We start from the raw sequence: 43,941 nt of genomic DNA on the forward strand, positions 1-43,941 counted from the left end.
CGAGCTCTACCGAGCCCTCCAAGCCGACCTCAACCCATCACTCGACACACTTGACGCTGCATAGGAGCATCCACGTCCAAGACTGGGTCAAGACTCACCGCACCGACATCGACCAACTCACCCTGGCCTGCGGACCCCACCACCGCCTCCTCGAGAAGGGCTGGACCACCCAAAAACGCGCCAACGGCGACACCGAATGGATCCCCCCACCACACCTCGACCGCGGCCAACCGCGGACCAACACCTTCCATCACCCCGAGGATCTACTGAGCGAGGGAGACGGCACGACGTAAAGCTCGAGCGGTCAGACCCGAGCGAAGGCAGCGCCGGGTAAGACTATTGCTGCGGAGGAGGCGGAGGAAGGGGCGCCGGCGCCGTCCGGCGAGGACGCGGCCGAATTTGGCCGCAGTTCAGGCCGATTATGCAGTCCGAGCCGCTTGCTTGGGGTTGGACGGCGTCGTTGCAGCAAACGCCGTCGGGCGATGCGGGCGTCGGGGCCGCGATCGGCGCAGGGGCGACCTCGATCGGCGCGGGGGCGGCGTTGGTACGCGGAATACCCACACCACCGATGCCCCCGAGTCCCAGTGCAAGCACGGCACCAACGCACATTGCGGCCCTGCCCGTTCGATTCGCCATGGCACCCGATCCTAATTTTTCGCTGGTGAATATATAGAGCCGCAGCGCGGCTTTGTGGCGCGGTGGCGCACCCCGAGTAGCTCTTTCCTCCGAGACCATTCGACCACCTCCACAATTGGTGCGAACTCGAATCAGCGAACGCCTTCGGCCTGCCACCAGTCGTACAGAGCGGCTTGGGTGCTCTCCGGGGCGATGCCCTGCTCGGCGACCACCAGCGTCCGCGCGGGGATGTCCGTCCAGACCAGATAGACGCCGTCGTCTCGGCCGGTGCCGAGGAACACCACCGACCCGTTATGGCCGCCGCGATTCCACTCGGTGGGCCCCTTGGTGCCATCAGGGAACGGTTGCGCCAGAGTCTGCGGGGCCTCCGTGAGGCTGCGCTGGAAGTCGGCGTTCAGATCGTCGGTGTTGGCGTACAGCAGGTAATCCGCGTTCCAGGGGCCGCCGGGATCGTGACTGTAGTTGTCACAGTTGACCGCGGCTACCGCCACGGCGGAGTGCGCGCCGGCGGGGTGGCAGTCGGCGGGGGTGTAGCCGCCCGAGAGGTGGCTCATCAGCGTCTGCACGTCGGCCGGATTATTGGCGGGGTCGGCCGCGGCCGTCGTGGCTAACCCAGTGGCGGTCAGACCGGTCATGGCGGTAACCACGCCCGCGCGGGCCAGTCGGGAACGCAGGCGGGCCATGGGTGCCTCCTTTGCTGGGCAAAGAGCTACGGCGGTGAGTTTAACTCCTAGTCGCGCACGGCGCCTCTTATAGAGGCGCTCTGAGCTGCAGCGCATCGCCAGGCGACATCAGCGGCGAGATCAACCGGCTTGCTTGGCCGGCGGCCGATAGAAGATCGCCAATTGGCCGATCGCCCCAAGCAGGCCAAGCCCCGCCGAGATCGCCAGACCCTGCCAGCCGTCGAACCAGTTCTTCCCGAAGACCAGGTAGTCCAGGCTGTACTTGCCCGCGCCCAGGGTGGCCACGCCCACGGCGCTGACCGCCAGCACCAGGTTGTACTCCCAGCCCTCCTTGACGATGAAGAAGCCGTTGGCGCGGTGCACGGTCCAGGCCGCGACCAGCATCAGCGAGACGAAGCCCGCCGCGGGGATCGGGGTCAGAAAGCCGGCGGCCAGTCCCAGGCCGGCGGCCATTTCGGTGGTCGCCGCCACGGTGGCGTGGAACTTACCGGGCTTCATGCCGATGCTTTCGAACCAGCGCGCGGTGCCAGGGATGCGTCCCCCGCCGAAGAACTTGTTGTAGCCGTGCGCAGCCAAAGTCACGCCCAACACCAGCCGCAGGATCAGTACTCCGACGTCATGGAACGTGTCATATGAAGTCATAGTTGTAAACCTAGATCATGGGATGGGTGGCAGGACAAGAGCCGCCGAGCAGCTACGTCGCTTAATCCGCTGGTCCGTGTGGGAACATTGCGGGCGTTCCGACGTCGGCCCGATCAGTAGTTATGCCACAAAGGGGGTGCACCACGGCTCGTACCGCACGAGGCGGCACCCACGCGTCAAGCAGACGAGTCCCGCCCATCGAGCACTCCGTGGTGTTGCTGGACGGAAGGTCGAGCCACCCGCGGGAGTTGCTGGGCAACAAGGGCCACGGCATCGACGCGATGCGCCGGCAGAACCTGCCGGTACCGCCGGCGTTCTGCATCACCACCGCGGTGGGACTGCGCTATCTCGCCGACCCGGTGGCCACCATGGACGTCATCTGGGACGACGTTCTGGACCGGATGCGCTGGCTGGAAGCGCAAACCTCGCGCACGTTCGGGCGTGGCCCGCAGCCCCTGTTGGTCAGCGTGCGCTCCGGAGCCACCCAGTCGATGCCGGGCATGATGGACACCATCCTTGACCTCGGCATCAACGATGCCGTCGAGCAGGCGCTGGCGGCAGCCGGCGACCAGGCCTTCGCCCGCGATAGCCGACGGCGGTTCACGGAAATGTATCGGCGCATCGTCGGCGTCGGTGAACACGAATCGGTGCCCTCCGATCCGTACGCACAGTTACGCGCGGGCATCGAGGCGGTGTTCGCCTCCTGGAATTCGCCGCGCGCGATCGCCTACCGCGCCCACTACGGAATCGACGATCAGCACGGCACCGCGGTCGTCGTGCAGGCCATGGCTTTCGGCAATCTCGGCCCCAATTCCGGTGCTGGAGCGTTCTTTTCGCGTAACCCCATAACGGGTGACAACGAGCCGTTCGGCGAATGGCTGCCCGGCGGCCAGGGCGACGACGTGGTCTCGGGATCGGTCGACGTCGAACCGATCGTCGCGCTGCGCGACGAACAGCCGGCCGTTTACGACGAGTTGCTTGCTGCCGCCGGCAGCCTGGAGCGGCTGGAGGCCGACATCCAGGAGATCGAGTTCACCGTCGAGGACGGCAAGCTGTGGCTGCTGCAGACCCGCTCGGCGGAGCGTTCGGCACAGGCGGCGGTGCGCTCGGCGCTGCAACTGCGGCACGAGGGACTCATCGACGATGCGGAGATGCTGCGGCGGGTGACCCCCGCGCATGTCCGGACCCTGCTCCAACCGGCGCTGCAGCCCGAGACACGTTTGGCGGCACCGCTTTTGGCCAAGGGAGTGCCGGCCTGCCCGGGCGTGGCCTCGGGAACGGCGTACACCGATGTCGATGAGGCGCTGCGCGCCGCCGATCGCGGCGAGCCGGTGATCCTGGTGCGTGACCACACCCGGCCCGAAGATGTGTCGGGCATGCTGGCCGCGCAGGCCATCGTCACCGAGGTCGGCGGGGCCTCCAGCCATGCGGCCGTGGTCAGCCGCGAACTGGGCCGGGTCGCGGTGGTGGGCTGCGGCCAGGGGGTAGCGGCAGCGCTGGCCGGCAAGCAGATCACCGTCGACGGCGCGGAAGGCGAAGTGCGCGAAGGCAAGCTGAGCCTGTCGGCGTGGTCGGAGGACGATACGCCGGAACTGCGGGAACTGGCCGACATCGTGCGGCCGCTCAGCCCGCTGCGCGCCCACCCGGCGGGCGACCACGTGCGGCTCGACGACAGCTCCGAGGCCGCCGTGCGCGCCGCCCTGGACGCCGGGCACGCCGACGTGGTTTCGGCGACCCCGTTGATCGTGATGCTGACCGCGCTGCGCCTGGCATCGAAACCAGCACAATGACGGAATTGGAGGTGCTGCAAGCGGTTCGGCTCAAGGGCCGGGTGAGTCCGGCCGGCCTGACCGCGACCCTGGGCACCGACCTGGCCGCCATCACTCCCACCGTCGAGCGGCTGGCCGCGGCCGGACTGCTGACCGAAGGCGTGACGTTACGGATCACCTCCGCCGGCAGCGACAGGCTCGCGGCGTTGCTCGCCGAGGAGCGCGCGGGCATCGATTCGACCGCCATGGCCGCCGCCTATGCCGACTTTCGCGCGGTCAACGCCGACTTCAAACGCCTGGTGACGGATTGGCAGCTCAAGGGCGGCCCCGGCGGCGCTCCCAACGCCCATGACGATGCCGACTACGACGCCGCGGTGTTGGCCCGCCTCGACGACGTGCACGCCCGCACCATGCCGATCGTCGAGGCGGCCGCGGCGCAGCTGCCGAGGCTGCACGCTTACGGCACGAAACTGGTTGCGGCGCTGGACAAAGTGCGGGCCGGGGAGACGACGTGGCTGACCCGTCCGCTGATCGACTCCTACCACACCGTGTGGTTCGAGCTGCACGAAGAGCTGATCGGCGCCGTCGGTTTGACCCGCGAAGAAGCCGCCAGATCCGGTGATGCGCAATAGCTAGAGCGCCGCGTCCAGCAGCGCCAGGTAGGCATCGATATCGGGCACGGCCGATGCCGCCGCGTGCACGCTGATCGCGATGGTGTCGCCGATGCCGTGCACACCGTGCGTCAGCCCCATCATCGGCGAGAGCGCCGGATATCCCGACGTCAGCACTACCGGGGCCGCGCCGAAGCTCAGATCGGCCGCCCCCCGGTTGACGCTGGACACCACGGTGTTACCCGACACCTGGGTCGCGCGCTCGTGTACATCGAATTGCCCGATGCCCCACCGCAATAGGCCGGCGGGCACCGCGGCGAACGCGAGGTCGGCGGCCCTGGTGGCCGGGTGCTCGAACCGGCGCCGGCCGTTGGCCAGGTCGGCCGCGATCCGTTCGGCGCGCGCGTTCGGTCCGAGGCTGGGGTACAGCCCCACCACGACGTTGCCGAAGTGGTTGTACGCCCGCGGCGCGCCGGGCTTGGCCATCGGCACCTCGGCGCCCAGTGAATCGCATTGTCCGCCAAGCAGGTTGGCGAGGGCCTGGGATATCGCGCTCAGCACGCCCACGGTGACCGTCGGGCCCGGCAGCTGGGAGCGATGACGCACCAACGTCCGCGCCGCGCGGGCGCCGCCGGGACATGCGTTCGTCTGCAGCACCGGACGCGACCCGGCCCCGGCGGCCAGCCGGCCCGCGCGGATGTCGCTTTCCAGCGCGCGGTGGGTCCGCGCCGCGTGGACCGCCCGCCAGGGCAGGAACCCGGGGCGTGGGACGGGCACCGGCGGCACCGGCTCGGACCTGCCGAACAGCCAGGCCGCCATGGCCGCGGAGCGGGCGCCGTCGGCCAGCGCGTGCGCGACCTGCAGCACCGCGACCGTCCCCGGTCCGGCGACGCCCGGAATGCCGCGCACCGGGGTGAAAACGTGCAGCCGCCAGGCCATCCGGCGAATGTCCAGCTGGTCGGCCGCGAGGCCGGCGACCGCGGCCAGCACGCCGTCCCAGCTGTCATGGGCCAACTCGTGGCGGACGACCTGCTCGGGCGTGACGGCCGCCGGCACCCACCGCGGGTAGCGCAACCGGCCGCGGTCTTTCAGCCGTATCGTCAGCGCCGGCTCGGCGTGGGCCCGCCCGCGGAGTCGCTCGACGGCGTTCGGGTAGTCGGCGGCCTCGCCGTCGAAGGCGTAGAGCAGGAACTCGTCGTTGGGGATCTTGGCCGACATCCAGTAGAACTGCGCGTCGACGGCGGCCATCCGGTGCCCCGGTACGGCGATGGCCACGGTGTCAGCCCGGCGAACCGATGAACCCGAGCACCAGGTCGGCGACCTTGTCGGGCTGTTCAAGCTGCAGGAAGTGCCCGGCATGTTCGACGATGCCGACCTCGCTGCCCGGGGGCAACACCTTTTCGGCCCAGCGCGTGAAAGCCGGTGTCATGCAACCGTCGTCGCGGCCGTGCAGGTACAGGCAGGGCAGCAGGGGTTCTTCGGTCCACAGCTGATTCAGCTCGGCATACCGCGCCGACGGCCGGGTGTTGCGGATGGTGGCGCGGTACGGTCCCAGCGCCGCCCGCCAGCTCTCCGGCGCCCCGATCGCGGCGTCGACGTGCCGCAGATCCTCGTCGGCGCGATAACCGGGCGACCACCGCCGCCACAGCAGCGGCAACACCCAGGACGCGGAACGCTCAGGCAGCCAAGGCAATTGGAAGTACACGATGTACCAGCTGCGGAACACCTGGCGCGCCAGATGCGCGGCCAGCCGGCCCCGCTCGGCCGCGCCACCCCCGCGCCGCCGGAACGCCGCCGACGGTGGCACCGACATGATCACCGCCTTGGTGAACGGGCTGTCGGGCATGGCGGCCAGCCCGGTCCCGGCGATCGCGCCCCAATCGTGGCCGATGATCACGTCGTTGTCGGTGCCGCCCGCGGCCTCACGGACCCGCAGGGCGTCGTCCATCAACGCACCGACCTGATAGCTGCCGTCGACCGGGATCGACGACGGCGCGTATCCGCGCATGAAAGGCGCGACCACCCGCCAGCCCGCCGACGCGAGCCGCGGCGCGACTTTGCGCCAGCCATAGGGCGTGTCGGGGAAGCCATGCAGGCACAACGCGATAGGACCGTCGTTCGGCCCCCAGGTGAGGCACTTGAGATCGCCCGCAGGCCCGGTCACGTCGATCCAGCCTGGTTCAGCCATGTTCACTCCCTGCTCGACGTCTCCGCAGGGATCAACCTAACCTGTGCGGCCGCGCGACGCACCGACCCTGGTCGATATGGCGTCAAAACACCGCTGTATCAGCGGTTTTCACTGTTGCAGTGCGGCGGCCCGCTCCAGCTCGGCGACGACGATCTTGCGCATGCCATACATCGCGTTGGTGGCCGCCGCCGCCCGGTCGCGATCCGGATCGCTGATCAGTTCGTAGAGCCGGTCCGGGACGATTTGCCAGCTCAGCCCGAAGCGGTCCTTGAGCCAGCCGCATTGCGATTCCTCGCCCCCGTCGGTCAACCGGTCCCAGTAGTAGTCGACCTCGTCCTGGTCCTTGCAGTGGATCGTGAAGGACACCGCTTCGCTGAACTGGAAGTGCGGACCGCCGTTGATCCCGATGAACCGGGTGCCGTCCAGCACGAAGCTGCCGGACAGGACGGTCCCGGGTTCGCCAGGTCCGGCGTCGGTGGTCTGGTTGAAACCCTCGATGTGGGAGTTGGGGAACACCGAGGTGTAGAACTTGGCGGCTTCCTCCAGGTTGTCGTCGAACCACAACGACGGGGTGATCGATGGCATGTCCTTCGGCCTCCTTGACGGCTCGTGCGTTTCTGCATTGCTAGACCCGGGCGCCGACGAAAACTCACCGCGTCGTCCACCCGCGCAACAGTGCTTAACCGGCCTATGTAACGTCAGATCGCATGAGTACCGTCAGCAGCAGTCCCGAGACGGTTGAGTTTGCCGGTGTCGGCGGGATCACCCTGGTCGCCGACGAATGGAATCGCGGCTCCGGCGGTGCCGGGCGGCCGAGCATCCTGATGTTGCACGGGGGCGGCCAGAACCGGTTTTCCTGGAAGAACACCGGTCAAACGCTGGCCGATGAGGGGCTGCACGTGGTAGCGCTCGACTCGCGGGGACACGGGGACAGCGCGCGCTCGCCCGACGCCGACTACGAGATCGAGACGCTGACGGGCGACGTCATGCGGGTCCTCGAGGCGATCGGTCGCCCGGTGACCATCATCGGGGCCAGCATGGGCGGCCTGACCGGCATCCTGGCCGCGTACCGGGCCGGTCCGGCGAGGGTCACCCGATTGGTGCTCGTCGACGTGGTGCCCCGGTTCGAAAAGGGCGGCAGCGCCCGCATCCGCGACTTCATGTTCAGCGGCCTCGACGGCTTCGACTCGCTGGAGCAGGCGGCCATCGCCGTCGCCGCCTACCTGCCCTACCGGAGCAAGCCACGCAGCCCCGAGGGCCTGAAGAAGAACCTGCGCCTGCGCGACGGCCGCTGGTATTGGCACTGGGACCCGGCGTTCATGACCAAGCCCGGCGACGATCCCGAACTGCGCACCGAGAGCTTCGAGCAGGCCGCCAAGAGTCTGACCATTCCCGTGTTGCTGATCCGCGGAAAGCTGTCCGACGTGGTGAGCCCGGAGGGCGTGCGGCACTTCCTGGCTACCGTCCCGCGCGCGGAATTCGTCGAGCTGTCCAACGCCGGCCACACCGCGGCCGGCGACGACAACGACGCGTTCAGCGACGCGGTGGTGGCCTTCGTCAACCGCCGCTAGTTCAATGGCGGCGACCCGCTTCGCCCGGCCACGCCGCCCTCACGATCGCCGCTAGTTCGATGGCGGCGACCCGCTTCGCCCGGCCACGCCGCCCTCGCGATCGCCGCTAGTTCGCCGGCTTCTCGGCGTGCCCGCCGAATTGCTTGCGCATCGCCGAGAGTGCCTTATTGGCGAAGTCGTCGAGCGAGCGCGAGGCGAAGCGGGACTGCAGCGCGGTGGTCAGCACCGGTGACGGCACTCCCTCGTCGATCGCCGCGATGGCGGTCCAGCGGCCCTCCCCGGAGTCGGAGACCCGGCCGGAGAACTCCTTCAGGTCCGGCGATTCGTGCAACGCGATGGCCGTCAGATCCAGCAACCAGGAGCCGATGACGCTGCCGCGCCGCCACACCTCGGCGACCTCGGGAATGTCGAAGTCGTACTGGTAGAACTCGGGGTGTTCCAGCGGCGCGGTTTCGGCGTCGCCCTCCTGCACGTGCTTGCCGATGTCGGCGTTGCGCAGGATGTTCAGCCCCTCGGCGAGCGAGGCCATCATGCCGTACTCGATGCCGTTGTGCACCATCTTCACGAAGTGCCCGGCGCCGGACGGGCCGCAATGCAGATAGCCCTGCTCCGACCGCTCGACCTCGCCTTCGCGGCCCGGCGTGCGCGCCGCGGCGTCGACGCCCGGTGCGACGCTGGCGAAGATCGGCTCGGCGTGCAGGAAAGCCTCGTCGTCGCCGCCGATCATCAGGCAGTAGCCGCGCTCCCGGCCCCACACGCCGCCGCTGGTGCCACAGTCGAGTAGGTGAATTCCCTTCTCCGACAGCGTCTTTGCGTGACGGATGTCGTCTCGGTAGTAGGAGTTGCCGCCGTCGATGACGATGTCTCCGGAGTCCAGCGTCTCGGCCAGCTCGTCGATCACCCCGGTCGTGATGGTTCCGGCCGGGACCATAACCCAGATCAGTCGCGGTGCCTTCAGCTTCTCGGCGAGTTCTTTCAGCGAGGACACCCCGGTGGTTTTGTCCTCACCCTCCATCGCCTTGACCGCGTCGGGATTGTGGTCGTAGACCACACATTCGTGTCCGTCCTTGACCACGCGGCGGACGATGTTCGCGCCCATCCGGCCGAGGCCGATCATTCCAAGCTGCATCGTGTCCCTCGTCTCCTTACTGTTCCTTGGGCGTGCTGCGCGGCAGCCACGGCTCTTGCCAGCTGTGGTGACCACGCAGCAGCGCCTTCGCGGCCTCGGGCCCCCAGGAGCCCTGGTCGTAGTGATGGATTCGGCCCGGCTTGTCCAGCACCGGCTGCACGATTCGCCACGTCTCTTCGATGGCGTCTTCGCGGGCGAACAACTGGTGATCGCCGTTGAACGCGGCGTAAAGCAGGCGTTCATAGGGCCGTACCGGTTCGCCGAGATCCTCGGCGAACGACGAATCCAGGTGAACGTCGTGCCAGGAATCGCCGGCCTGCGCGGACAACTGCAGCCGCATCCCGGGATCGGGGTCGATGCGCAGCACGATCTGATTGCACTCGGGCGGGCGGCGATTGGGCAGAAACGAAAAGCCCGGAACGTGGTGCAGAAACATCCGGACCTCGGTGACCTTGTCCGGCAACGCTTTTCCGGCGCGTAGGAAAATCGGCACGCCGGCCCACCGCCAGTTGTCGATCTCGGTCCGCAGCGCAATGTAGGTCTCGGTGGTGGAATCCTTTGCGACACCGGCGACATCGGTGTAGCCGCGGTACTGTCCGCGCACGCAGCGCTCCGGATCCAGGGCGGGCATCGCCCGAAAGACCTCGGCCTTCTTGTCGTTCAGGTCGTCGGCGCCGGCGCCGACCGGGGGCTCCATGGCGACCAGGGCAAGCACCTGCAGCAGGTGGTTTTGCACCACGTCGCGAAGCGTGCCCACCGCGTCGTAGAACTTGCCGCGGTCCTCGATCCCGAAATCCTCGGCCATGGTGATGTGGATTTCGGAGATGCTGTCGCGGTCCCACAGCTTGGCCAGGCCGTTGTTCGCGAACCGCAGGTATTGCAGTTCCTCGACGGGTTGTTTGCCCAAAAAGTGGTCCACGCGCAGGATTTGGTCTTCGTCGAGAACCGCGCGCAGTCGGGCGTTGAGGTCGCGCGCCGAGTCCAAGTCGTGGCCGAACGGTTTTTCCACCGCCACCCGGGCCCGCTCCAGCAGGTCGGCTTTCGCCAGGTTCTCCACGATGGGCGCGAACAGGGCGGGCGGCATCTCGAGGTAGTAGAGCGGATGGGAATCCGATGGGATCTTCTTGGCGAGCTGCGTGTAGAGGCCGGCGTCGGTGACGTCGCCATGCAGGTAGGACAGCCGGTCCGCCAGCCGATCGAAGACCGCGTCGTCGAACTGCTCCCCCGATGCCTTGATGGCGTCGCGCGCCCGGTCCTGCAGCTGTTCGAGGGTGATGTCGTCACTGGCCACGCCCACGATCGGGTGGTTCAGCATGTCGCGGCGCTCGAGCCGGTACAGCGCCCGGAACGTCATTTTCCGCGCCAGGTCCCCGGTGATTCCGAAGATCACCAGCAGGTCAGATGGGTTACTGTCGTCGTCGGCCAAAACCGCTCCTCCCGAAAGTCACCTGATCGGCTCCCTTGAGATCACTACCCGCGGCCGGCGGACTCAACACTAGACACTGCCGATAGGGCCGACAACCTGGGCGGACCGCGGCCTTGAAAGGATGACCGGCATGGCTGACCCGCTGCACGTCACGGTCTACGTTCTGGCCGGGATCGCCGCGATCGAAGGTATCGCGCTGATTGTGTTGTGGCGGTTGCTGGTGCGCAGCCAACAGCAACTCGACGAGCTGCGCCAGCGGACCGACACCCGCAACCAGTTGCTGTCGGGCGGGCGCGAGGCCGTCAAGAGGGTGTGGAACACCGCCAACCTGATGCGCAAGGAAGGCTTCGGCGCCGTGGTGCGCAGCAGCATCGAAGACCTCGCGGACTGGGCCGAAGTCGAGCGACCCGACCTTGCTCGCGTCACCCCCGACGGCCGGGTGGTGATCTTGTTCTCCGACATCGAGGAGTCCACCGCACTCAACGAGCGGATCGGCGATCGGGCCTTCGTCAAGCTGATCAGCTCGCACGACAAGCTGGTCTCGGATCTGGTGCGGCGACGGTCCGGTCATGTAGTGAAGAGCCAGGGCGACGGATTCATGATCGCCTTCTCCCGCGCCGAGGAGGCGGTCCGGTGCGGTATCGACCTGCAGCATGCGTTGCGCAGGCAGGCAAACCGCAAGCGGCGCGAGGAGATTCGCGTTCGGATCGGGATCCACATGGGCCGCTCGGTGCGCCGTGGCGACGACCTGTTCGGCCGCAATGTCGCGATGGCGGCCCGGGTCGCCGCCCAAGCGGTGGGTGGGCAGATTCTGGTGAGTCAGCCGGTGCGAGACGCGCTTTCCGATTCCGACGGCATCCGGTTCGACGACGGCCGCAATGTGGAGCTGAAGGGCTTTTCGGGCACCTACCGCTTGTTCGCCGTCGAGTCGCCGGCCGATTCCGAGCCGGACTGAACGCCGTCGCCGTTGTATTCGGCCAATCGCTGATGCAGGCGATCGCGGACCTCGTCCGCGGTGTATGCCCGCCGCTTGCGCTGGTCGCGGACGACCAGCACGCCCCCGGCGACGACACCGGCGGCACCCGCCAACCCCAGCCACTTCCACACATTGCGCATGACATCAGGCTATGCGCCGCCGGATCGTTGTGGCCCGGTTGTGGTTGACTTGTGTGCCCGCAACGCACGGCGACGGATCACGCGCGCCGTGCCGGCGGGCTGATAGTGGCGACGACAACGGCGAAACCTGCAGCGGCGGACGGGCTTACCAAGATGCTCACCTTGAACCAAGCGCTCGAAGAGACCCGCACCGGCGACCTTTGGCTGTTTCGCGGCGGCTCGGGACCGGACCGCGCGATCCAGACGCTGACGAACAGCCCGGTGAACCACGTCGGCATGACGGTGGCCATTGACGACCTGCCGCCGCTGATCTGGCACGCCGAACTGGGTGACAAGCTCGTCGACCTGTGGACGGGGACGAATCATCGTGGCGTGCAACTCAACGACCTTGCCCAATCGGTCACGCAGTGGTCGCAGCGTTACCACCAACGGTGCTGGCTACGCCAGCTGACGCCGCCGGCCACCCGGGAGCAAGAGAACAAGCTGCTGCGCGTGATCGCGCGGATGGACGGCACCGCGTTTCCCACCACCATGCGGTTGACCGGGCGATGGCTGCGCGGCCGGCTCCCGAACGCCTACGACTGGGGGCGGGGAATCCCGTTCGTGGACAGGAAGGTTCGCGAATCGACACAGCGGCGCAAGGAACGCCAGCGGCTCGGCCTGGAAGTGGCCTACTGCGCGGAAACGGTGGCAATCACCTACGAGGAGATGGGGTTGCTCACCACCGAGAAGTATTCGAACTACTTCGACCCCGGGTCGTTCTGGAGCGGTGACCGGCTTCCGCTCGCACCGGGCTATGCCCTGGGCGATGAAATCGAGATATCAATCGGCTAGTCGAGGGTCAGTCGACCGCCACCTCGCCCATCTCAGACCAACCCGTGGCATCGATGGTCTGATTGATGATCTTCGGGGTGGACTTCAGCGCGGGCGGGAGTTCCTGCATGAAGCGCTTGAAGTGATCGCTGTTGACATGGACACCGCCGGCCTCATCGTCGCGGAACGCCTCCACCAAGACGTACTCCGCCGGGTTGTCCAGGCTGCGCGACCACTCGAACCACAGATTGCCTTCCTCGGCCCGAGTCGCCGCGGTGAACGAGGCGACGAGATCCGGCCAGCGGTCGGTCCAGTCGGGTTTGGTTTCGAACTTGACGACGATGAAGATCATTGCGGCCCCGCCTAGGTTCGCTGCTTCCGGTTACGCCCGCCCGGTCTCCGCGGGCAGCGCCAGCCTATCCGGCCGCGATTGGTAGCGGACCGCCGCGACGGAGGACTGCTGGCCGTAATTTGCTTAAGTAATGGTCAGAGCAAAGTGGGCTCATGCGTCTCTCAAGACGCATGAGCCCACTTGCACCGCACGGTTCCAGTGGCGGAGCTCACAAACCGGACGATGCCGGGAGTATTTCACTACCGATACTGCCACCCGATTCGGCTCGCGCTACCGAGGACACAATCCATTATGGCGAACTACGTCGGATGTATTTTGTTATCAATTCGCAATTCCTGCGTGGCCGGATAAATGTAATTCACATTCCGGGCGGAGCCGGCGGCGCCGGAGCGTCGATCAGGACGGCCGGTGGCGGCGGAGCGTCCGGCGGTGGCGGCGGCGCATCCGGTGGCGGCGCAAGAGCGTCGGGCGCGGGCGGCGGTGCGTCCGGCGGAGGCGGCGGCGCGTCGGGCGGGGGCGGCGGAGCGAACAGCGGCGGCGGCGGCGCGTCCTCCGCGGGCATCGGAAGGAACATATGGTGCGTGAATCCGGCCTGGTAGGCGCCCGCACCGCCCATGTGCACCCCGCCGCGCTCACCGCTGGAGACCGCCGTTCCGTCCGGCAGCGTCACCGCCGTGTGGCCACCGTTCCAGCCGATGACCAACGCGTTGGGGGCGGTTCCATATTGGAAGCCGCGCGCCAACAATGCACCCTCTTCGTTTCCGGTGTTGAATCGATCCCCGAAAACGGGCCTGTCAGTTGCGGCATTAGCAATCCAGGACGCGAGTCCCGAACAATCGGTCCCGGCGGGCGAATCTCCACCCGCAATATAGGGCGTGCCGGAGACCTGACTGATTAACGACATCAATGATGCAATAACGACCATGGGCAGGGAGGCTAGCAATAACAATTGTCGTGAACCAAAATTTGTGGCGCAGGTCATTCGCTATTCAGACCATGACGTGCGCCGCACCTAGAGCAAACTTATTAGGCACCGGTATATTTTCGGCGGCTAAGCGCCTGCGGTTGCCGAGCGCCCGCCTCAGCCCCCGGGCGCTTGCCGCGGAGGCCTAAGCCTTGTCCCGGCTTCGTTCGCTTTGCGCCGTCTCCCGATCGACGTCGGCTTGCTCTCGCTTGGCGCGGGCTCGCACGCGCTTGCCTCGTTCGTCCACGCGCCGCAGCCGCTCGCGTTCGCGCTCCGCGGCCGAGCCCTCGCGTTCGTCCGCTCGCTGCTCGCGTTCGTCGGCCGCCCGCTCGCGGTCGTCGGCGATCTGCTCACGCTGGTCGGCGACCCGGTCTCGTCTACCGGCCTGAAATTCCCGCCTTTTCAACTCCGCCTCGCGTCGGGCAACGGAATCTTCGCGCTCGTCGAGCGCGTGCGCCCGCCGTTCCGACTCCGCGGGCGGCTCGAGACGATCCTCGGCGGCCACAGCTCACCCTAACGCTGCGGCGGCCCATTGCTTCGACCGCCAGGCGCCGTAGCGGCCAGTTCCTCACACAGGGAGATGTCGGATCAGATGGGCGTCCAGATTCCGTTGTTCCAGATTCCCCAGTTGCCGGCACCGGTCGGGTTCCACATCATCTGAGCCCCGGGCGCCCAAGCCGGTTGCGGTGGCTGCGGCGGGGCCCACGCCGGTGGCGGTCCCCAGGGCCCCCAGCCCGCGGGCGCGGACGGGCCCCCGGGCCTTTGCCAGTCGTGGCATTGATGCCAGTCCCAGTCCAAGACATTTCCCCAGGCGGGGTTCCACGGATCGCCGGGACACCAGTGGCCGGTGGGCGCCGGGGCCGCCGCGGCGACGGGACCACCGGCGAGACCCAGAACGCCCAGCGCCAAGGCGCCGCCCACCACCACGCTCGCTGTCCGCTTCACCGTCTGCATCCCCTCACACTTTCTCGATACCGGCATCCGGGCAAGTAGCAATTACGGGCGACTACTGGCGGCCGTCGAGGAGATGTGCGTAGGGGTCACTCTCGGAGCCGACGGTCTCAGGCATCGGATAATAGGTCTTGATCAGAAGATTTCCGTCGTCGTCCCAGGCGAAAGTCTCAATGCTGTAAGCCATTTGAACGTTGGGCTCAGTACCGAAGCGATTCTCACAGACCCAGGCCATCTCGTTGCCGTTCACCTGAACGGTGATCATCTTGATCTTGAGGATGGACTGGAACATGTCGAACGCGTCAGAGGTGGCGGCGTCGAAGCCGTGCTTTTCGGCCGTACCGACCGGATCGAACATGCGCACCTCGCCCGGACAGATCGTGCGCCAAGACGCTACCCATGCGTCCTTCTTCCCGGCATTCCATAATTCGGCATGCTTGGCCGCATGCGCCAAGCGAGCCTGGCGACTCGGGACACTGGCCATGACGGATTCCCTTCGTTACACCCCACGTAGGAAGCATTGATAGGTCAATGAAACCACTGAGCGTGCTCAATTTGAAGGGTCGCTCTGCGGGCCGGTCATACTCCGAACTTGGCACGCGCCTCCTGCGTCACCGGGGTGAACAGGTTGACCAGGTTTCCATCCGGATCCCGAAACAACAGTGCGCGGTTGCCCCAGGGCATCGTGGTCGGCTCCGTCACCACCTCGCCGACGTGCTCGCGGAGGCGCGCGTATTCGGAGTCCACGTCCTCGACGATGAATTCCAGGATGGCGCTCCGGTTGGCCCCGGGTTCGGCGGAACCGTCGCCGAACAGCGGGACGGTCTTGTCACTGCCGATGGCCAGCGTGCCGATCGGCGTCGGGATCTCGGCGAAAAGCTCGTTGCCCCAGACGGCCGAGACCCCCGTGACCAGCTGGTAGAAATCGACGAGCCGCCTGACGTCGGCCGTGATGATGCGGGTCGATATGAATTTCATGCGGTGCCTCCAGGTGAGCGCGGTGGGCGTCTGAGCACGGAATGCTAAGCGCCGCCCCCGACACCTCCGACCGCCATCACCGTGGCGGGCATCCTGACGAGTTCAGGTGCCAGTCGATCCTTCGGCACCGGTTTCGCTAATGCGATCTCGGGTGGCTGCCGTCAAATATGTCCAGCGCCGCAGGATGGCGTCAGCTTGAGCGGCGCGGTGGCTCTCGGCTGCTTGTCTATGCGCTGCGACGTCACCTAGTCCCGCGCTTATAGCGCGATCGTGAACTCGGGCCGCCCGATTGTGGGCATCGGCGGCAAACAGCTGGGCCCGGACCGTATTGCGCTGTCGCGCCCGAAGGCGGTCTTCCAGGCCCTCGGCGAACGGGTGGGTATCGCCGCTGGAGGGCGGCGGAGGTTCGACTGGCCGGCCTGGTGGTGTCTTATCCGCCTGGCCACCCAGCGCGGGCGCTGACGCATCGGGGCGGCGGCCTGCAGGCGTTCGCCTCGGTTCGTTCCCCAGTTGCGCTAGCAGCAGTCTTGCTCGAAGGCATGACCCGATCGCGGCAAAAGACACTTCCTGGGCGGTCGCTCTGTGTAGTCCGGAAACGATGCACTCGAACTCAAGGACGTTGAGCAATCGATCGCGTTGAGCCGTCGCCAGGTGCCAGGTATCGGCGTGGTCAGCCACAGCCCCGCCTTTCGAGTTTTTACTTCCCCGTTGGGCCATGTGGATGGCTGGCACGCCGCGTAGCTCAAGACAGTTACTCGTCTGGCGCCAGAGTGCCGTAGGAGAACCGCTCGGCCCGGATGGCGTTCAACGAGTTCCGACGAACCCGTTCGAGCCCGTCGCTGTGCTCAACGTACGTCATCGGACGACGACGCCCAAGACTTGCAACCAGTCCGACGTTCGTTTTCTGGACGCGAGCTTCGTTTGGCGGCCTCGCGCGTCCGGCATATGCCGCCCGTTTCTCGTCCGTCCAGACCGTGACCCGACGCGCCGAATCACCGGCCCGGAAGGGTTCTCCTGGCCTGCCAGGCGACGCCCGGCACCGTCTTCGCCAGATCCGGTCGGTTCCTGGCGAACGCGCGGAGGGCGCGGTAGAACGACCAAAGTTGGCGGGGAGTAGGCACTTTCGGCACAGCGGCCAGTTCCCAATGGATCCCGTTGATCGGGTCGTCGAAGAAGACCGCGTAGTAGCCGGGCCAGTACTGCGGGTATTCCTTGGGTTCGTCGGTGACCGGGATGTCGCGCGCGACCAAGAATTCGCGGTGGAAGCGGTCGACCTCTGCCCCGTTGCGGGCCCACAGCGCAATGTGATTGATGCCGACCGCCTGGTCGGCGTGCGTCAGCTTCGCCCCGGTCCGCGCGGGCTGGATGCCGATGTAGCTGTGCGGGTTGACGTTTCGCGTCATGTAATACATCGACTCGTATTCCATGTTGAGCGACGAGAAGCTGCTGTAGCCGAGCCAGCCGAACAAGGCGTCATAGAACGCGATGGAGTCGTCGTAGTCCAATACCGCGAACTCGACGTGACACACACCCCGCCACCGCATCGTGCTCCAACCTTAGTCATCCATGAACAGACTGTCCGCGTATCGCGCTGATGCGACTGACGGGATAACGCGAATGCTTGCGATAACCGCTCGAGTCACCAGAAGCGGCCCGTTCAGAAGGGAGACACCGAGGCACCCGATCAGTTTGGGATAGCGACGCTCATACCCCCGTCGATCATCCAGACGGCGCCCACGGCGTAACTCGCCAAGCCGGAGGCTAAAAAGGCTGCGACATGGGCTATTTCGGCGGGATCCGCGGCGCGTTGGACGGGCGCGCCTTTCCCATGCTCGACCAGGTTTTCTGGATCGCCCAGGATGTTGGTGACGACATCACCGACGCCGAGGGCGTTGATCCGGATGCCGTCATCGATAGCCTCCAGGGCGGACGTGCGGGTCAGCTGCGCGAGCGCTCCTTTGGACGCGGCGTAGGCCGAAATCGTCTTGAAGCTTTGAAAGCAGGCGTACGAACCGATGTTCACGATGGCGCCACTCCGGCGGGGAATCATTGCGCGCATCGCCTCTCGGGTGTGAAGAAACGCCCCGGTGACGTTGGTATCGAGGATGTGATTCCAGTCTTCCAGGGTCGTGTCGATGACCGGCTTGTTAATGATGGTGCCGGCGTTGTTGAGCAGGATGTCGAGTTGGCCGAAGCGGCGACTGGCCAACTCGACCGCGTCGTTCGCCGTTTGTTCCTGAGCGACGTCGCCGACGAGTGGCGCCACCGTGTCGATGTCGGAGTACAGATGCTCGATCGCGGGGTCGATGTCTTCGGCGACGACATTGACGCCGTATTCGATCAACTGTCGGGTAATGGCCCGACCGATGCCGCTGGCCGCGCCGGTCACGATCGCTACCTTGCCGCGCAGGTCTTCGCTGAGGTGGTCGACGCTCATGCACCCTCCCGTGGTTATAAGAATCGTCGCTCAAACAACGCTACGTAGCGTAGCGATTGGTGTCAAACGGAGATATGGTCATACCCAGCGATGCCCTGGATGAAGACGCCCTAAATGAAACGCCTTGGATGAAGACGCCCTAAATGAAGACGCCTTGGATGAAGAGGAGCCCGTGATGTCGGCAACGGAATCGGATGGGCAGCGAAGCGGAGGGCCGACGAGGAGCGAGAAGACGACGGCGATGATTCTGCGGGCCGCGTTGGAGCTCGGCACCGAAATGGGATTCGATGCGCTCACCGTGGAACGGCTGGCTCAAAGAACGGGGGTCGCCAAAACGACGATCTACCGGAGGTGGCCGAACATCTCCACGGTGGTGATGGATGCGTTCCTCGCCGAAGTGGATCGGGCCGCTCCGATCGTCGAACGTGGCACCGCCCGCGAAAGCTTGGCGGCATCACTGAGATCCCTGGTCCGCCTGTACCGGACTCCGCACGGCCATATATTGCGCATCTTGATCGGACGGGCCCAGATCGATGACGAATTGCGCAACGCGATGACCACACGCTGGGTCGAGCCTCGGCGAGCACGCGCCCGATCCGTCGTCCGGCGCGGGATCGACTCCTCGGAGCTTCGAGAGGGGCTCGATCCCGACGTCGTCCTCGATCTGCTTTATGGGCCCGTTTATCACCGCCTGCTTGTTCCCTACGAGCACAGCGACCTGTCGGAGGCCTACATCGACGCGCTACTAGACGCCGTCTTCACCGGGTTGACTACCTAGACCGGTTCGCTTCCCGTCGCGAAACTCACTGCGCAGGCGAGGGAATGGCCTGCTCGATCAGTGCGGCCGCGATGCCGACAGCGGTCGGCAAGGCATCCGTGCCCAAGGCTCTGGTCCGAACCGAGGCGCCGTCGAGCAACAGCGCGAGCTGCTCACCGAGCAGGTCCGGATCGGCGGCACCGGCCTCCCGGGCGGTTTCGCTCAGGCGGGTGGCCACAGAGGTCTTGTACTCGCGGGCCCGTACGCGCGCGGGATGCTCCGGATCGGAGATCTCTACGGCGGCGGCGATGAACGGGCAGAGGGGCATCAGGTCATGGGTGAACGCAGGCGGCTTCTCGAACACCGCGAGCAGGCGCTCGCGGGGCGTCAGCTCGGCGCGTTCGAGGACCTCGGGCATTGTGTCGACATCGTGACGCCGCAGATACTCGGCGATCAACCCATCCTTGCTGCCGAAGTGCTGGTAAGCGGTGCGCTTGGAGACCTGTGCCGCCGTGCAGAGCAGATCCATTCCGGTGTTGTTGATGCCCTGCTCACGAAACAGCTGTTGCGCCGCGCCGAGGATGCGTTCGCGCGCTCCTCGGCCCCGTCGCCGGCCCCGCGGACCTTTTTCCAGCTCGGTCACGTCGTCCAGGGTAACGGAAAGTGTACTTAATTGGCGTGCGGTTGGACGTTGCGCTAAATTAAGCACACAGAACGGTATACCTAAAGTCCGGCGAGGAGGGCATGTGGGAAAACTTGACGGCAAGGTCGCGGTGATCACGGGCGCATCGAGCGGTCTGGCGCTCGCCAGCGCGAAGCTGTTCGTCGACGAGGGTGCGCACGTCTTTGTCACGGGCCGGCGGCGGCAGGCTCTGGACGAGGCCGTCGCGTTGATCGGACACAGCGTCACTGCCGTGCAGGGCGACGCGGCCAACCTCGATGACTTGGACCGATTGTTCGACGCGGTGAAGCGGGAGAAGGGCAGCATCGACGTGCTCTTCGCCAGCGCCGGAACGGGAGGGGAAGCACGCAAGCTCGGTGAGATCACCGAGGAGGACTTTGACACCGTCTTCGGTCTGAACACCCGTGCCACCCTGTTCACGGTGCAAAAGGCGTTGCCGCTGTTCAACGATGGCGGCTCCATCTTCATGACAGGGTCGATCGCCTCGGCCAAGGGCTGGCCCGATTACAGCGTGTACTCGGCGAGCAAGGCTGCCTTGCGTTCGTTCGCCCGCACCTGGCTCAACGAACTGAAGGAACGGCAGATCCGAGTGAACGTCCTGAGCCCGGGCCAGATCGCCACACCGATTCAGGAGAAGATGTTCGACGCCGAGACGAAGCGGCAGTTCGAATCCCTGATTCCGCGAGGAAAGATGGGACGTCCCGAAGAGATTGCGACGGTGGCGCTGTTCCTGGCCTCCGACGACTCGAGCTACGTGAATGGTGTGGAGCTGGCCGTCGACGGCGGCACCTCAGCGATCTGACGTCCTGCCTCAAGGCCGACCGCTTCGGTAGTTGGAAAGACGTTCAAGCGGAACTCCACCAGGTGGCCGACCTAGTCAGCCGTGAAATCGACCGCCTTGCCGCGTAGCGCGCCGACGGCCTTCAGGCACAGGGCAGCCGCGGGATCCGCGACGCCGACCGCGATCGGGAGTGCGATAACCGGATCGAGCCTCAAGAACCGCCCGGTCAGCGCGATCACCGGACCGGCGATGGCGGGCCGCGGCCGACGCGCCCAGCACCCACGCACCCAGCAACAGAACCGCCATTGTGACCGGAAACTTCACCATGTCGCGGTCGAGAGTCAGGTCGAGAGTCACGAGAAGGCGGCCCTCAGTTCACGTCACCGAGGAGCTCGACGAGCAGCTTCTCTACGGTTGCGGCTTGATCCGCCATCACGATGTGGTTCGCATCGTCGACGACCTCGATCCGTGCATCCGGTAGCGTCTCACGCAACATGCGTGCGGCCTTCGGACCGTTCAGCGCCGACTCGTCTCTGCCGATGACAGCCAGCACAGGAACCGCCGTGAGTCGATCTAGTTCGCAATCACTGCGAAATGGCCAAGGTCGAGGCTGAGCGTTCCTGAAAGACATCTTGAAATGCATTGCACCATAGACAAATTGACTCATGGACGGCATCCACGGCTGTTGGCGCAACAGTTTGCGGTTCTGAGGCATCACCATTGTGTCGAGCACGCGCCAGACGTGTTCCTCCCTGAGCGGCAGAAGCAGCGGCGCGAGTCCCCGGGACCATGAAGCGGGCTCATTCCGCCCGCGATGCCAACTGGACACAACAGCGCCAAGCGCTCCACCTTGTCGGGGAAGACAGTCGCGTAGTGGGTGGATATCCACGTGCCACGCGAAGCGGCCACAAACGCCGAGCGCTGAATGTCTAGAGCGCGCATCGTTTCATCAAGCCAAGTCACGATGTCAGCGATGGTCTTGGTCGGCTTCGCAGCGACGCTCTTGCCGGCTTCGTCGATAGCATCGATCATGGTGACGCTGTGGTTAGCGGTGAGAGTTCGAAGGAGCGGCACCCAGGACGTGGAGCTGATCGACGACCCATGGAGCGCCACAAGCGACGGCTTCGACCGGTCTCCTGCATGAAGCACATGGGTGCTGCCAAAGGATGTCTCAACGTCAGATTCGGTGATTGGGACAGAGCTGGCCGACAGCGCCGCGTCGTACAGCCGGAGATAGGCGGCACGCGCGTCGTCAGAACGGAATTTCGAGAGTCTGACCAATTCGCACCTGCCTGCTCCGCGCTACTGCTTAGCGTTACACGTTGAACCGGAACTCGACCACACCGCCGTGCATCAGGACTCACCGCGCGCGGTAAGCGCCGGCGGCGTCCAACTGCCATCGAGGATCTCAGCGCGAGGCCGGTAGAGGCGGATGAGATAGTTCCAACCTTCCGGCGTCACAATCGCGTTAGGGGGCGGATCGTCGCCAGCCGACGCAACGAAACGAACAGTCACCGACCCGTCGGCGTTGGGCACGCCGGTAACGCTGTTGACCGTATAGAGGTTCGCCTCGTTCAGTTCGAAGAACCCACGCTTGTTGTAGACCGACACCGACCAGAAGGCGTCGACGGGCACGTCGTCGAACACCAAGTCATAGTCGCCGGGCGCGACGTTAGGAGCTACGCCGATGTAAGCCGCTTCAGACGTGGGCAACCCTCCCCATCCGGCGGCTGATCCGATGAGGTGACGAACCGGATCCACCGCCGTCCGGGCACCGAACATGCGGTCGAAGTTGTCGAGCCCGCGAGCCAGGGCAAGCAGGGCGTCGCGGGTCGCATCGAGGCTTTCCGGGTTGTATTCGGGCATCGCGAACGGTTGTGACGCACCCGTCTGCAGCACAAGACGATCCTGCAAGGCACCGACGGCGGCCACGTCCGCAAAGTCGTTGGGATCGACCAGGATCCGCACACCGACGAGCACATAGCGCGACCCATACTTGTCGCTGGTTAGAAGATGCTCGCCCGGTTCGTGGATGACATCATTCACGAAGTGGTCTTCGCTGACGACCATCGCCGATAAGTAACGACCGTTGGCGTCGGGCAGGGTGAGTCGGGCCGGTTCGGCAAGATCAACGATCGCGAAGCTGTAAAGGGTATCCCGATTCAGCCTGATCACTGTCTGCTCGTCGATGCGCGCAGGTGTGCGGTTGTGCCGAAATGTACCAACGCTTCCGGCGTCAGCCTGAATATCGCGAAACATCCGGTGGGTTTCTGCCCGAACAAAGTTGTCGACGTTTACGTGGATTGACACCGTCCCGGTCCTCTCACTTCTTCACCCCAGACGTTGCTTGGAACCGGAACTCGACCACGTCGCCGTCGGCCATCACGTAGTCCTTGCCCTCCATGCGGACCTTGCCCGCCGCTTTGGCCGCCGCCATCGAGCCAGCGGCGATGAGGTCGTCGTAGGAGACGATCTCGGCTTTGATGAAGCCCTTTTCGAAATCGGTGTGGATCACCCCGGCGGCCTTCGGTGCGGTGTCGCCCTGATGAATCACCCACGCGCGCGCCTCTTTTGGGCCCGCCGTCAGGTAGGTCTGCAGCTTGAGGGTGTGAAAACCGGCCCGCGCCAAGGCATCCAGTCCCCGCTCGGTTTGCCCGATCGACTCCAGCAGCTCGGCGGCCGACTCGTCGTCGAGCTCTTGGAGTTCGGCCTCGATCTTCGCGTCGAGGAACACCGCGTCCGCGGGGGCGACCATCGCGGACAGCTCGGCCTTGCGGGCATCGTCGGTCAGCACTGACTCGTCGGCGTTGAACACGTACAGAAACGGCTTGGTGGTCATCAGGTTCAGCTCGCGCAGCGGTGCGGCGTCGACGCCGGCCGCAATCAGCGTCTTGCCCGAGTCCAGCACCGCCTCCGCGGCGACGGCGGCCTCGTGCACCGGCTTGCGCTCCTTGTTGTTGCGGGCTTCCTTCTCCAGCCGCGGCACGGCCTTCTCCAGGGTTTGCATGTCGGCGAGGATCAGCTCGGTCTCGATCACCTCGATGTCGGCGCGCGGGTCGACCTTGCCGTCCACGTGCACCACGTCGTCATCGGCGAACACCCGCACCACCTGGCAGATCGCGTCACACTCGCGGATGTTGGCCAGGAACTTGTTGCCCAGGCCGGCGCCCTCGGAGGCGCCCTTCACGATTCCGGCGATGTCGACGAACGTGACCGGCGCCGGAACGATCTTCTCGGAGCCGAACATCTCGGCCAGCTTGTCCAGCCGGGGATCGGGCAGCGGGACGACGCCCTCGTTGGGCTCGATCGTCGCGAACGGGTAGTTGGCCGCCACCACGTTGTTCCGGGTCAGCGCGTTGAACAAGGTCGACTTGCCGACGTTGGGCAACCCCACTATTCCCAGGCTCAGGCTCACGGGGAACCAAGTCTAGGGGTCCTGGCGACCACGGGCGCCGGGGACCGTTGATCACCGCCGATACTGCACGCTGGCATGGCGCGCGCAGGATCGCAACGAGGTATTTACGGGCCTTTCGGCCCATTCCCGGTACGGTCTACATGTGTCAGCACAGCGGGCGAGTTCGACGGTGGCGGATGGTCACCGTTCGATCCTTCCAAACATCCCAGGTGTCCCCTGGTACGCAGCCCTGCTTATCGCCGTCACCGCGACCGCCATCGGTTACGGAATCGACGCTGGTCACAAGGAGCTGACCCACGTCTTCGCGGGCTTCTATATAGCCGGCTGCGTGGCGGCGGTGCTGGCGGTACGCCAGGACGGCATCTTCACCACGATCATCCAGCCGCCCCTGATCCTGTTCGGCGCGGTGCCGGGCGCCTACTGGCTGTTCCACGATGCCAAGGTCGGCCGCCTCAAAGACCTGCTGATCAACTGTGGCTATCCGCTGATCGAGCGCTTCCCGCTGATGCTGGGCACCGCCGGCGGCGTGCTGGCGATCGGACTGGCCCGCTGGTATTTCGGAAACGCCTACAAGACAAGGACATCGGCGGGCGCCTCTGAAGACGCTCCGGACGCCGCCAGTGTGGCCGTCAAGTCGTTCTTCAATGGCATCGTCGCCAAGGCGCAGTCGGTGCTGCAGTCGGATACCGACGACGACGACACCGACGAAACCACCGATGCCCGCCGCGCCCGCAGGTCGAGCTCGTCGTCGAGGACGCGCCGCACGACGCGCAGCACCCGCTCCACGACCCGCTCGGCCCGTAGCCGTTCCCGGCATTCCCGCGAGCCGTTGGGCGACGGGTCCGAACCGGCCGAGCGGCCCGAACGTCCCCGGCGCAGCACCCGCCGCACCGCCGCGTCGGCCCGCGATTATGACGCCGCCGAGCCGCCCCGACGGTCCCGCCGGCCCAGGCCGGACGCCGACGCCGATCCGCGTGGCCAGTCGGCCCGGGAACCGCGTCGCGAACCGCGCCCCCGCCGCAGCCCCTACGACCGGCCCACCCCGCGGAGCAGCCGTTTCGACGGCTTTGAGTCCTACGGGGACAGGTATGAGCCGCCGAGCGGCCCGACTTCCGGGGGCCGGTACGAAAGCCGCGAACCGTACGCGCCGCCGTATGAACCGAGGCGCCGGCGTCCGCCGTCAACCGGCTCGAACGGAACCCATCACCCCATCTCCCAGGTCCGCTACCGGGGCGGCGGGTCGCAGGAACCGCCCCGCGAGCCGCACACCGAGCGGCGCAGCCGCACGCGGACGCCCGGCCGGTCGCCGGCGGAATCCTGGGAATACGACGTCTAGCGCAGGTCGCAAGCTCAGCGAACTGACCGGATCTCCCGCGGCAACGCGAACACCAGGGTCTCCTGCGCGGTCGTGACCGGCTGCACCACGTCGAAGCCGCACTCGGCCAGCCGCGTTAGCACGCCCTCGACCAGGACCTCGGGAACCGACGCCCCGGAGGTGACGCCCACCGTGGTGACGCCGTCGAGCCAGGACGGGTCGATGTCGTCGGCCCAGTCCACCAGGTGCGCGGCCGCGGCCCCGCCACCCAAGGCGACCTCGACCAGCCGCACCGAGTTCGAGGAGTTGCGGGACCCGACGACGATCACCAGCTCACACTCGGGTGCCATCGCCTTGACCGCCACCTGGCGGTTCTGGGTCGCGTAGCAGATGTCGTCGCTCGGGGGATCCTGCAGCTTGGGGAACCGTTGCCGCAGCCGCTCGACGATTTCCATGGTCTCGTCAACCGACAGCGTGGTCTGCGAGAGCCACACCACCTTGTTCTCGTCACGCACGGTCACGTTGTCGACGGCGGCGACCCCGTCGACCAGCTGCACGTGGTCGGGCGCCTCCCCCGCGGTCCCGATGACCTCCTCGTGGCCCTCGTGGCCGATGAGCAGGATGTCGTACTCGTTGCGCGCGAACCGCCTGGCCTCGTTGTGCACCTTGGTCACCAGCGGGCAGGTGGCGTCGATGGTGTGCAGGTTCCGGTCGGCGGCCGCGGCGTGCACCGTGGGCGCGACGCCGTGCGCGGAGAACACCACGATGGCCCCCTCGGGAACCTCGTCGGTCTCCTCGACGAACACCGCGCCGGCCTTTTCCAGGGTGGTGACCACGTGGCGGTTGTGCACGATCTCATGACGCACGTAGACCGGCGGCCCGTGCTTTTCCAGTGCGCGTTCCACGGTCTCCACGGCCCGGTCGACGCCCGCGCAGTAACCACGCGGTTCGGCCAGGAGCACACGCTTGCGGACTGGGTCGCCGGCTACCGAACGCGCTGGTCCTCCCACAAGGCCGGGAATCCCCATGTCGATAGTCGGCGGCATGACGTCCAGGGTACTTACCGCGGACACGGGCTTGCCAGCTCGCGCCGCTGGGCTTGGAGTTAGCCGCCGCTTAGGGCAATCTTGGACCCATGGGCACTGCACCGTATGGAGTTCGGCTGCTGGTCGGCGCGGCAACAGTCGCGGTCGAAGAGACCATCAGGCTGCCGAAAACCATCCTGATGTACCCGATGACACTGGCCAGCCAGGCAGCGCACATCGTGATGCGCTTCCAACAGAACCTTGCCGAGCTGGCTATCAAGGGCGACAGCACCCTCGAATCGATCTTCCCGCCCAAGGACGAGAAGCCGGAATGGGCGACCTTCGACGAGGACATCGATGACGCGGCCGACGGGGCGTACGGCGCATTGCAGGACGGCGGCGAAGGCGAGCGCAGGGCCGAGGGCCGGTTCGCCCTGTACTCGGTGGCCGACGCGCACGAGGACGCCAGCGCCCTGACCCGCCCGGCCCGGCAATCTAAGAAGCCGGCGGCCGGCGCCTCGGTTCCGCAACCGGAAGTGGTCACCGAGCTGGACTACACGTCGCTGACGCTGGCGCAGCTGCGGGCGCGCCTGCAGTCGCTGAGCATCGACGAGCTCGAAGCCCTGCTGGCCTACGAGCAGGCCACCAAGGGCCGGGCACCGTTCCAGACGCTGCTCGCCAACAGGATCACCCGCGCGAACGCGAAGTGACCCCGGCCGTTACCTCCGAACCGAACTCCGCCGAGAATCCGTTTCCGGTGCGCGCGGTGGCCATCCGGGTCGCGGGCTGGATCGACAAGCTGGGCACCGTCTGGGTCGAGGGTCAGCTGGCCCAGATTTCGATGCGCCAGGATTCCAAAACCGTGTTCATGGTGCTGCGTGACCCGGCCGCCGACATGTCGCTGACCGTGACCTGCCCGCGCGATCTGGTGCTGAACGCGCCGGTGAAGCTGGCCGAGGGCACGCAGGTGGTGGTGCGCGGCAAGCCATCGTTTTACACGGGCCGGGGCACATTCTCGTTGCGGCTGTCCGAGATTCGCGCCGTCGGGGTGGGTGAGCTGCTGGCCCGCATCGATCGGCTGCGCCGGCTGCTGGATGCCGAAGGCCTCTTCGATCCCCGGCTCAAGCGTCCGATCCCCTTCCTGCCCAACATGATTGGACTGATCACCGGGCGGGCCAGCGCCGCCGAACGCGACGTCACCACCGTGGCAGCCGCACGCTGGCCCGGGGTGCGCTTCGCGGTCCGTAACACCGCCGTGCAGGGACCCAACGCGGTCGCCCAGATCGTCGAGGCGCTGGGCGAACTCGACCGCGACGCCGATGTCGACGTCATCGTGCTCGCCCGCGGCGGCGGCAGCGTCGAGGACCTGTTGCCGTTCTCCGACGAGACGCTGTGCCGCGCCATCGCGGCCTGCCGCACCCCGGTGATCAGTGCGGTCGGCCACGAACCCGACAACCCGCTGTGCGATCTGGTCGCGGATCTGCGCGCGGCCACCCCCACCGACGCCGCGAAGAAGGTGGTCCCCGACACCGCCGCCGAGCTGCGGCTGCTCGACGACCTGCGCCGGCGCAGCGCGCAGGCATTGCGCAACTGGGTGACCCGCGAGCAACGGGCCCTGGCCCAGATCCGCAGCCGCCCGGTGCTGGCCGAGCCGCTGGCGGCGCTGACGGCGCGCGCCGAGGAGGTGCACCGCGCCCGGTCGGCGATGCGCCGCGACATCACCCGCCTGGCCGCCACCGAGACCGAGCGGGTCGGCCACCTGCGCGCGCGGCTGGCCACGTTGGGGCCGGCGGCCACACTGGCCCGCGGTTACGCCGTGGTGCAGGCCATCGGGCCGACGAACCAGGTGCTCCGGTCGGTCGACGACGCGCCGGCGGGCACCCGACTGCGGGTGCGGGTGGCCGACGGCGCCGTGGCCGCAGTGAGCGAAGGACCCTCCGATGGCGCGTAGAAACGACGGCGGGGACGACGCCGCCGTCCCTCAGGAGAGCGAGTCCATTACACCTATTAGTCACCTGGCGTATGAAGCCTGCCGGGACGAACTGATCGAAGTCGTGCGGGTGCTCGAGCAAGGCGGCCTGAACCTAGATGAATCGCTGAAGCTCTGGGAAAGGGGCGAGCAGCTGGCTAAACGGTGCGAGGAGCACTTAGCTGGCGCCCGCAAGAGGATCGAGGATGCGCTCGCGGCGGGCGAGCCTGAGGATGCCTGAATCCGGCGACATCGGGGGGCGCGGATGAAAACCTTTTTCCGAACTGGAACACGTTTCAGTTATGCTTTGGGCCATGGGTGATCCATCGCTGACGGCCGAACTCGGCCGTGTCCTGGTCACCGGGGGCTCCGGATTCGTCGGTGCCAACCTGGTGTCCACCTTGCTCGACCGCGGGCATTTCGTGCGTTCCTTCGACCGTGCGCCCTCGCCGCTGCCGGCGCATCCGCAGCTGGAGGTACTGCAGGGTGACATCACCGACACGGCCGTGTGCGCCCAGGCGGTCGACGGCATCGACACCGTCTTCCACACTGCGGCGATCATCGACCTGATGGGCGGTGCATCGGTGACCGACGAGTACCGGCAGCGCAGCTTCGGGGTCAACGTCGGCGGCACCGAGAACCTGGTCCGCGCCGGGCAGGCCGCCGGGGTGCAGCGCTTCATCTACACCTCGTCCAACAGCGTCGTCATGGGCGGTCAGAACATCGCAGGCGGCGACGAGACGCTGCCCTACACCCACCGGTTCAATGACCTTTACACCGAGACCAAGGTGATCGCCGAGCGATTCGTGTTGGGGCAGAACGGTGTTGACGGACTGTTGACCTGTGCGATTCGCCCCAGCGGCATCTGGGGCCGGGGCGACCAGACGATGTTCCGCAAGCTGTTCGAAAGCGTGATCGCCGGCCACGTCAAGGTGCTGATCGGCCGCAAATCGGCCCGGTTGGACAACTCCTACGTGCACAACCTGATTCACGGTTTCATCCTGGCCGCCGAACACCTGACGCCCGGCGGCACCGCGCCCGGCCAGGCGTACTTCGTCAACGACGCCGAGCCCATCAACATGTTCGAGTTCGCCAGGCCGGTGGTCGAGGCGTGCGGAGAGAAGTGGCCGCGGGTCCGGGTGAACGGGCCCATCGTGCGCGCGGCGATGACGGGGTGGCAGCGGCTGCATTTCCGATTCGGGATACCGGCGCCGCTGCTCGAGCCGCTCGCCGTCGAGCGGCTGTATCTGGACAACTTCTTTTCGATCGCCAAGGCGTCGCGCGACCTCGGTTACCAGCCCCTGTTCAACACCGAGCAGGCGCTGTCGGAATGCCTTTCGTACTACGTCGAGATGTTCGACCAGATGAAACGGCAAGCGTTGGCGGGCAAGGCATCCGCCTAGCGGAAGCTCACCATGTCGCTGCCCCAGGCCGCGCGGATGCCGGCGTCGATGTCGTACGCTACGGTGTCGCTGCGGCCGATGACCAAGCAGGAACGGTCGGTCTCCTCATACGGTGTCCATTCCGGCGCGCCGGCGGGACCGGCGGGGGCGGCGTGTGCGGCGAAGTTGATCCATCGGGTGCGCACCCTCTTGGACACCGCCTTGGCGGCCTTGGTGCCGCCCAGCTTCAGCGTGGGATCCTTGGGCGCGCCGAGATTGCCCCAGACGAAAGGCAATTCGGTGGCATGAGCGGCCCCGACCATCAGCAGCTTCAACAACGGGGTGGCGTAGTCGAACCGGTAGAGATACACCGGCGCAACGCGGGCGTGCCCCTCGGCGAGCCACACCGACGGCATCCGGAAGCCGACGTCGGTCGCGATGTTCAAACTCCTTGCCCTGCGCCGCAATCGCGAATACGCCGAGCCGATCTCCTCCTCGGTGGGCAACTGCAGATCGGGTTGTTCGGCGGCGATCTGGTTGAACATCGATGTGATCGCGTTCGGCGTGATCGGCATCAGCGGCGAGCGCATCAACCGGAACAGCGCCGCCTCGTGCTTGTTGGTGCCGATGATCAACGGGACCGGATGTGAGCGGCCCTCTTGGGCAAGCTTGACCGGATAGTCGCTCAGCACATCGCCGTCCACGATCGGGACGAAGGCCAGCGTTCCCGGGTTGCGCACCGGCACTTCGTCGAACACCTGTTGCGTCGCGGCCAGGATCGCCGCCATCGGGATGTCGATCAGCCGCCGGGAGTCCGCGGGGTCGACTCCCAGCCGGTCGAGGAACGCCCGGGCCACCCGGCCGGCACGTTCGCGGTCGTATACCGAAGTGGCCGGCGAGCTTTGCGCGATCGCGGCGGCGAACAGACCCTCGGCCGCCGGGCTGGCCAGCAGCGTGGTGACCATCCCCGCCCCGGCGGACTCGCCGAACAGCGTGACCCGCCGCGGATCACCGCCGAAGGCGGCGATGTTGTCGCGCACCCACTCCAGCGCCGCCAGCGCGTCGCGCAGCCCGACGTTCGAATCGAAATGCCGTCCACCGGAATCGAACGACGACAGGTCGAGAAAACCGAGCACCCCGAGCCGATAGTTGACGGTCACCACGACGACGTCGCCGTGGCTGACCAGCCTGCGGCCGTCATAGAGGGTCTGGCTGCTCGACCCCAGGACGTAGGCGCCGCCGTGCAGCCAGACCATCACCGGCTTGGCGTCACCGGGGTGGATGTCAGAAGACGCCCAGACGTTGAGCCGCAAGCAGTCGTCGCCCTGCGGCGCGCCAAGATCCAACGGCATGTTGGGAAACACCGGTTGCGGGCAGGCCGGCCCGAACGCGGTGGCGTCGACGACCTCGGTACTGCGCGGGGGCGGCTGCGGCGCCCGGAAACGCAGCTCGCCCACCGGCGCCGCCGCGTACCGAACGCCCTTCCACGCCTTGACGCCGTTTTCTTCGATGCCCCGGACCGGGCCGTAGCCGGTTTCGACCACCAGGTCGTCGTTAGCCATGCGCGTGCAAAATCTCCTGAATGAACCTAGAAAAGGCGTTGCGTGAGGAACTCGACAACTCGCTTACGGGCCTCGTAGGCGGGGTGGCCGTCGAGCTCGCGGACCTCGTCGGTGAGCACCGAGTGCGCCATCTTGCCGAAGCCGTGCTGATTCGTGGGGCTTGAATCGATGTCGATCACCTCGAAGGCATCGCCGAGGCGCTTCTTGAGCGTCGCGAACCGCTCGGCGGGCGCCATCTTGTCCTCGCTGAACCGCAATCCCATGGCGCACAGGCCGTCGTTGGCGCACCGGTCGGCCACGGTGGCCAGCTCGGATTCGCTCAAGCCCGGGTCGCGGCGCCGCGCCGCTCCGAGCGGGACCGGGACCGACGGCTGTGACAGCACCGGCGCCAGCACGCTGTCGTCGACCGCGGCGGCCAGCGCGAAGCCACCGGTGAAGCACTGGCCGATCACCCCGACGCCCTTGCCTGGCGTCGATGCGTTGAGGTCACGGGCCAACGCACGCAGGAACGACGCCACCGGCCGCTGCTTGTTCAGCGCGAGCGCCGCGAATTCTCTTGCCACACAAGCACGTCCGATGACGCCAAGGAGGTACCCTGCCGTCTCGGCCTTGCCCGGCTGGCCGAACAACGACGGCATCGCGACGGTGAACCCGTTGTCCACCAGGTGATTACCCAGGGCGAGCACGCCGGGATGGATCCCGGGGATTTCCGGAATCAACACCACCCCGGGGCCGCTGCCCTTGCGATAGACGTCATGGGTGTATCCGCCGGCGCTAAACGGTGCCGCCGACCACCCGGACAGATCAGCCTCCGGTGCAGTCACGTTGATGCGTCCCTCTGCTTGCGCTGGTGGATTAGCGGCTTGGCAAAGGCGGTTGCGATTGCGTCGCCGACGCCAGCGTACGGAACTGATCGGTGTTTCCGGCGCCGGTTATCGCAATTTGGGTGGCGCCGCCCGGGCCGCTGAGCCGGGTCGTCCATATCGGCTCGGCGTCTGCGCCGTTCTGACCGGCGCCCTGGTAGACCACCCAACCGGTGCCGCCGACGTCCACGGTCCCCGTCGGGTAGGCCGACTGGTGAATCGAATTGACCAGCTTGTCCTCGTCGGCATTGCTCTGGGTCAGGCTCAGGTATAGCCCGGTCGGGGTGATGTACCCGACCTCCGAAACAGGCGCGTTCAGCCGTTGACCGCTCGCGGGGTCGGTCCGGCCGCCCGGGATGCCGCCGCGGTGGCCGGAGTTGGCCTGCCAGCCGGTGGGCAGCTGCGGCTGGCGGATGGGAAAGCCGAGCGCGGAGGCGTCCGCGCGCAGGGCCGCACCGGCGTCGTACGACGGGACGGGGCCCTGGTGGTGGCCGAACTGGACCGAGCACATACCGAGCATGCCGGCCAGCACGATGCACCCGATGACCAGCGGTATCAGGGACCAGAACATGTCCCGGCCGTCCTGCAACAGCCGGGGTTTGGCCGGCCTGGGCGCGGGGCCCGCTGGCGGAGACGGCGCGCCGGAGGCGCTCCCATCACGCTGGGAATTCAGCGGCGGCTCCTCCGTCATCCCCCAAGTATCCCAGTTCCAGCGGACCGATCCGCTTCTGGGACAATCGGCAACCATGACAGTTGAGGGCGACCACTCGACCGCCGCCGCCGGCGGGGCCCCCGCGCCGGGCAGACCGCGCGGTGAGGCCCCAGACCGCAACCTGGCTCTGGAACTGGTACGCGTCACCGAGGCCGGGGCCATGGCCGCAGGTCGCTGGGTCGGCCGCGGCGACAAAGAGGGCGGTGACGGGGCGGCCGTCGACGCGATGCGTGAGCTGGTCAACACCGTGTCGATGCGCGGCGTCGTCGTCATCGGCGAGGGCGAAAAGGACCACGCGCCGATGCTCTACAACGGCGAGGAGGTCGGCAATGGCGACGGCGCGGAGTGCGACTTCGCCGTCGACCCGATCGACGGCACCACCCTGATGAGTAAGGGCATGCCCAACGCCATCTCCGTGTTGGCGGTGGCCGACCGCGGCGCGATGTTCGACCCGTCGGCGGTGTTCTACATGAACAAGATCGCCGTCGGGCCCGAGGCCGCGCACGTGCTCGACATCACCGCGCCGATCGCCGAGAACATCAAGGCCGTCGCCAAGGTCAAGGCGTTGTCGGTGCGCGACATGACCGTGTGCATCCTGGACCGGCCGCGGCACGCCCAGCTGATCCACGAGGTCCGGGCGACCGGAGCCCGCATCCGGCTGATCACCGACGGTGACGTGGCCGGCGCGATCTCGGCCTGCCGGCCCCATTCGGGCACCGACATGCTGGCCGGGATCGGCGGCACGCCGGAAGGCATCATCGCCGCCGCCGCCATCCGGTGCATGGGCGGCGCGATCCAGGCGCAGCTGGCTCCCACCGACGACGAGGAACGCCAGAAGGCCATCGACGCCGGCTACGACCTCGACCAGGTGCTGACGACCGAGGACCTGGTGTCCGGTGAGAACGTGTTCTTCTGCGCCACCGGGGTCACCAGCGGTGACCTGCTCAAGGGCGTCCAGTACTACCCCGGCGGGTGCACCACCCAGTCGATCGTCATGCGGTCGAAGTCGGGCACCGTCCGGATGATCGAGGCCTACCACCGGCTTTCGAAGCTCAACGAGTACTCCGCCATCGACTTCACCGGCGATAGCTCCGCCGCCTATCCCCTGCCCTGACCGCCGATCGAACAACGAGGAAGACCCATCTATGGCCTTGAACGACTCTGATGACACCGAGTACCGCATCGAGCACGACACCATGGGCGAGGTCCGCGTACCCGCAAAAGCGTTGTGGCGTGCGCAAACTCAGCGCGCCGTCGAGAACTTTCCGATCTCGGGCCGCGGCCTGGAGCGCACCCAGATCCGCGCGCTGGGCTTGCTGAAGGGCGCGTGCGCGCAGGTCAACAAGGACCTGGGGCTGCTGGCGCCGGAGAAGGCCGACGCGATCATCGCCGCGGCCGGCGAAATCGCCGACGGGCAGCACGACGACCAGTTCCCCATCGACGTGTTCCAGACCGGTTCGGGCACCAGCTCCAACATGAACACCAACGAGGTGATCGCCAGCATCGCGGCCGCCAACGGTGTGACGGTGCACCCCAACGACGACGTCAACATGTCGCAGTCGTCGAACGACACATTCCCCACCGCCACCCACATCGCGGCCACCGAAGCCGCTGTGCGCCATCTGCTTCCGGCGCTCGAGGTGCTGCATGACGCGCTGGCCGGCAAGGCCCGCGAGTGGCACACCGTGGTCAAGTCGGGCCGCACCCACCTGATGGACGCCGTCCCGGTGACGCTCGGCCAGGAATTCAGCGGCTACGCCCGCCAGATCGAGGCGGGCATCGAGCGGGTGCGCGCGACGCTGCCCCGGCTCGGTGAGCTGGCCATCGGCGGCACCGCGGTCGGTACCGGCCTGAACGCCCCCGACGGCTTCGGCGCCAAGGTGGTCGAGACGCTGGTCGCCTCCACCGGCCTGAGCGAATTGCGCACGGCCGCCAACTCGTTCGAGGCCCAGGCGGCGCGCGACGGGCTGGTCGAGGCGTCCGGCGCGCTGCGCACCATCGCGGTGTCACTGACCAAGATCGCCAACGACGTCCGCTGGATGGGGTCGGGCCCGCTGACCGGCCTGGCCGAGATTGCGCTGCCCGACCTGCAGCCGGGCAGTTCGATCATGCCGGGCAAGGTCAATCCCGTTCTGCCGGAAGCGGTTACCCAGGTTGCCGCGCAGGTGATCGGGAACGACGCCGCGGTGGCCGTCGGCGGCTTGTCCGGTGCCTTCGAGCTCAACGTCTACATCCCGATGATGGCCCGCAACATCCTGGAGTCCTTCAAGCTGCTGACCAACGTGTCGAAGCTGTTCGCCGAGCGTTGCATCGTCGGCCTGGCGGCCAACGTGGAGCACCTGCGCGAGCTGGCCGAGTCGTCGCCGTCGATCGTGACGCCGCTGAACTCGGCGATCGGATACGAGGAGGCCGCCGCGGTGGCCAAGCAGGCACTCAAGGAGCGCAAGACGATTCGCCAGACGGTGATCGATCGGGGCCTGATCGGCGAGAAGCTGTCCGAAGAAGAACTCGATCGGCGGCTCGACGTGCTGGCGATGGCCAAGGTCAAGCCCGAAGACTGAGCCACCCCGTCATCCGATGACGGCGGTGGTCGACGAGAGTAAGGGTGGTTTTCCATGACGGCTCCTCCCGGTGGTCCCTACGGCCAGGGGCCCTACGGAAGCAATCCATATGGGCAGGACCCGAATTGGGGCGCGCAGCCGCCGGCGGGCGGTCCCGGGCCCTACCCGCAAGGTGGTCCCGGCCCTTACCCGCAGGGCGGCCCCGGGCCCTATCCGCAGGGCGGTCCCTACGCCTACCCGCCGGGCGGCCCGTACCCGTATGCGCCGCCGGGTGGCCCCGCCTACCCGAACCAGCCATATCCCCAACCCGGACAGCAGTTTCCGCCGGGAGGCCCGGGCGGCCCGTATCCCCCGGGGCCACCGCCGGGTGGGTCCGGGTCCAAGCTGCCGTGGTTGATCGTCGCCGGTCTGGTCGTACTCGCGGTGATCGCGCTGGTGGCGACGCTGTTGGTGATGCGGGGCGGTCACGACAACAAGCCGGCCGCCGCGCCCTCGACCACGAGCACGTCGGCCTCCCCGCCCAAGAACTCCGCGCAGAACGCGACGGATTGCACCCCGAACGTGTCGGGCGGCGAGATGCCCCGCACCGACTCGATCGCCGCCGGCAAGCTGTCCTTCCCGGCCAGCGCGGCGCCGGGCGGGTGGACGGTGTTCTCCGACGACCAGGGCCCGAACCTGATCGGCGGGCTGGGTGTCGCCCAGGACGTGCCCGGGGCCAATCAGTGGATGATGACGGCCGAGGTCGGCGTCACCAATTTCGTTGCCAGCATGGACCTTACGGCTCAGGCCACGAAGTTGATGCAATGCATCGTCGCCGGCCCCGGCTACGCCAACGCCCAGCCCACGCTCGGGCCGACGAAGTCGTCGTCGATCACCGTGGACGGCACCAAGGCGGTCCGCGTCGACGCCGACGTTACGATCGCCGACCCCAGCCGTAACGTGAAGGGCGACTCCGTCACCATCATCGCCGTCGACACCAAGCCGGTGACCGTCTTCATCGGCAGCACCCCCATCGGTGACGCGGCTTCGGCGGGCCTCATCGGGAAGATCATTGCCGCGCTAAAGGTCTCGAAGTCCTGACGCGGGTCGGCTAGCCGGCGGAGCCCGTCGGCGCCGAGACGTGGGTGGCCTCGGACCGCCCGCGCAGGACCGTCGAATAGCACTCGGCCCACTGCGCGCGCTCGGCCTCCCCCGCGGCAGCGACGGCACCCGCCGAACACAGGATGCGCCGGTCGGAGGTTTTGGCGAGGTCCGCCAATCGCGCGGCCTCGTTGACGGCGTCACCGATCACGGTGTACTCGTACCGGTTCTCGGCGCCGATGTTGCCGGCGAACACCCGCCCCGCGGAGACGCCGATGCCGAAATCGACCGGCAGCCGCCGCAGTTGAGACCCCAGCGCACGCGCGGTCGCCAACGCCGACGATGCCGGTTCGTTCGTCGGCAACGGCACGCCGAAGACGGCCAGCACGGCGTCGCCGGCGAACTTGTTGACCAGGCCGTGGTGTTCGTCGACGGCGTGCACCACGATCCGGAAGAAGTCGTTGAGCACCTCGGCGACCTCCTGTGGGGGGCGGCTTTCGGCGAGCTGGGTGGAACCCACCAGGTCAATGAAGAGCACCGCGGCTTCGACCACGTCGCCCGACAGGGAAGCCCCCTCGTTGAGGGCGCGCTGCGCGACGTCGGCCCCGACATGGCGTCCGAACAGGTCACGCAGCCGGTCCCGCTCGGCGAGACCGGCCACCATCCGGTTGAATCCGGTTTGCAGACGGCCGATTTGGGAACGTTCGTAGGCGCCGACGTAGGTTTCCATGCGGCCGTGCTCGACCTCGGCCATCGCATCGACCACCTCGCCGACCGGATCCGAGATGGACCGCGAGGTCAAGATCATCGTCGGCAGCCCCAGCACCAGCGCCGCCAACGACACCACCAGAATCGGCACGTCCAACGACGCGGACTTCTCGATCAGCCATCCGTACGACCGCAAGACGACCAGCGTCGCGATCACGGCGATGGGGAACGCGCTGCACAGGAACCACAGCAGAACCAGCCGGGCGTACACGCTCGGCACCGCCAGCCGCGGCTCGGCGCCAAGCGTGGCGGCGCGCATGATGGGCCGCAGGGTGCGCTGCGCGAGCAGCATCCCGGTGCCGGCGGCCGCCGACCCGCCGAGCAGCACGCCGAGGCCGATGGGCAGCAGAAGCCGCGGCCCGCCACCGAGATTCAGCAGGATGAAGATGCCGCCGGTCAACGCCCAGGACGTCACCAGGATCGCCGACTGACGGCCGGCCAGCTTCATCACGGCTTCGCGTTGTTGCGGAGTGGGTTCGGCGCCCGCAACAAACCAGCGCACGGTGGGAGCCAGGCTCACGGCGCCGGCCACCGCGACACTGACGATGCCCAGCACGATGAGCAGGATCACCGGCGCAGTGTTCTGCCGCGCGAAGTCCGCGTTGGCGCCCACGGAAGTGTGGCCCCGCAACGGAATCAGGATGGCGGCCGCTTCGACGACGGCCAACGCGTAGGACAGGCTGAGATCGAACCCGTACTGAAACAGCCATCGCCTAAAGGACTTTCGCCCTCCGGCGGCCGGCCGCTGCGCCGTACCGCGCCATCGTCGCGGAAGCCGATCCCGAAGCCAGCCCACGGTGATCACCCTACAAACGTAGTCGCGGGCGACCCGAAATGTGTGCTAGGCACCGTTGTTCGGCCCGCCGGAGTTCTGCCCAGGGATGTCGGTGATCGGGAAGTTGGGCATCGGTTTGGGCGAGGGCGTGTTGGGCAGCGTGGGGATGTCGGCGGGCGGGATGTCGTGCAGACCGTTGACCGGTGGACCGTTTTCACGGCTGCCGTAACTGCTGCCGGGCGCTCGCGGTCCCAGCAGGTCGCTGACCGTCACCATTCGGTACCCGTTGGCCCTGAGCACCGGGATGAACTGATACACCAGATCGACGGTGCTGGAATAGGTGCTGTGCAGCAACACCACCGAGCCCGGCTTGATGTAGGTCATCAGCATGTAGCGGGTCGCGGCCGTGTTCGAGTCGTTCGCCCAGTCGAAAGGGATGACATCCCAAAGGATTTCGGCCAGCCCGTATTGGCCGGCGGTCTGACGCACCACGGGGTCGGACAGCCCGCCCGCGGGGCGATACAGGTTTGGGGTGCGCCCGGTCGCGGCGGTGATCGCGTCGTTGGCCTTGGTGAACTGGGCGGCGATGTCCTCGCGCGGGATCGTGGTCATGTTGGGGTGTTCCCAGGTGTGGCTGCCGATCTCCATCCCGGCGTCGGCGATGCGCTTGGCGCCGGCCGGGTTGGCGGCCACCTTGTTGCCGATCAGAAAGAACGTCGCCTTGGCGTCGTTATCCTTGAGGATCTGCAGCAGCCGCTCGTCGAACGGCCCCGGCCCGTCGTCGAAGGTCAGGGCGACGCATTTGACGACCGAGCAGCTGAGGTCGTCGGCGCGGGTCACGTGACCCGTGAGCCCCCCGATCACCAGCACCGCGACCGCGGCCGCCACGCCGACCACCGTGCGCCAGTAGCGCCAGGTGAGGGTGTCGGGTCGTTTCGCCACCGTGGAAGTTTATCGAAGGCGGGCCTGCCCCGGATCGAGCGCGCTGGTCAGGCGCTCACTGCGGGCCCGCGATCTCCTCGAGCATCTCGGTGACCAGGGCGGCGATCGGCGATCGCTCACTGCGCAACAACGTGATGTGGGCGAACAGCGGATGGCCCTTGAGCTTCTCGATCACCGCGGCGACCCCGTCATGGCGGCCCACCCGCAGGTTGTCGCGCTGGGCGATGTCGTGGGTGAGCACCACCCGCGATCCGGTGCCCAGCCGCGACAGCACCGTCAGCAGGACGTTGCGCTCCAGCGATTGGGCCTCGTCGACGATGACGAAGGAGTCGTGCAGCGAGCGGCCGCGGATGTGGGTCAGCGGCAGCACCTCGAGCATGCCGCGCGACAGCACCTCCTCGAGCACGGCCGGGCTGGCCAGCCCCTCGAGGGTGTCGAAGACGGCCTGCGCCCACGGTCCCATCTTTTCGCTCTCGCTGCCCGGCAGATAGCCCAGCTCCTGACCCCCGACGGCATACAGCGGCCGGAACACCACCACCTTGCGCTGGGTCCGGCGCTCGAGCACCGCCTCCAGACCGGCGCAGAGCGCGAGCGCCGACTTGCCGGTGCCGGCCTTGCCGCCCAGCGACACGATGCCCACCGATTCGTCGAGCAGCAGGTCGAGCGCCACGCGCTGTTCGGCCGAGCGCCCGCGCAGCCCGAACACCTCCCGGTCGCCGCGAACCAGCTGGACGCGTTTGTCGGCGTTGACCCGGCCCAGTGCATGCGAGCTGCCGCCGAGCAGCCGAACGCCGGTGTGGCAGGGCAAGTCTCGCGCTTCGGTCAGATCGATCTCGCCGTCGGTGAACAGCGCGTCGATGTCCTCGGTGGCCGTCTCGATCTCGCGCATGCCCGACCAGCCGGAGGCCACCACGTCTTGGGCGTGGTACTCGTCGGCGGCCAGGCCCACCGCGGCGGCCTTGACCCGAAGCGGAATGTCCTTGCTGACCAACGTGACTCGCTTGCCCTCGGCGGCCAGGTTCGCGGCGCAGCTGAGGATCCGGGAATCGTTGCTGTCATTGCGGAAGCCGCTGGGCAGCACCGTCGGGTCGGTGTGGTTGAGCTCGACGTGCAGCGTACCGCCTTGTGTCCCAATGGGAATGGGCTGATCTAGGCGACCGTGTTCCAGCCGGAGGTCGTCGAACAGCCGCAACGCCTGGCGCGCGAACCAGCCCAGCTCGTGATGGTGGCGTTTGGCCTCCAGCTCGCTGATCACCACCAGCGGAACAACCACCTCGTGTTCGGCGAACCGGCTGCACGCCCAGGGGTCGGACAGCAGCACGGAAGTGTCGATCACGTAGGTCCGGATTTCGGTCACGTAGCGCTCCTCGAGCGGGATGAGCCCGCGCGGACCCGCACAGGCATGTCGACGGGAACCGCAGCACCAGGACCGGGGCCGGTCCTTCCGTTGTGGTGACGGGAGGTGCCGCCCTGGCAGCAGAGCTTGACGCTGACCATCGAGAACGACGCTACTCCCGTGGTCGTCCGCCCGCTGTGCAGGCGCGCCGACGTTGCGGAGCGCGACCACTCCCAGTGGGTGGTCGATGTGGTGAGGTGGGTGCGGGCCGGCCTAGCCGACGACGAATTGCCGCAGCTGGGGCTCGTCCGCGACTCCCCATGCGGCGATGCGGTCGGAGATCGCCTGGCGCAGCTGCTCCGGACCGAAAATGCCTGCCTCGTCGACGTTTCGCACCTTGTCCGCATATGCGTCGATGTCGGCGCCGGGCACCTGAAGGTCGGCCGCGCGGGCGGCGATCGCCGCGATGGTCTCGTCGCGGGTGTACTCGAGGCAGTGCGCGACGAGGTTGGAGAAGAACAGTTCGTGCCGGCGCTCGTCGCGGGCGATCCGGTCGACCAGGCCGGCCAGGATGGGCTCCTCGAGTTGCGCGGCCAGGTTCTCGCAGAACACGGCGTGGGTGCGTTCGACGAACGCCATGTGCACCAGGATCTCCACCTGCGAGTAGGTGTCGGCGCGGTAGCCCTTCATGACGTACTGGACGCGGGCCTCTTCGTTGGCGGTCGGGTCGACCTCGCGGGTCACCACCAGGTACTCGCGCAACGCGATGGCGTGCAGGTGCTCCTCGGCGGTCCACCGGCCCAGCCAGCGGCCCCAGTAGTCCTCGAGGATGAAGTGCTCGACCAGCTCGCGGTGGTGCGCGGCCAGGTTGTCCTTGAGCAGCAACATGATCTCGCAGGCGTCGGTCAACGGCCGCGGCAACGTCATCGACGACGGGTCCCAGTCGCGCCCACCGAGGAAGGCGAAGTTCTCGCCCCGTTCGAACGGCACGTAGTCGTGCGCGAACCAGAGTTCTTCGGTGGACAGGTGGCGGTCGATGTTCGCTTCGACGACCGGCTCGAGTTCCAGGGTCAGCGCGTTAGCGACAGGTCTTTCGGCCATGAGATAACTGTAACCCGCGTACACAGGTTCATGAAATCGGCCGGGTCGTGTCGCGCCAACTGGTGACTTAGGTCCTCAGGCCCGTCCCGCCGGGCACTCTAGAGCCCCTCCTACGGCGAAGCCTAGAGCGCGAGGCCCGGGTAGAGCGGGTTGGCGTCCAACAGTTCGGCCGCGGCCGCGCTGACCCGTTCGGCGGTGCCATCGGCCAGCGAGTACTTGGCCTTGGAGGTACCTTCCGGCTTCGTGTTGGCCAGAACATCGACGATCAGTTCGGCCACCCGGTCGAAGTCGGCCGGACCGAAGCCACGGGTGGTCAGCGCCGGGCTGCCGAGCCGGATGCCACTGGTGTACCAGGCGCCGTTGGGGTCGGTGGGGATGGCGTTGCGGTTGGTGACGACGCCGGCGTCCAACAAGGCCGACTCGGCTTGACGTCCCGTAAGGCCGAACGATGTGACGTCGAGCAGCACGAGGTGGTTGTCGGTGCCCCCGGTGACCAAGTGGGCATCGCGCTTGAGGAAGCCGTCGGCCAGAGCCTGAGCGTTGTCTGCGATCCGCTGGGCATAGGCCTGGAACGCCGGCTGCCGCGCCTCGGCGAGCGCGACGGCCTTGGCCGCCATCACGTGCGACAGTGGCCCGCCGAGCACCATCGGGCAGCCCTTGTCGACAGCGTCGGCGTACTCGGGTTGGCACAGGATGAGGCCGCCGCGGGGACCGCGCAGCGACTTGTGCGTCGTCGTGGTCGTGACATGGGCGTGCGGCACCGGATCCTCGTCGCCGGTGAACACCTTGCCCGCCACCAGGCCGGCGAAATGCGCCATGTCCACCATCAGGGTGGCGCCGACCTCGTCGGCGATCTCACGCATCGTCGCGAAATTGATGCGGCGCGGGTAAGCGGAGTAGCCGGCCACGATGATCAGCGGCTTGAACTCGCGCGCGGCGGCCGCAACGGCGCCGTAGTCGACGAACCCGGTGTCGGGGTCGGTGCCGTAGCTGCGCTGGTGGAACATCTTGCCGGAGATGTTGGGCCGGAAGCCGTGGGTGAGGTGGCCGCCGGCATCCAGCGACATGCCCAACAGGCGCTGGTTGCCCAACTTGTTGCGCAGCTTCTCCCATTCCGCCTCGGACAAGTCGTTGACGTGCTTGACGCCGGCATCGGCCAGGCCCGGCGCCTCGATCCGGGTGGCCAAGATCGCCCAGTACGCAACGAGGTTGGCGTCGATGCCCGAGTGCGGCTGCACGTAGGCGTGCGGCGACCCGAACAGCTCACGAGCGTGCTCGGCGGCGACGCTTTCCACGGTGTCGACGTTCTGACAGCCCGCGTAGAAGCGGTGTCCGATGGTGCCCTCGGCGTACTTGTCCGACAGCCAGGTGCCCATGGTCAGCAACACCGCGGGCGATGCGTAGTTCTCGCTAGCGATCAGCTTGAGCGAAGCACGTTGGTCGTCGAGCTCTTTGCGCGTCGCCGCGGCGATGCGCGGTTCGACGGACTCGACCACCTGCAATGCGGCGCGGTAGGCAGCGCTCGCGGTGTCGGCGTATTCGGCGCCCGGCGACGTGGTCGAGGTGGCGGTGCGGGTCAAGTCGGCTGACATGAGAACGAGACTAGTCGGCCGATTAACCCCACAGCGAGGGCGCTCGGCGCTATCCGGCGTCGAGTTTTCGCCAGCCCAGCCGTCGGGCTTTTCGGCGCTGCTGTAACACTTGCACTATGCCGCGGCTTAGCGAGCCGAGCCCTTATGTGGAGTTCGACCGAAAGCAATGGCGTGCGCTTCGTATGTCGACGCCGCTGGCCCTCACCGAGGAGGAGTTGGTCGGCCTGCGCGGTCTGGGTGAGCAGATCGACTTGCTCGAAGTCGAAGAGGTCTACCTGCCGCTGGCCCGGCTCATTCACCTGCAGGTCGCGGCGCGGCAGCGATTGTTCGCCGCCACCGCCGAATTCCTCGGCGAACCGCAGCAAAACCCCGACCGGCCGGTGCCGTTCATCATCGGGGTGGCCGGCAGCGTGGCGGTCGGCAAGTCCACGACCGCCCGTGTGCTGCAGGCGCTGTTGGCGCGCTGGGACCACCACCCGCGGGTGGACCTGGTCACCACCGACGGCTTCCTGTACCCGAATGCCGAGCTGGAGCGGCGAAACCTGATGCACCGCAAGGGATTTCCGGAAAGCTACAACCGGCGGGCGCTGATGCGGTTCGTGACCTCGGTCAAATCCGGTTCGGATTACGCCTGCGCGCCGGTGTATTCGCACCTGAAATACGACATCATCCCGGGGGCCAAGCACGTGGTCCGCCACCCGGACATCCTGATCCTCGAGGGTCTCAACGTGCTGCAGACCGGTCCGACGCTGATGGTGTCGGACCTGTTCGACTTCGGCGTGTACGTCGACGCCCGGATCGAAGACATCGAGCAGTGGTACGTCTCGCGGTTCCTGGCCATGCGCAGCACCGCGTTCGCCGATCCCGAATCGCACTTCCACCACTACTCGGCGCTCAACGACACCAAGGCGGTGGCCGCGGCCCGCGAGATCTGGCGATCCATCAACCGCCCCAACCTCGTCGAGAACATCCTGCCGACCCGGCCGCGCCGTCAGAGCTTGCGCAGCCGCAGCCGGTTGATGGAGTGGTCGGCGTCCTTGCGCAGCACCAGGGTGCG

The 43,941-nt window shown here is 67.0% G+C and carries 47 protein-coding genes and 1 pseudogene; 17 read left to right on the plus strand and 31 right to left on the minus strand.

Annotated features, from left to right (window positions below; all coding sequences use genetic code 11):
- Positions 1 to 293: pseudogene (locus A5624_RS18445) on the plus strand (hypothetical protein); the annotation flags it as partial.
- 474 nt (positions 294 to 767) lie between these two features.
- On the opposite strand, the gene A5624_RS18450 reads toward A5624_RS18445, so the two are convergent.
- Both A5624_RS18450 and A5624_RS18455 read right to left on the minus strand, forming a co-directional pair.
- On the minus strand, positions 768 to 1,319 hold the full coding sequence (locus A5624_RS18450) for a hypothetical protein (RefSeq protein WP_066869037.1): 552 nt from the start codon (positions 1,317 to 1,319) through the stop codon (positions 768 to 770).
- A 120-nt stretch (positions 1,320 to 1,439) separates the two neighbouring features.
- Positions 1,440 to 1,961, minus strand: coding sequence for a DoxX family protein (locus tag A5624_RS18455; protein WP_066869040.1), 522 nt, complete (start codon positions 1,959 to 1,961; stop codon positions 1,440 to 1,442).
- A gap of 209 nt (positions 1,962 to 2,170) precedes the next feature.
- Here A5624_RS18455 and A5624_RS18460 point away from each other — a divergent pair, with 209 nt between their 5' ends.
- Both A5624_RS18460 and A5624_RS18465 read left to right on the plus strand, forming a co-directional pair.
- Positions 2,171 to 3,751 (plus strand): pyruvate, phosphate dikinase, encoded by a 1,581-nt coding sequence (locus A5624_RS18460; protein WP_066869043.1) that lies wholly within the window; start codon positions 2,171 to 2,173, stop codon positions 3,749 to 3,751.
- Positions 3,748 to 4,362: a hypothetical protein gene (locus A5624_RS18465; protein WP_066869047.1), complete on the plus strand. Its 615-nt coding sequence runs from the start codon at positions 3,748 to 3,750 to the stop codon at positions 4,360 to 4,362. The genes A5624_RS18460 and A5624_RS18465 overlap by 4 nt, the downstream gene beginning before the upstream one ends.
- Here the strand turns inward: A5624_RS18465 and A5624_RS18470 are convergent, their stop codons facing one another.
- From A5624_RS18470 to A5624_RS18480, 3 genes are all read right to left on the minus strand, one after another.
- A complete protein-coding gene (locus A5624_RS18470; protein ID WP_066869154.1) occupies positions 4,363 to 5,589 on the minus strand; it encodes a wax ester/triacylglycerol synthase domain-containing protein in 1,227 nt (408 codons plus the stop codon). It lies immediately after the preceding gene.
- A gap of 31 nt (positions 5,590 to 5,620) precedes the next feature.
- A complete protein-coding gene (locus A5624_RS18475; RefSeq protein ID WP_066869156.1) occupies positions 5,621 to 6,529 on the minus strand; it encodes an alpha/beta fold hydrolase in 909 nt (302 codons plus the stop codon).
- 108 nt (positions 6,530 to 6,637) lie between these two features.
- Positions 6,638 to 7,114: a VOC family protein gene (locus A5624_RS18480; protein ID WP_066869050.1), complete on the minus strand. Its 477-nt coding sequence runs from the start codon at positions 7,112 to 7,114 to the stop codon at positions 6,638 to 6,640.
- A gap of 122 nt (positions 7,115 to 7,236) precedes the next feature.
- On the opposite strand from A5624_RS18480, the gene A5624_RS18485 reads away from it, so the two are divergent.
- On the plus strand, positions 7,237 to 8,100 hold the full coding sequence (locus tag A5624_RS18485) for an alpha/beta fold hydrolase (protein WP_066869055.1): 864 nt from the start codon (positions 7,237 to 7,239) through the stop codon (positions 8,098 to 8,100).
- Positions 8,101 to 8,206: 106 nt separating this feature from the next.
- On the opposite strand, the gene gnd is transcribed toward A5624_RS18485, so the two are convergent.
- Both gnd and A5624_RS18495 read right to left on the minus strand, forming a co-directional pair.
- Positions 8,207 to 9,229, minus strand: a complete 1,023-nt coding sequence (gene gnd / locus A5624_RS18490; protein ID WP_066869058.1) for a phosphogluconate dehydrogenase (NAD(+)-dependent, decarboxylating) — start codon at positions 9,227 to 9,229, stop codon at positions 8,207 to 8,209.
- Positions 9,230 to 9,245: 16 nt separating this feature from the next.
- Positions 9,246 to 10,655 carry a glucose-6-phosphate dehydrogenase gene (locus tag A5624_RS18495; protein ID WP_066869061.1) on the minus strand — a complete coding sequence of 470 codons (1,410 nt, stop codon included), beginning with the start codon at positions 10,653 to 10,655 and terminating at the stop codon, positions 9,246 to 9,248.
- A 121-nt stretch (positions 10,656 to 10,776) separates the two neighbouring features.
- On the opposite strand from A5624_RS18495, the gene A5624_RS18500 reads away from it, so the two are divergent.
- Positions 10,777 to 11,610, plus strand: a complete 834-nt coding sequence (locus A5624_RS18500; RefSeq protein ID WP_066869064.1) for an adenylate/guanylate cyclase domain-containing protein — start codon at positions 10,777 to 10,779, stop codon at positions 11,608 to 11,610.
- Here the strand turns inward: A5624_RS18500 and A5624_RS18505 are convergent.
- Positions 11,562 to 11,771 (minus strand): hypothetical protein, encoded by a 210-nt coding sequence (locus tag A5624_RS18505; protein WP_066869068.1) that lies wholly within the window; start codon positions 11,769 to 11,771, stop codon positions 11,562 to 11,564. The genes A5624_RS18500 and A5624_RS18505 overlap by 49 nt on opposite strands.
- A 153-nt stretch (positions 11,772 to 11,924) precedes the next feature.
- Here A5624_RS18505 and A5624_RS18510 point away from each other — a divergent pair, with 153 nt between their 5' ends.
- Positions 11,925 to 12,605 (plus strand): guanylate cyclase, encoded by a 681-nt coding sequence (locus tag A5624_RS18510; protein ID WP_066869070.1) that lies wholly within the window; start codon positions 11,925 to 11,927, stop codon positions 12,603 to 12,605.
- Between the two features lie 7 nt (positions 12,606 to 12,612).
- Here A5624_RS18510 and A5624_RS18515 read toward each other — a convergent pair whose 3' ends face one another.
- The 8 genes from A5624_RS18515 to A5624_RS18545 form a co-directional block, all read right to left on the minus strand.
- Positions 12,613 to 12,936, minus strand: coding sequence for a putative quinol monooxygenase (locus A5624_RS18515; RefSeq protein WP_066869073.1), 324 nt, complete (start codon positions 12,934 to 12,936; stop codon positions 12,613 to 12,615).
- Between the two features lie 358 nt (positions 12,937 to 13,294).
- Positions 13,295 to 13,918: a C40 family peptidase gene (locus tag A5624_RS18520; protein WP_231999638.1), complete on the minus strand. Its 624-nt coding sequence runs from the start codon at positions 13,916 to 13,918 to the stop codon at positions 13,295 to 13,297.
- 127 nt (positions 13,919 to 14,045) lie between these two features.
- The gene (locus A5624_RS27575; protein WP_082976118.1) at positions 14,046 to 14,405 is read right to left on the minus strand and encodes a hypothetical protein; all 360 of its coding nucleotides are present in this window, start codon (positions 14,403 to 14,405) and stop codon (positions 14,046 to 14,048) included.
- An 83-nt stretch (positions 14,406 to 14,488) separates the two neighbouring features.
- On the minus strand, positions 14,489 to 14,854 hold the full coding sequence (locus A5624_RS27580) for a hypothetical protein (RefSeq protein WP_082972113.1): 366 nt from the start codon (positions 14,852 to 14,854) through the stop codon (positions 14,489 to 14,491).
- A gap of 52 nt (positions 14,855 to 14,906) precedes the next feature.
- Positions 14,907 to 15,335, minus strand: coding sequence for a hypothetical protein (locus tag A5624_RS18530; protein ID WP_156749079.1), 429 nt, complete (start codon positions 15,333 to 15,335; stop codon positions 14,907 to 14,909).
- Positions 15,336 to 15,430: 95 nt separating this feature from the next.
- Positions 15,431 to 15,829 carry a VOC family protein gene (locus A5624_RS18535; RefSeq protein ID WP_066869085.1) on the minus strand — a complete coding sequence of 133 codons (399 nt, stop codon included), beginning with the start codon at positions 15,827 to 15,829 and terminating at the stop codon, positions 15,431 to 15,433.
- Between the two features lie 992 nt (positions 15,830 to 16,821).
- On the minus strand, positions 16,822 to 17,373 hold the full coding sequence (locus A5624_RS18540) for a VOC family protein (protein ID WP_066869088.1): 552 nt from the start codon (positions 17,371 to 17,373) through the stop codon (positions 16,822 to 16,824).
- 140 nt (positions 17,374 to 17,513) lie between these two features.
- Entirely contained in the window at positions 17,514 to 18,266 is a 753-nt protein-coding gene (locus A5624_RS18545; RefSeq protein WP_066869093.1) for an SDR family NAD(P)-dependent oxidoreductase, read from the minus strand.
- A gap of 124 nt (positions 18,267 to 18,390) precedes the next feature.
- Between A5624_RS18545 and A5624_RS18550 the strand changes: the two genes are divergently transcribed.
- Positions 18,391 to 19,044: a TetR/AcrR family transcriptional regulator gene (locus A5624_RS18550; RefSeq protein WP_197505089.1), complete on the plus strand. Its 654-nt coding sequence runs from the start codon at positions 18,391 to 18,393 to the stop codon at positions 19,042 to 19,044.
- A gap of 25 nt (positions 19,045 to 19,069) precedes the next feature.
- Here A5624_RS18550 and A5624_RS18555 read toward each other — a convergent pair whose 3' ends face one another.
- On the minus strand, positions 19,070 to 19,666 hold the full coding sequence (locus A5624_RS18555) for a TetR/AcrR family transcriptional regulator (protein ID WP_066869096.1): 597 nt from the start codon (positions 19,664 to 19,666) through the stop codon (positions 19,070 to 19,072).
- A gap of 103 nt (positions 19,667 to 19,769) precedes the next feature.
- Here A5624_RS18555 and A5624_RS18560 point away from each other — a divergent pair, with 103 nt between their 5' ends.
- Positions 19,770 to 20,507, plus strand: coding sequence for an SDR family NAD(P)-dependent oxidoreductase (locus A5624_RS18560; protein ID WP_066869099.1), 738 nt, complete (start codon positions 19,770 to 19,772; stop codon positions 20,505 to 20,507).
- A 71-nt stretch (positions 20,508 to 20,578) separates the two neighbouring features.
- Here the strand turns inward: A5624_RS18560 and A5624_RS28275 are convergent, their stop codons facing one another.
- The 5 genes from A5624_RS28275 to ychF all read right to left on the minus strand — a co-directional run bounded on the left by A5624_RS28275 (position 20,579) and on the right by ychF (position 23,901).
- Complete coding sequence (locus A5624_RS28275) at positions 20,579 to 20,725, minus strand: hypothetical protein (RefSeq protein WP_156749080.1); 147 nt, start codon at positions 20,723 to 20,725, stop codon at positions 20,579 to 20,581.
- A 131-nt stretch (positions 20,726 to 20,856) separates the two neighbouring features.
- Positions 20,857 to 21,219, minus strand: a complete 363-nt coding sequence (locus A5624_RS28280) for an alpha/beta fold hydrolase (protein ID WP_156749081.1) — start codon at positions 21,217 to 21,219, stop codon at positions 20,857 to 20,859.
- The gene (locus tag A5624_RS18570) at positions 21,201 to 21,767 is read right to left on the minus strand and encodes an alpha/beta fold hydrolase (protein ID WP_082976116.1); all 567 of its coding nucleotides are present in this window, start codon (positions 21,765 to 21,767) and stop codon (positions 21,201 to 21,203) included. Before A5624_RS18570 ends, A5624_RS28280 begins: the two co-directional genes overlap by 19 nt.
- A 72-nt stretch (positions 21,768 to 21,839) precedes the next feature.
- Complete coding sequence (locus A5624_RS18575) at positions 21,840 to 22,796, minus strand: DUF1214 domain-containing protein (protein WP_066869108.1); 957 nt, start codon at positions 22,794 to 22,796, stop codon at positions 21,840 to 21,842.
- A 13-nt stretch (positions 22,797 to 22,809) separates the two neighbouring features.
- Positions 22,810 to 23,901 (minus strand): redox-regulated ATPase YchF, encoded by a 1,092-nt coding sequence (gene ychF / locus A5624_RS18580; protein ID WP_066869110.1) that lies wholly within the window; start codon positions 23,899 to 23,901, stop codon positions 22,810 to 22,812.
- Between the two features lie 142 nt (positions 23,902 to 24,043).
- On the opposite strand from ychF, the gene A5624_RS18585 reads away from it, so the two are divergent.
- On the plus strand, positions 24,044 to 25,237 hold the full coding sequence (locus A5624_RS18585; protein WP_197518995.1) for a DUF6542 domain-containing protein: 1,194 nt from the start codon (positions 24,044 to 24,046) through the stop codon (positions 25,235 to 25,237).
- A gap of 14 nt (positions 25,238 to 25,251) precedes the next feature.
- On the opposite strand, the gene A5624_RS18590 is transcribed toward A5624_RS18585, so the two are convergent.
- Complete coding sequence (locus A5624_RS18590; protein WP_066869113.1) at positions 25,252 to 26,262, minus strand: 4-hydroxy-3-methylbut-2-enyl diphosphate reductase; 1,011 nt, start codon at positions 26,260 to 26,262, stop codon at positions 25,252 to 25,254.
- 89 nt (positions 26,263 to 26,351) lie between these two features.
- Between A5624_RS18590 and A5624_RS18595 the strand changes: the two genes are divergently transcribed.
- The 4 genes from A5624_RS18595 (at position 26,352) to A5624_RS18610 (ending at position 29,613) form a co-directional block, all read left to right on the plus strand.
- Positions 26,352 to 26,951: a lipid droplet-associated protein gene (locus tag A5624_RS18595; protein WP_066869116.1), complete on the plus strand. Its 600-nt coding sequence runs from the start codon at positions 26,352 to 26,354 to the stop codon at positions 26,949 to 26,951.
- Positions 26,948 to 28,192 carry an exodeoxyribonuclease VII large subunit gene (gene xseA / locus A5624_RS18600; protein ID WP_066869119.1) on the plus strand — a complete coding sequence of 415 codons (1,245 nt, stop codon included), beginning with the start codon at positions 26,948 to 26,950 and terminating at the stop codon, positions 28,190 to 28,192. Before A5624_RS18595 ends, xseA begins: the two co-directional genes overlap by 4 nt.
- On the plus strand, positions 28,182 to 28,451 hold the full coding sequence (locus A5624_RS18605; RefSeq protein WP_066869123.1) for an exodeoxyribonuclease VII small subunit: 270 nt from the start codon (positions 28,182 to 28,184) through the stop codon (positions 28,449 to 28,451). The genes xseA and A5624_RS18605 overlap by 11 nt, the downstream gene beginning before the upstream one ends.
- A gap of 61 nt (positions 28,452 to 28,512) precedes the next feature.
- Entirely contained in the window at positions 28,513 to 29,613 is a 1,101-nt protein-coding gene (locus tag A5624_RS18610; protein ID WP_066869126.1) for an NAD-dependent epimerase/dehydratase family protein, read from the plus strand.
- Here A5624_RS18610 and A5624_RS18615 read toward each other — a convergent pair.
- The 3 genes from A5624_RS18615 to A5624_RS18625 are packed head-to-tail and all read right to left on the minus strand — an operon-like array spanning position 29,610 to position 32,708.
- Positions 29,610 to 31,154, minus strand: coding sequence for a carboxylesterase/lipase family protein (locus tag A5624_RS18615; protein ID WP_066869130.1), 1,545 nt, complete (start codon positions 31,152 to 31,154; stop codon positions 29,610 to 29,612). The genes A5624_RS18610 and A5624_RS18615 overlap by 4 nt on opposite strands.
- A gap of 26 nt (positions 31,155 to 31,180) precedes the next feature.
- Complete coding sequence (locus tag A5624_RS18620; protein ID WP_066869133.1) at positions 31,181 to 31,978, minus strand: dienelactone hydrolase family protein; 798 nt, start codon at positions 31,976 to 31,978, stop codon at positions 31,181 to 31,183.
- A gap of 31 nt (positions 31,979 to 32,009) precedes the next feature.
- Positions 32,010 to 32,708, minus strand: a complete 699-nt coding sequence (locus A5624_RS18625) for a DUF4245 domain-containing protein (protein ID WP_066869136.1) — start codon at positions 32,706 to 32,708, stop codon at positions 32,010 to 32,012.
- Positions 32,709 to 32,763: 55 nt separating this feature from the next.
- Here A5624_RS18625 and glpX point away from each other — a divergent pair, with 55 nt between their 5' ends.
- The 3 genes from glpX to A5624_RS18640 are packed head-to-tail and all read left to right on the plus strand — an operon-like array spanning position 32,764 to position 36,370.
- On the plus strand, positions 32,764 to 33,843 hold the full coding sequence (glpX, locus tag A5624_RS18630) for a class II fructose-bisphosphatase (protein ID WP_156749083.1): 1,080 nt from the start codon (positions 32,764 to 32,766) through the stop codon (positions 33,841 to 33,843).
- Positions 33,844 to 33,874: 31 nt separating this feature from the next.
- On the plus strand, positions 33,875 to 35,290 hold the full coding sequence (locus A5624_RS18635) for a class II fumarate hydratase (protein WP_066869138.1): 1,416 nt from the start codon (positions 33,875 to 33,877) through the stop codon (positions 35,288 to 35,290).
- Positions 35,291 to 35,344: 54 nt separating this feature from the next.
- Complete coding sequence (locus tag A5624_RS18640) at positions 35,345 to 36,370, plus strand: hypothetical protein (RefSeq protein ID WP_066869142.1); 1,026 nt, start codon at positions 35,345 to 35,347, stop codon at positions 36,368 to 36,370.
- 10 nt (positions 36,371 to 36,380) lie between these two features.
- Here A5624_RS18640 and A5624_RS18645 read toward each other — a convergent pair whose 3' ends face one another.
- From A5624_RS18645 to A5624_RS18665, 5 genes are all read right to left on the minus strand, one after another.
- A complete protein-coding gene (locus A5624_RS18645; RefSeq protein ID WP_066869169.1) occupies positions 36,381 to 37,844 on the minus strand; it encodes an adenylate/guanylate cyclase domain-containing protein in 1,464 nt (487 codons plus the stop codon).
- 135 nt (positions 37,845 to 37,979) lie between these two features.
- The gene (locus A5624_RS18650; RefSeq protein WP_066869145.1) at positions 37,980 to 38,855 is read right to left on the minus strand and encodes a polysaccharide deacetylase family protein; all 876 of its coding nucleotides are present in this window, start codon (positions 38,853 to 38,855) and stop codon (positions 37,980 to 37,982) included.
- 55 nt (positions 38,856 to 38,910) lie between these two features.
- Positions 38,911 to 40,212 carry a PhoH family protein gene (locus tag A5624_RS18655; protein ID WP_066869148.1) on the minus strand — a complete coding sequence of 434 codons (1,302 nt, stop codon included), beginning with the start codon at positions 40,210 to 40,212 and terminating at the stop codon, positions 38,911 to 38,913.
- A 252-nt stretch (positions 40,213 to 40,464) separates the two neighbouring features.
- A complete protein-coding gene (locus A5624_RS18660) occupies positions 40,465 to 41,292 on the minus strand; it encodes an acyl-ACP desaturase (RefSeq protein WP_066869172.1) in 828 nt (275 codons plus the stop codon).
- A 122-nt stretch (positions 41,293 to 41,414) separates the two neighbouring features.
- Positions 41,415 to 42,884, minus strand: coding sequence for a glycine hydroxymethyltransferase (locus tag A5624_RS18665; protein WP_066869151.1), 1,470 nt, complete (start codon positions 42,882 to 42,884; stop codon positions 41,415 to 41,417).
- Positions 42,885 to 43,000: 116 nt separating this feature from the next.
- Between A5624_RS18665 and coaA the strand changes: the two genes are divergently transcribed.
- On the plus strand, positions 43,001 to 43,941 hold a 941-nt coding region (gene coaA / locus A5624_RS18670; RefSeq protein WP_232002279.1), incomplete at its 3' end, for a type I pantothenate kinase.

The sequence above is a fragment of the Mycobacterium sp. 1482292.6 genome (genome assembly GCF_001672995.1).
GTDB lineage: Bacteria > Actinomycetota > Actinomycetes > Mycobacteriales > Mycobacteriaceae > Mycobacterium > Mycobacterium europaeum_A.

Coding starts and splice junctions, on each gene's coding strand:
- A5624_RS18505 (WP_066869068.1), bottom strand. CDS start 11,771: ATGCGCAATGTGTGGAAGTGGCTGGGGTTGGCGGGTGCCGCCGGTGTC.
- A5624_RS18640 (WP_066869142.1), top strand. CDS start 35,345: ATGACGGCTCCTCCCGGTGGTCCCTACGGCCAGGGGCCCTACGGAAGC.
- A5624_RS18615 (WP_066869130.1), bottom strand. CDS start 31,154: ATGGCTAACGACGACCTGGTGGTCGAAACCGGCTACGGCCCGGTCCGG.
- A5624_RS18625 (WP_066869136.1), bottom strand. CDS start 32,708: ATGACGGAGGAGCCGCCGCTGAATTCCCAGCGTGATGGGAGCGCCTCC.
- A5624_RS18515 (WP_066869073.1), bottom strand. CDS start 12,936: ATGATCTTCATCGTCGTCAAGTTCGAAACCAAACCCGACTGGACCGAC.
- gnd (WP_066869058.1), bottom strand. CDS start 9,229: ATGCAGCTTGGAATGATCGGCCTCGGCCGGATGGGCGCGAACATCGTC.
- A5624_RS18590 (WP_066869113.1), bottom strand. CDS start 26,262: ATGCCGCCGACTATCGACATGGGGATTCCCGGCCTTGTGGGAGGACCA.
- A5624_RS18605 (WP_066869123.1), top strand. CDS start 28,182: ATGGCGCGTAGAAACGACGGCGGGGACGACGCCGCCGTCCCTCAGGAG.
- A5624_RS18480 (WP_066869050.1), bottom strand. CDS start 7,114: ATGCCATCGATCACCCCGTCGTTGTGGTTCGACGACAACCTGGAGGAA.
- A5624_RS18540 (WP_066869088.1), bottom strand. CDS start 17,373: ATGCGGTGGCGGGGTGTGTGTCACGTCGAGTTCGCGGTATTGGACTAC.
- A5624_RS18470 (WP_066869154.1), bottom strand. CDS start 5,589: ATGGCCGCCGTCGACGCGCAGTTCTACTGGATGTCGGCCAAGATCCCC.
- A5624_RS18535 (WP_066869085.1), bottom strand. CDS start 15,829: ATGAAATTCATATCGACCCGCATCATCACGGCCGACGTCAGGCGGCTC.
- A5624_RS18510 (WP_066869070.1), top strand. CDS start 11,925: ATGCTCACCTTGAACCAAGCGCTCGAAGAGACCCGCACCGGCGACCTT.
- A5624_RS18455 (WP_066869040.1), bottom strand. CDS start 1,961: ATGACTTCATATGACACGTTCCATGACGTCGGAGTACTGATCCTGCGG.
- A5624_RS18520 (WP_231999638.1), bottom strand. CDS start 13,918: ATGACCTGCGCCACAAATTTTGGTTCACGACAATTGTTATTGCTAGCC.
- A5624_RS27580 (WP_082972113.1), bottom strand. CDS start 14,854: ATGCAGACGGTGAAGCGGACAGCGAGCGTGGTGGTGGGCGGCGCCTTG.
- A5624_RS18665 (WP_066869151.1), bottom strand. CDS start 42,884: ATGTCAGCCGACTTGACCCGCACCGCCACCTCGACCACGTCGCCGGGC.
- A5624_RS18635 (WP_066869138.1), top strand. CDS start 33,875: ATGGCCTTGAACGACTCTGATGACACCGAGTACCGCATCGAGCACGAC.
- A5624_RS18465 (WP_066869047.1), top strand. CDS start 3,748: ATGACGGAATTGGAGGTGCTGCAAGCGGTTCGGCTCAAGGGCCGGGTG.
- A5624_RS18660 (WP_066869172.1), bottom strand. CDS start 41,292: ATGGCCGAAAGACCTGTCGCTAACGCGCTGACCCTGGAACTCGAGCCG.
- A5624_RS18610 (WP_066869126.1), top strand. CDS start 28,513: ATGCTTTGGGCCATGGGTGATCCATCGCTGACGGCCGAACTCGGCCGT.
- A5624_RS18500 (WP_066869064.1), top strand. CDS start 10,777: ATGACCGGCATGGCTGACCCGCTGCACGTCACGGTCTACGTTCTGGCC.
- A5624_RS18545 (WP_066869093.1), bottom strand. CDS start 18,266: ATGAGCGTCGACCACCTCAGCGAAGACCTGCGCGGCAAGGTAGCGATC.
- A5624_RS18485 (WP_066869055.1), top strand. CDS start 7,237: ATGAGTACCGTCAGCAGCAGTCCCGAGACGGTTGAGTTTGCCGGTGTC.
- A5624_RS18475 (WP_066869156.1), bottom strand. CDS start 6,529: ATGGCTGAACCAGGCTGGATCGACGTGACCGGGCCTGCGGGCGATCTC.
- glpX (WP_156749083.1), top strand. CDS start 32,764: ATGACAGTTGAGGGCGACCACTCGACCGCCGCCGCCGGCGGGGCCCCC.
- A5624_RS18450 (WP_066869037.1), bottom strand. CDS start 1,319: ATGGCCCGCCTGCGTTCCCGACTGGCCCGCGCGGGCGTGGTTACCGCC.
- A5624_RS18595 (WP_066869116.1), top strand. CDS start 26,352: ATGGGCACTGCACCGTATGGAGTTCGGCTGCTGGTCGGCGCGGCAACA.
- A5624_RS18530 (WP_156749079.1), bottom strand. CDS start 15,335: ATGGCCAGTGTCCCGAGTCGCCAGGCTCGCTTGGCGCATGCGGCCAAG.